44 protein-coding genes and 1 tRNA gene (1 of these 45 cut by a window edge) are annotated in these 57671 nt (G+C 39.4%); 26 read left to right on the top strand and 19 right to left on the bottom strand.

Features of this window, described 5'->3' with window-relative positions; genetic code table 11:
* The 8 genes from OQX63_RS10310 to OQX63_RS10275 form a co-directional block, all read right to left on the bottom strand.
* Window positions 1–2283, bottom strand: the 5' portion of a protein-coding gene (locus OQX63_RS10310; protein WP_265850789.1) for a TonB-dependent receptor. It extends 1128 nt beyond the left edge of the window; the window shows 2283 of its 3411 coding nt (coding positions 1–2283); it begins with the start codon at window positions 2281–2283; the stop codon falls past the left edge of the window.
* Window positions 2284–2547: 264 nt separating this feature from the next.
* Window positions 2548–3711, bottom strand: a complete 1164-nt coding sequence (locus OQX63_RS10305; protein WP_265850788.1) for a FecR family protein — start codon at window positions 3709–3711, stop codon at window positions 2548–2550.
* 438 nt (window positions 3712–4149) lie between these two features.
* Window positions 4150–4734, bottom strand: coding sequence for an RNA polymerase sigma-70 factor (locus tag OQX63_RS10300; RefSeq protein WP_265850787.1), 585 nt, complete (start codon window positions 4732–4734; stop codon window positions 4150–4152).
* Between the two features lie 607 nt (window positions 4735–5341).
* Window positions 5342–6514 carry a CehA/McbA family metallohydrolase gene (locus OQX63_RS10295; RefSeq protein WP_265850786.1) on the bottom strand — a complete coding sequence of 391 codons (1173 nt, stop codon included), beginning with the start codon at window positions 6512–6514 and terminating at the stop codon, window positions 5342–5344.
* Between the two features lie 346 nt (window positions 6515–6860).
* Window positions 6861–8264: an alkaline phosphatase gene (locus OQX63_RS10290; protein ID WP_265850785.1), complete on the bottom strand. Its 1404-nt coding sequence runs from the start codon at window positions 8262–8264 to the stop codon at window positions 6861–6863.
* An 8-nt stretch (window positions 8265–8272) separates the two neighbouring features.
* Complete coding sequence (locus OQX63_RS10285; RefSeq protein WP_265850784.1) at window positions 8273–9337, bottom strand: phosphatidylinositol-specific phospholipase C1-like protein; 1065 nt, start codon at window positions 9335–9337, stop codon at window positions 8273–8275.
* A 9-nt stretch (window positions 9338–9346) separates the two neighbouring features.
* Window positions 9347–10936 (bottom strand): RagB/SusD family nutrient uptake outer membrane protein, encoded by a 1590-nt coding sequence (locus OQX63_RS10280; RefSeq protein ID WP_265850783.1) that lies wholly within the window; start codon window positions 10934–10936, stop codon window positions 9347–9349.
* Between the two features lie 11 nt (window positions 10937–10947).
* On the bottom strand, window positions 10948–13935 hold the full coding sequence (locus tag OQX63_RS10275) for a SusC/RagA family TonB-linked outer membrane protein (RefSeq protein WP_265850782.1): 2988 nt from the start codon (window positions 13933–13935) through the stop codon (window positions 10948–10950).
* A gap of 616 nt (window positions 13936–14551) precedes the next feature.
* Between OQX63_RS10275 and OQX63_RS10270 the strand changes: the two genes are divergently transcribed.
* The 7 genes from OQX63_RS10270 (at window position 14552) to OQX63_RS10240 (ending at window position 22047) form a co-directional block, all read left to right on the top strand.
* Window positions 14552–15286, top strand: coding sequence for a hypothetical protein (locus tag OQX63_RS10270; protein ID WP_265850781.1), 735 nt, complete (start codon window positions 14552–14554; stop codon window positions 15284–15286).
* Between the two features lie 162 nt (window positions 15287–15448).
* Entirely contained in the window at window positions 15449–16147 is a 699-nt protein-coding gene (locus OQX63_RS10265) for a hypothetical protein (RefSeq protein WP_265850780.1), read from the top strand.
* Window positions 16144–16827, top strand: coding sequence for a response regulator transcription factor (locus tag OQX63_RS10260; protein WP_265850779.1), 684 nt, complete (start codon window positions 16144–16146; stop codon window positions 16825–16827). The genes OQX63_RS10265 and OQX63_RS10260 overlap by 4 nt, the downstream gene beginning before the upstream one ends.
* Window positions 16828–18165 carry an ATP-binding protein gene (locus OQX63_RS10255; protein ID WP_265850778.1) on the top strand — a complete coding sequence of 446 codons (1338 nt, stop codon included), beginning with the start codon at window positions 16828–16830 and terminating at the stop codon, window positions 18163–18165. It abuts the gene before it with no gap.
* Window positions 18166–18325: 160 nt separating this feature from the next.
* Window positions 18326–19543: an MFS transporter gene (locus OQX63_RS10250; protein ID WP_265850777.1), complete on the top strand. Its 1218-nt coding sequence runs from the start codon at window positions 18326–18328 to the stop codon at window positions 19541–19543.
* 128 nt (window positions 19544–19671) lie between these two features.
* Window positions 19672–20793, top strand: coding sequence for a metallophosphoesterase family protein (locus tag OQX63_RS10245; protein WP_265850776.1), 1122 nt, complete (start codon window positions 19672–19674; stop codon window positions 20791–20793).
* Window positions 20794–20802: 9 nt separating this feature from the next.
* Complete coding sequence (locus OQX63_RS10240; protein ID WP_265850775.1) at window positions 20803–22047, top strand: arsenic transporter; 1245 nt, start codon at window positions 20803–20805, stop codon at window positions 22045–22047.
* Window positions 22048–22436: 389 nt separating this feature from the next.
* Here the strand turns inward: OQX63_RS10240 and OQX63_RS10235 are convergent, their stop codons facing one another.
* The 10 genes from OQX63_RS10235 to OQX63_RS10190 all read right to left on the bottom strand — a co-directional run bounded on the left by OQX63_RS10235 (window position 22437) and on the right by OQX63_RS10190 (window position 36181).
* Window positions 22437–23585: an AhpC/TSA family protein gene (locus OQX63_RS10235; RefSeq protein ID WP_265850774.1), complete on the bottom strand. Its 1149-nt coding sequence runs from the start codon at window positions 23583–23585 to the stop codon at window positions 22437–22439.
* Between the two features lie 10 nt (window positions 23586–23595).
* Window positions 23596–25227, bottom strand: coding sequence for a S41 family peptidase (locus OQX63_RS10230; RefSeq protein WP_265850773.1), 1632 nt, complete (start codon window positions 25225–25227; stop codon window positions 23596–23598).
* A gap of 4 nt (window positions 25228–25231) precedes the next feature.
* Entirely contained in the window at window positions 25232–27229 is a 1998-nt protein-coding gene (locus OQX63_RS10225; RefSeq protein WP_265850772.1) for a TlpA family protein disulfide reductase, read from the bottom strand.
* A gap of 11 nt (window positions 27230–27240) precedes the next feature.
* Window positions 27241–28614, bottom strand: a complete 1374-nt coding sequence (locus tag OQX63_RS10220) for a RagB/SusD family nutrient uptake outer membrane protein (protein ID WP_265850771.1) — start codon at window positions 28612–28614, stop codon at window positions 27241–27243.
* A 5-nt stretch (window positions 28615–28619) separates the two neighbouring features.
* Entirely contained in the window at window positions 28620–32240 is a 3621-nt protein-coding gene (locus OQX63_RS10215; RefSeq protein WP_265850770.1) for a SusC/RagA family TonB-linked outer membrane protein, read from the bottom strand.
* Between the two features lie 140 nt (window positions 32241–32380).
* Window positions 32381–33562: a FecR family protein gene (locus tag OQX63_RS10210; protein WP_265850769.1), complete on the bottom strand. Its 1182-nt coding sequence runs from the start codon at window positions 33560–33562 to the stop codon at window positions 32381–32383.
* 101 nt (window positions 33563–33663) lie between these two features.
* Window positions 33664–34242: an RNA polymerase sigma factor gene (locus tag OQX63_RS10205; protein WP_265850768.1), complete on the bottom strand. Its 579-nt coding sequence runs from the start codon at window positions 34240–34242 to the stop codon at window positions 33664–33666.
* 291 nt (window positions 34243–34533) lie between these two features.
* A tRNA-Arg gene (locus OQX63_RS10200) sits at window positions 34534–34607 on the bottom strand.
* Window positions 34608–34706: 99 nt separating this feature from the next.
* On the bottom strand, window positions 34707–35171 hold the full coding sequence (locus OQX63_RS10195) for a redoxin domain-containing protein (protein ID WP_265850767.1): 465 nt from the start codon (window positions 35169–35171) through the stop codon (window positions 34707–34709).
* Window positions 35172–35272: 101 nt separating this feature from the next.
* Window positions 35273–36181 carry an SDR family oxidoreductase gene (locus OQX63_RS10190; protein WP_265850766.1) on the bottom strand — a complete coding sequence of 303 codons (909 nt, stop codon included), beginning with the start codon at window positions 36179–36181 and terminating at the stop codon, window positions 35273–35275.
* 92 nt (window positions 36182–36273) lie between these two features.
* Here OQX63_RS10190 and OQX63_RS10185 point away from each other — a divergent pair, with 92 nt between their 5' ends.
* The 19 genes from OQX63_RS10185 to OQX63_RS10095 all read left to right on the top strand — a co-directional run bounded on the left by OQX63_RS10185 (window position 36274) and on the right by OQX63_RS10095 (window position 56849).
* Window positions 36274–36795: a hypothetical protein gene (locus OQX63_RS10185; protein WP_265850765.1), complete on the top strand. Its 522-nt coding sequence runs from the start codon at window positions 36274–36276 to the stop codon at window positions 36793–36795.
* Window positions 36796–36984: 189 nt separating this feature from the next.
* Window positions 36985–38487 (top strand): F0F1 ATP synthase subunit beta, encoded by a 1503-nt coding sequence (gene atpD, locus OQX63_RS10180; protein ID WP_090498722.1) that lies wholly within the window; start codon window positions 36985–36987, stop codon window positions 38485–38487.
* A gap of 76 nt (window positions 38488–38563) precedes the next feature.
* On the top strand, window positions 38564–38809 hold the full coding sequence (gene atpC, locus OQX63_RS10175; RefSeq protein WP_025145830.1) for an ATP synthase F1 subunit epsilon: 246 nt from the start codon (window positions 38564–38566) through the stop codon (window positions 38807–38809).
* A gap of 816 nt (window positions 38810–39625) precedes the next feature.
* Window positions 39626–40516, top strand: a complete 891-nt coding sequence (ilvE, locus tag OQX63_RS10170) for a branched-chain-amino-acid transaminase (protein ID WP_265850764.1) — start codon at window positions 39626–39628, stop codon at window positions 40514–40516.
* Between the two features lie 283 nt (window positions 40517–40799).
* Window positions 40800–42482, top strand: a complete 1683-nt coding sequence (ilvD, locus tag OQX63_RS10165) for a dihydroxy-acid dehydratase (RefSeq protein WP_265850763.1) — start codon at window positions 40800–40802, stop codon at window positions 42480–42482.
* Window positions 42483–42528: 46 nt separating this feature from the next.
* Window positions 42529–43119, top strand: coding sequence for an ORF6N domain-containing protein (locus OQX63_RS10160; RefSeq protein WP_265850762.1), 591 nt, complete (start codon window positions 42529–42531; stop codon window positions 43117–43119).
* Between the two features lie 21 nt (window positions 43120–43140).
* Window positions 43141–44892 carry a biosynthetic-type acetolactate synthase large subunit gene (ilvB, locus tag OQX63_RS10155; protein WP_265850761.1) on the top strand — a complete coding sequence of 584 codons (1752 nt, stop codon included), beginning with the start codon at window positions 43141–43143 and terminating at the stop codon, window positions 44890–44892.
* A gap of 46 nt (window positions 44893–44938) precedes the next feature.
* On the top strand, window positions 44939–45577 hold the full coding sequence (gene ilvN, locus OQX63_RS10150; protein WP_265850760.1) for an acetolactate synthase small subunit: 639 nt from the start codon (window positions 44939–44941) through the stop codon (window positions 45575–45577).
* A 98-nt stretch (window positions 45578–45675) separates the two neighbouring features.
* Window positions 45676–46068, top strand: a complete 393-nt coding sequence (locus tag OQX63_RS10145; RefSeq protein WP_265850759.1) for a glyoxalase superfamily protein — start codon at window positions 45676–45678, stop codon at window positions 46066–46068.
* Window positions 46069–46078: 10 nt separating this feature from the next.
* Entirely contained in the window at window positions 46079–46540 is a 462-nt protein-coding gene (locus OQX63_RS10140; protein WP_265850758.1) for a DinB family protein, read from the top strand.
* A gap of 358 nt (window positions 46541–46898) precedes the next feature.
* Window positions 46899–48380, top strand: a complete 1482-nt coding sequence (gene ilvC, locus OQX63_RS10135; protein WP_265850757.1) for a ketol-acid reductoisomerase — start codon at window positions 46899–46901, stop codon at window positions 48378–48380.
* Between the two features lie 60 nt (window positions 48381–48440).
* Complete coding sequence (gene leuC / locus OQX63_RS10130) at window positions 48441–49853, top strand: 3-isopropylmalate dehydratase large subunit (RefSeq protein WP_265850756.1); 1413 nt, start codon at window positions 48441–48443, stop codon at window positions 49851–49853.
* Between the two features lie 111 nt (window positions 49854–49964).
* Window positions 49965–50285 carry an antibiotic biosynthesis monooxygenase family protein gene (locus OQX63_RS10125; RefSeq protein ID WP_265850755.1) on the top strand — a complete coding sequence of 107 codons (321 nt, stop codon included), beginning with the start codon at window positions 49965–49967 and terminating at the stop codon, window positions 50283–50285.
* A gap of 120 nt (window positions 50286–50405) precedes the next feature.
* Complete coding sequence (gene leuD, locus OQX63_RS10120; protein WP_265850754.1) at window positions 50406–50990, top strand: 3-isopropylmalate dehydratase small subunit; 585 nt, start codon at window positions 50406–50408, stop codon at window positions 50988–50990.
* Window positions 50990–52456, top strand: coding sequence for an ATP-binding cassette domain-containing protein (locus OQX63_RS10115; protein ID WP_265850753.1), 1467 nt, complete (start codon window positions 50990–50992; stop codon window positions 52454–52456). The genes leuD and OQX63_RS10115 overlap by 1 nt, the downstream gene beginning before the upstream one ends.
* 113 nt (window positions 52457–52569) lie before the next feature.
* Complete coding sequence (leuB, locus tag OQX63_RS10110) at window positions 52570–53661, top strand: 3-isopropylmalate dehydrogenase (RefSeq protein ID WP_265850752.1); 1092 nt, start codon at window positions 52570–52572, stop codon at window positions 53659–53661.
* A gap of 10 nt (window positions 53662–53671) precedes the next feature.
* Window positions 53672–54832 (top strand): 2-isopropylmalate synthase, encoded by a 1161-nt coding sequence (locus tag OQX63_RS10105; protein ID WP_265850751.1) that lies wholly within the window; start codon window positions 53672–53674, stop codon window positions 54830–54832.
* 306 nt (window positions 54833–55138) lie between these two features.
* Entirely contained in the window at window positions 55139–56389 is a 1251-nt protein-coding gene (gene ilvA / locus OQX63_RS10100; RefSeq protein WP_265850750.1) for a threonine ammonia-lyase IlvA, read from the top strand.
* 109 nt (window positions 56390–56498) lie between these two features.
* On the top strand, window positions 56499–56849 hold the full coding sequence (locus tag OQX63_RS10095) for a cupin domain-containing protein (protein ID WP_265850749.1): 351 nt from the start codon (window positions 56499–56501) through the stop codon (window positions 56847–56849).
* Window positions 56850–56997: 148 nt separating this feature from the next.
* On the opposite strand, the gene OQX63_RS10090 is transcribed toward OQX63_RS10095, so the two are convergent.
* A complete protein-coding gene (locus OQX63_RS10090) occupies window positions 56998–57558 on the bottom strand; it encodes a DUF4230 domain-containing protein (RefSeq protein WP_265850748.1) in 561 nt (186 codons plus the stop codon).
* Window positions 57559–57671: the final 113 nt, after the last annotated feature.

The raw sequence follows: 57671 nt of genomic DNA, 5'->3' as shown, positions 1-57671 counted from the left end.
TCCCAAACCTGTTTGTGAAGATCTTAACAAAGAACTATATAAATAATTTGGAACATCCTGGTTGCCCACCTCTCCATAACCCAAACGGATCTTAAGCGTGTTTACTACCTTATTGATCCCCTTCATAAACGGTTCTTCAGACAATTTCCAAGAGGCCGCAAAGGATGGGAAATAACCTGATTGTGATCCTTCAGCGAACTTAGAAGTCTTGTCTCTTCTGATTGTAGAAGTAAGGCTATATTTAGAATTGTAGGTATAAATGGCACGCGCATAAATTGATTCCTGGCGTTGTGTACCAATATATTCATCATTGGTAGCCGTTATGGCCTGGCCTAAATTCAATGATTGTACATCGTTACTATAAAATCCCTGGCGTGTTCCTTCAATCCCTCTCCAGTTTGACTGCTGAACCTCGTAACCCAAAATAGCGCTTAGGTTATGCTTTTCACCAAAAGTCTGGTTATAATTAAGGTATTCTTTCCAGATCAAAAATGTACTTTGCTGATATCTTTCCTTTAAAGAGGCAGTAGGATTGGTAAAACGGCCCCATGAATAACTCGGCGTAAATACATTATTATCTGAGAAATTAAAATCACCTCCAAGTTCTGATCTTAGCGATAATGGTTTAAGAAACTTAATCTCGTTATAAATATTGGTGTTAATATTAGTCCTGTTCAGTTTATTTTTGATTTGCTGGGCCTGGGCCACTGGATTTAATGCCGCTGCGGCAGCTAATGGATCAGACACAGGAGGACCAGTATACGAACCATCAAGGTTGGTTACTGCTAAATCAGGCGCCTGCAATAAAGCATTGTAAATAATACCGTTATTATCACTGGTCACTACATTTTCTGCAGATCGGCTTCCGGTTAAGGTAATACCGAGTTTAAACCATTCTTTCACCTGGGCATCAGCATTTACCCGAAGGCTATAGCGGCGAAAATCGGAGCCGATAACGGTACCATCCTGACCAAGATATCCACCAGAAATGTAATAGGTTAAGCCCTCTTTTCCACCAGAAACAGCTACCTGATGACTTTCTTGTGGTGCAGTTCTAAATATTTCTTTTTGCCAGTTAGTACCTTCTCCCAATATTGAAGGATCTGCAAATTCAACCCTTCTACCAGTACCATAAATATCGCCCAGAGAGTTTTGAAGTGTCGCATACTGGCGAAGATTCATCACATCCATGTATTTTGCCACACGCTGGAAGCCATAATAGCCATCATAATTTATAGATGAATTACCGCTTCTGCCCCTTTTAGTGGTGATGATAATCACACCGTTTGAAGCCCGGTTTCCATATATTGCTGTTGCAGATGCATCTTTTAATACATCAATCGACTCAATATCATTTGGATTGATCAAAGACAACGGACTCACGGTAGTTTGCGAATTGGCATTGGAAGATGAAGCCTGTAATGGAGATCTTCCACTGGTACTCTGATTGCCTGCATCGCCAGAAATTGGCACACCATCTATTACATATAGAGGCTCATTACTACCGCTTAAAGAAGTTACGCCACGTACCCGTACAGATGTATTGCTACCAGGCGCACCAGAATTTTGCGAAATTGTTAAACCTGAAGCCCTACCCTGCAGCATCTGATCAATACTGGTTTGAGGTACATTAGCAATATCGGCCGCCTTTACCGACGAAATAGATCCATTAAGATCTGTACGTTTTTGTGTGCCGTAACCAATCACCACCACATCAGAAAGTGATGTAGTTTGTGCCTTAAGTACCACATTTAGCATACTTTTGTTGCCAGGATTAACCTCCTGGGGTTCCATCCCAACAAAAGAAAAAACAAGGGTGGTTGATCCTGAAGGCAGCGAAATCTTAAACTTACCATTGATATCGGTTACAGTTGATTGTTTTGTGCCCTTTATATTAACAACTACCCCGGGCAGCGTTACGCCTTTTTCGTCGCTCACCGTACCAGAAATTTCTATATCACGAACAGAAATGGTTGTAAATAGCGAATAGGCATTCTTTTTAAGAACAATGGTTTTCTTAATGATTTTGAAATCGAGGTTGGTATTTTTCAACACTATGCCCATTACCTGCTCAAGAGGCATATTTGTTACATTAATGTTTATTTTATATTTATCGTCTATATCAGCACGTCTGAAAAGCAAGTGATAACCACTCTGTTTTTCGATTTGCTTTAAGATGGAAATGACGTCAGAATTATTCTCTTTAAGGGTTAGATTCTGACTGAAGCTGCTAGCGCTAACCTGCATTAGGGTGAGCGTAAAAAAAAGCACTACGAGTCTCATTGTTAGTAAGATTTGGTAAGAATCACGGCGCAATACCTGCCTGATCCTAAAAAATAAATTCATATCTTTATGGAGTTTTGGTTAAATTATAATGTTGTCTAAATCGGATTGTAAGTAACCTTTACAGTAACCGGATGTGCAGCGAACACTATCCGGTTTTTTCTTAAAAAGCATGGTTACGCCTTTACATTATGCAGTGTTGTAATAGTTTCTCATGTAAAATAATTTATTTGGTTAAAATTTATTGTTTATCGATTAATCTCTTTAATCGATGATAGTTAGCGTATGTCCGTTCAATTCATATTTCAATCCTGTAAATTGAAGCATGCTCAACAACTCTGAAAGTTCTACGTCTTTAGGTATGGTTCCGGTATATGATATTTTTGAAGGCGTTCCTTTAAATACGACCTGGATATCATACCACCTAACCAATTGCCTGGCAATTTCTTTGATCTCCATATCCTTGAAGATAAAAAGGTCGTTTTTCCAGGCCATCACCGCTTCCAAATCGCAATTGTTATTTAACTTTATACCAGAAGGATCTACCAATGCTTGTTGTCCAGGCTTTAATAGCTGAGAAAATTTACCCGATGATAAGTGGATACTGCCTTCAATTAACGTTGTTTTCTGCTCGGCCTCATCGCCGTAAGCCATTACGTTAAAATGGGTACCTAACACCTTAATTTCCGTTCCTCCAGATTGTACCTTAAAGGGTTGTTTGGGATTCTTAGCTACTTCGAAATATACTTCGCCTGTCATCTGCACCACTCTTTCAGCACCCGTAAAAGCAGTTGGAAACCTTAAGCTCGATTTCGCGTTTAACCAGGCTTTAGTACCATCAGGCAAAACAACGCTGTATTTGCCACCAAGCGGTGTGGCAATCTTATTATAACTTATTTTAGCAGATGCAGATCCCGTATGCATTTTATAGCTGAGTTCGCCTTCAGCTGTTTTTACCACGCTCACATTTTGCTGGTCGGCCAGTGCACCAATTTTGGCTTCGGTTAATACCACAGATGATCCATCGCCCAATGTTAAAACCGCTCTATTGCCACCTGGCTTTATATGAACGGAATGCTGTAGTTTTGCATTTTGATTTTGTAGGTTAAGCTGCGCATTGTATCTCCAGATTAACACCGCAGCCAGAACCAGAGCGATTGATGCTGCCGCCCATAATATTGGATGTAGACGTATCGATTTTTTGGGAATTGATGTGATCTTTTGTTGTTCTTTAGTTTCGATATGGAGCAGAATGCGTTCAAAAATTTTATCTTCCACGAGCTTGCGCTGGTCATCAGAAAGGCCAACAAGATCTTCAGGTACCGCATCCATACTGTCAAACCATTGGTCTACTTCTTTTACCTCAGCAACCGTGCAATCACCAGAAAGATATTTTTTAAGTAAGGAAACGGGTATTGATCTGCCCATGTTGGTATGTAGTTATATTTGGTTCGTTAATAGTATAGTCGGGAAACCCAGGTCTTGCCCCCAAAAAAAAAATAAAAAAAATTTAAAACAATCTTTAAGTCAAGAATCGTTAGCTTGAAGATTGCTTCTTTCCTCAACATATTTATTGGAGCGCAGCGCCTGTGCTACACACAAAGTTTCTTCCCGTTTTTCGCTTATACGCTTCGCTGCCTCGTACCTCGTTGCTGCAGGGTATCGCTGCAACCGGGGCTAAATAGAGTCGATGCAGTGTTTCATCTTAGGAGGTGGTATGGCGCACAAACCTTTGTTTCTAAACCCGATAAAGCGGAATAGCCCGGAGCGCAGCGAGGACTATAAGCGATAGCGGGACTACAGGCCGCTCACACCATTAACCGCTCATTTCCTAATACTAAAATACTTTTATTGAAGCGCAAGGCTTTACCGCAGTAACCAGGCAAAACCAGAAGCAATCAAAATCACCTTGTAATGTACCCTAAAGTGTTTTAAGGCATTGGTAATATGGTTTTCTACGGTCTTTTCAGAAAGTCCCAGCAATTCGGCAATTTCCTTATTTGATTTATGCTCTTTCCTACTGAGTTCAAATACCCTTCTGCATTTGGCAGGCAACTTCGAAATCACGCCGTTGATTCCTTTTTCCAGCTCTTTTATAAATATGGTTTCTTCAGTGGTATTCGTAGCCTCCTGATAACTAAATGAAAGCAGTTCGAGGTAATTGTTCCTTGTGGCCTCTTTAGCCAGATAATCAATAATTGAATAGCGGATAGCGGAATGGAGATAAGCCTTTAAAGAGCCTGTGATATTTATTTTTTCCCGATTGAGCCAGAATGTGGTGAAGAAATTCTGGATAATCTCTTCTGCAGCTTCTTTAGACCTTAATCTTTTATTAGTGATGAGATACAAATCATACCAATACTTTGTATAAATTTTCTTGAAAGCAACCACTTCGTCCTCCCTCAACATTACGATCAGTTCTTCATCAGTATGATTGGGTTGGTTGCTCATAGCCAGTAAAATTATAAAAAAAATTGAATCCAAAACTACGAACATAAAGCCAAACCCGGCGATATATTAAAATGCTGATATTTATGGCATTTTGCTTTGATGATTCTAAAAATCTAATCTATAATTCTGATGCTAAAAAAAATGGAGGCTGTGTTATAAATATAGAATTGCAATCCTGAGAACCATGATTGTCTCAGCTATTCGTGGTGTCAGGTGTTTCTATCTGACACTGATATATTTCTCCCAAAATCTGTACTTCTGGAAAGCTTAATGTTATCAATATCTTCGAGAAATCGTCAATTGCGAGAATACTTTTCAGCCGGCAATCTGCCCCGATTTTATTTGTGGTGTCAGATGTTTCCATCTGACAATGGGATAATTCTCCCGCAATTTGTACTACTAGAGAACTTAACGTTATGGATATCCTTGAGAAATCGTCAATTGCGAGAATACTTTTCAGCAGAAAGTCTGCCCTGATTTCAAGAAGCAATCTTTAGCGCAAGGATCGCTAGCAGGAAAGATTGCTTCGTCGTTCCTCCTCGCAATGACGACATTTATTAGGTATCTATTCGTGGTGTCAGATGTTTCCATCTAACACTGGCTATAATTAAAATTTAGAATCAAAATTAAAGTAGATCGGATTAGATAGCGCCACCATTTTTTCGCTTAACGCTGCAGATTTTGGCACTTGAGGGTAATCAGTATTTTTACCTTCTACCGTAACGCGGTAATAGGTGCGGCCTTTTAAATCTGGTGTATCGGTAAACTGAAAAGCAGGAACCTGACCGCTAACCTGAAAGCTGTTCAGCTTTGCGCCATTCTTGATTACGGTAACAGTATATTGCGCTGCAGGTAATTTATTGCCAATCAATTGCACCTGAAACTTTATCGGTTTACCCTTTGAAATGGCATTATCACCCATCATCATTTCAAACTTACCGTTACCATTATAATCAGCATAAAACTCTACTCTTGGCGCATAAGGATTGGAACTAACAGCAGCTTTTCCATGATCTAAAGCATTTATAACTGCCTTAAGGCTACGTTCTTTTGCGAAAACCCAGGTTGTTGGCGTACCCACATAATTAAATTCTGCCTGATATGTATTTGCGCTCGGTTTTTCATCTGCCGTGGGCACACCATGATGGGTATCGCTTCCACCTCTGCCTGTCATCATTCTGCCCGAAGAAAGCATGTCATCCCAAATCATTATTGCGTTGGCATTCTTCGGCCAAACAGCCGAATTCCAGACCTCGATAGATTTAACCAAATCATAAGAAAAGCCAAAATTATCCTTTCCACTAGGATGATTTGCCGACAAATGAATCCCTAACGATTTCTTAACTTTCCCAATATTGACGTCGCGGGCATCCCTGATATTATATAAACGTTGATGGTCATACGGCTTATCAGAAAATACATTTCCATGCCCCCTGGTGGTTGTCCATTCGGCGCCATAAAGCAAAAGCAGCGAATCTGATTTAAATTCCGGATCGGCCCAGGTATGGTGCGCAACATCGCCATTAACATGATTATCATGGTCGGTTATGGCTAGATAATCCATCCCAACTGACTTTGAAAAATTAATAATTTTCGAAATCGAATTGTTGGATGATTCTGTACTGTGCCTCGAGTGTACGTGCAGATCGCCCTTTAACCAAACACCATTTTTATTTACGATTGCCGGAGGATTAGTAGTTTCCTGTGCCTGGAGATCAGTAGCATTTAAAAGTATAATAAGGCTAAATAATAATTGAAAAAAAATTAAACGAATTTTCATTGCTTGATTAAAATTTGGGATTAAAATGAGATTGTATCATAATCAGTGAATCTCCAGACAATTGTCACGTTTAGTGGATCGAAGCACAATAATGCAATTAATAAGTCTTTCTATAAAGCTACGACAGATTCTAAAGAAAAGTCGTCATCTCGACCGGAGCAACGCGTAGTGGAGAGATCTTTGAACTATGTTAAAAGATCTCTCCGCTGCGGTCGAGATGACGATTCATTCTAAACCTGTCATCCAACTTCTTTGTTTTTAACTAAAAACTGAATTCTACCATTGACAGACTCCAATAGAAAACCGTAAATGAAGATGTCCCGCAACCTTTCAATTTTCTGAATCATCAAGCTTTTACCAAAAACGCTTCAGGCATTTCTGCAGCTTTAAGCATAAAGTTATGCAGCTCGTAATTTTTAACAAAAGGTTTTAAATTTTCTGAACCCGGACCAAACATGGTTAATTCCACGTAGTCACCAGTATGATTCATTCCTGCCCATTGTACATCGGTATATTTACCCAAAATTTTGCCATACTCATAAAATGGCAGGTTTGATTCGTTGTAAAGCTGACCAGGAACAATATCCTTAAAATGAACCAATAAAGATTTTACATCTTCTGCTTTCATTTCAAAACCTTGATTTTCTTTTATCAGATCAATTATTTTCTGTTCGCTAAAGGATTGATTGAGCTGCGCCAAAAGCCAGGTATTACTATGTTTGAAGTTTTGAAGGCTATCGAACTTTTTATTGGCTTCATCTGCATAAAACAAACCAGGATTCGAATTACCATGATCTGTGGTAATGATCACCAATGTTTCGCCATCCTTTTCAGCAAATTCTATTACTTTTCCTACAGCTTCATCAAAAGCAAGCTGATCGAAGATTAAACCGCTCAAATCATTCGAATGTGCTGCCCAATCTACTTTACCCGCTTCAACCTGTAAAGCAAAACCATCTTTATGATCTTTCATTAGTTCGATCGCTTTCATAGTCATCTCTGCCAGTGTTGGTGTCGATTTTATGAGTTCCTGATCATGTAGTCTATCCACCTCGTAAGGCATTCCATCTTCTGCAAACAAACCCAAAACTGGTTTTGATTTATCTAAGGCTAACATCTCGGCCCTGTTTTCAGCAACTTTGTAGCCCTGTGTTAAATATTTCGGAATCACGTTTCCACCTGTCCTTTTCTTCCCGAAATATTTATGGCCGCCACCCATCATCACATCGAATTTCAGGCCTAAGTACATTTCTGCAATAATATCCTGTCCACCGCGGTTATCAATATTGATGCAAAAACCTGCCGGCGTTGCATGGGTAATAGGCACAGTGGTTACGCAACCAACTTTCTTACCTTTTTCTTTAAACTTTTGAAGAATTGGCTGTGGCTTTTCACCATTCATACCTACGTTTAGCGAACCGTTTCTTACGCGCATGCCCCCACCCCAGGATGAACTGGCTGCGGCAGAATCGGTAACTAAAGAACTTGCAGAAGCGGTATCCATTAGCGCTCTTACAGCTTTATTATCTCTATAGAGCCCTAACCATTTACTGCTTCTGCCGAATATGCGATTAGAATAGATATCGGCCATATTCAGCGTTCCGATACTCATCCCATCACTCACCATCATAATGATGTTTTTAGCTTTTTTACGTCCAACTATAGGCGAAGCAATTACATCTTTCATACCCACAAAAGGCAAACCTAAACCGGTTAATAAACCTCCTTTTAATAACGATCTTCTATTCATACCTATTCTTAATTTTTAAATAAAGGGTTGGCTCTAAAGTATTTTCCACCAGCAAAACTGATGGCATAATCTGATTTAAAGTGTTTACTCTTTTTATAATAATCTGTTGTAATAATTTGGGCGCCCGATTTACAGGCTGCTTCGAAATCACTCCAATCATTATTTCTGGCTTGCTTTGTATCGGCATCTGCTCTGGTTCTAATGATGTAGCCTTTCTTTACCAATTCAGGAATCTGTTCATCCTTCGGATTATTCCGGATCATTAAAGCGGCCTCCGGCGTTCCTGGTTCTGCATTGGCAAAGAGTACACGGCCTTTAAGTGATGGATGCCCCTGAATGTAGGTAGCGCGTTTTCGGTCCTTGGCATCCAGAACAAAAAGGAATTTACCTTTCGCCTGACTAAGCTTCGGCCAGTTTTTGGCCAGAACAGCTTCTTCCAAAGTGTTGTATTTACCTCGAATCATATCAGGATTTATGATATGTTCCTTTCCTAAATGTTCAATAATTACCGCATCCAGCTCATCAAAAGTTTTACTGGTGAAAATTTCAGGCTGTGTAAATCCTTTACGTTTTATCGAATCGTCTTTAACTTCTAATGTGATAAAAACAGGCGTATGGTCTGGATGAGCTTCCGACCATTCCTTTAATTGCTGTAATGCAATTACAAAAGTTAGTGCCGACGACCTGAAATCTAAATCCGGAACATGAAATACCTTAAATCCGGGTTTATTCATTTCACCGTCTTTATCGAATTCTGGTTGCCCCTTTACCTGTTCAAAACCTCTGGGATGGGCGTATTTACCACCTTTCTCATCAGCATAAACATCGATTTCGAGATTTCTTAAACCCATATTTAATTGCTCGGGCATAGGAATATGTTCATAATCCAGACTGTTGGCAGCTGCCGAATCCTGTGATTTTATAACATTGAACAAAGCCGGATTGATGGCTTGCTTATAACTGTTATGCGAACCGATTACCTGTATCTGATTGATTGGCAAATCGTCCTTTTTATTAATTAAAGCAATTGCGGGCAATACCAGCAATACACCAACACAGGTAATCAGTTTCATATTTTTAATTTAGTAGCCAGGGTTCTGTTTTAAATTGCTATTAAGCTTTAGTTCGTTAGCAGGAATCGGGTAGATTCTTCTGGTGATATCTTTATTCATTTTTAAGACATCGTTTGGTAAAGGGTATTCTGTTTCGAACTGCCCAAAACGAATCAGATCGTTTCTTCTCCAGGCTTCCCAACTAAATTCGCGTGCACGCTCATCAAGTAAATCCTGCAAACTTACTGCGCTAGCCGTTTCTGCACCTGCACGGGCCCTTATTTTATTTAACAATAAAAGTGGTGTTTGTAATTCGCCATTTACCGTAGTTGCTGTTGCGCCTCTTAATATGGCTTCGGCTTTCATTAACATTACATCGGCAAGACGTAAAACCGGCATATCGTTTCCGTTTAACCTGGTAGCCTGAATGGCATTTGGATCTGGCCAGTATTTTACTGAGCGGACACCTTTTGCCTGATCAGCAACCGTATTACCTAAATCCATTGGTTTACCTGGTTTTAAAATAAGGTCAGGGGTAATCTCAATTTGCGTTGTTGTTCCTGCAACATAAACAGGTTTGGTTAAATCAGGTTTACGGTTTGCATCCGGTGCATATTGCTTACCAATTAACCAGAAGCTGTTGCGAATATCGTTTGTCAAATTGAAGCGGTTATAATATTCAGGCGTAGTACTCATCGAGATACTGAAACCAACATTTATGCCGTAAGCTGCTGCTAAAGCCGGGTAAAAACCAAACCTCGTGATTTGATTACCAGGAATTTGCTGATCATAAGGGATTGCAAAAATGGTCTCGTTAACCAATGGACCGTTGTTCACATCGAAAATATCGCTATATTTTGCATCAAGACTATAATTGCTGTTTTTCAAAATGTTATCAGCCATGATAACGGCATCTGCATACCTTGGTTTGCCGGTATAAACCTCAGCATTTAAATACATTTTCTCAAGCAATGCATAGGCCATAGCCTGTGTTGGTCTTCCATAAACCAGAACCCTGTTATTATTGTCTTTTACCGGTAATTGCGCAACAACAGCTAATAGTTCTTTTTCTATGAATTCAAATACCTTTTCACGGGTTTGGTTACCGGGAAGGGTGTTAACTGGAAAAGTATCGATAATGGGTACATTACCATACAAATCCATCATAAAATAATAATACAAGGCCCGCATTGCTCTTACTTCCGCTAAACTGCTTGCTTTTGAAGCTTCAGATGCAACTGACTCGGTTGTAAGGTTAATTAAGCGGTTGCAATTATTAATACCGCCGAAGCCCCACTGCCAAATGTCCCTTACATTTGGATGATCGATTGTCCAGGTGTGGTAATGCAACTGGCGGTACTGGCCCCCATCATCAAAATTCCCATCACGTGCAGGCAGGATAGCCGCATCGGTAGAAAGTTCCTGCATTCTCCAATAAGGCACGCCGTACTGTGATGATAAATTAGAATACATGGTGCCAAAAAGTGCCGAATAATCTGCGTTTGTAGTTGGAAAATTTTCCTTTACATACTGAGATTCTACATCGACATCTAACTTGCTGCATGATTCCAATACCATCAGACAAGCCAGAATATTAAATAAGATTATAAACTTTTTCATTTTTGTGTTTTTTAGAATGATGCAGTTACACCAAAGCTGAATGTTCTTGTTTTTGGATAATAATTATTGTTATCGATACCTGGCGTTAAGCCTCCAATGTTGATTTCAGGGTCGATACCAGTGTAGTTTGTAATCACAAATAAATTGTTTGCGGTTACATATAACCTGATGGCCTTAATAGATGGGTTTTTTGGTCTGATGGTATAACCTAGCGTTGCATTGTCTAAACGCAGGTAAGAACCGCTTTCTATAAAACGATCAGATATTAAATAGGCAATATTGTCGTTAAAAGATTCGCCCAAAGTAAAACGAGGAATATTCTGGTTCTTAGCGCCAGCAGGATTATTTAGTGATGCTTTGGTTGCATTTAAAATTTTATTGCCCAATACGCCGCGAACAAGGAAATTTAAATCCCAGTTTTTGTAATTGAACCTATTTGCCCAGCCGTAAATTAACTTTGGTTGTGCATCTCCTGCAATTTTAGCATCCGTTGTTAAGGGTTGCGTGGCAATAGTTTGGCCAGCAGCATTAATATAAGTACTTACGCCAGACGCATTTTTACCTGCATAATTCCATAAGTTAAAAGTACCCAAAGCATAACCTGGTTGTATGATTTGACTGAAATTTCCAGACTGACCCTGACCACCCAGCGATGCTGTCCTGATCAAATCGATTTTATAGAAATCATCAGATAAGGTTTCAACTACGTTTTTGTTGTGTGCGATATTTGGAGAAGTTGTCCACTTAAAATTATCAGTTTTGACCGCTACAGCATTTAACGAAAACTCAACACCGGTATTTTTGATTTTACCTACATTGGCTGTAATGGTTGGCAGGAAAAATTGTGTTGTAGAAACTTCGTAACGATCGTAAATTAAATCAGAAGTTTTCTTCACATAAAAATCAACTGAACCTGTAATTCTGTCCTTAAATAAACCAAAATCTAAACCGATGTTGGTAGTTGCCGTACTTTCCCATTTCAAATCCGGATTCGGATTTCTTACCGGGCCAATTGCATTGCTAATGTTGCCATTGTTTAAAAACTTGTTGCTTCCCGAAAGTGTTCCATAAATTAACAATGAAGAGAAAGCATCAAAGCCTAAACTGTTACCCGACACACCATAACCTGCACGTAGTTTTAAATCGCTGATTACCGGAACAGTTTTCATAAAATCCTCGCCAATAATTCTCCATCCGGCAGATACTGCAGGGAATAAACCCCAACGGTTATTCTTACCAAAAGCTGAAGAACCATCATCTCTTAACGATGCTTGAAAAAGATACTTTTCATTATAATTGTACTGAACCCTGCCGTAGTATGATATTAATCTTAAAGTAGATATAGGCGCATCATTGAAAGCTATTTGTGATAACAAACTGGGGTTAGAAAGAAATAGGTTATTGTAACTTAAATTATCATTTGAAAAATTTTGCGTTCTTACACCAAAACCATCATTGGTCCTGTCTTCCTGCCATGAATAACCGCCAAGTAATTTTAAACTGTGCTTGCCAAAGGTTTTATCATAATTGAAATAGCCCTCCAATACCTGGCTTTTATTTAAAATATCAATTTTTTGCGCTTGTCCGTTAACACCCCTGGCTAAACCAGATTGGCTGTTTAGGTAACTGCTGTAACTGTTCTGGTCCCGTTGCGAAGAGATACTAGCTGTAAACCGCAAGCCATCAATAATATTCACCTGCACCATCCCGTTAATCAGGGTTTTATTGTTTAGGTTGTCAAAAATGTTATTGTCTACAATCGATAAAGGATTTCTTGTACCACTTCCTATACGGTTATAGTTTTCTTTATAAGTACCATCAGTATTAAACGGACTAACTGTTGGCAAAAAGAAAAGCATATTTGGTAATGCCTGAGATTGATTAATATCTGAGCTTTTGGAATTGCTGTTTGTAATTGTTAAACCAAGTTTTAAACGGTCGTTAAAAAATTTTTCGTTAAGGTATGCCCTGACAACAGTTCTTCTTAATGATGTGTTTTTTAAGATCCCTTTATTATCCAGATAGTTTACACTCGCCCCATAATCAGAAGATTGACCTGCCCCTCCGTAAGAAAGGTTATGGTTTTGCGAATAACCTGTTCTTTCGAGCAACGATTGCCAATTGGTGTCGGAACCGTCATCATCAACAGGATTTAAAGTCTGCTTATTATCAACAAGATATTGTCTTAACTCAGGTGCCGAAAGCATATCATACTTTTTGGATACCTTTTCAACTGCAGCATATCCACTGTATGATAAACGGGCTTGCCCGCTTTTAGATCTCTTGGTTGTTACGATGATAACGCCGTTTGCTGCCCTTGAACCATAAATAGCCGTGGAAGAAGCGTCTTTAAGGATATCAATATTTTCGATGTCAGCAGGCGCAAGCAGATCAATCGAAGCCCCTGGAACGCCATCAATAACATAAAATGGTTCCTGCGCAGCACCTTCTCTTAAGGTAGAAGGTCCACGTAATATTGTTGATGGCTTAGCATTTGGATCGCCACTTTTAGTTACATTTAAACCGGCAACCTTTCCCTGTAAAAGTTGTGCCGGGTTTACCATAACGCCCTGATTAAACTCTTCTGATTTTATTGAAGTCACCGCACCAGTTACATCTTTTTTATTCGCGGTACCATAACCGATTACCACAACATCTTTCAAATTTTGATTATCTGGCATAAGCGTTACGTTAATCCGCGTTTGATTGCCAACAGATACTTCCTTTGATATACTGCCCAGCATGGAAAAAACTAAAACGTTTGATGATTTTGCCGAAATGTTATAGTTTCCATCAAGATTGGTAGAAGTTCCGCCTGTAGAACCTTTTATTCTTACGGTTACACCAGGAATTGGCTGGTTTGTCTCATCAACAACTCTACCGCTGATGTTCTGCGTATTTTGCGCAATTACATTTACAGAGAATAACATGAGCATAATCAATAAACCCTGCAGCCTGCATACCTCGGTAAAGTAAATCAGTTTGTACATTTTTTTCATGAATGAATAATTTATAGTTTGTTTGCATTAGCCAGAACGGCAACTCATTTCGGCCAAAACCTAATGACTAATTTGCCACAAAGATGAGCTTGCCTGGTTAGGAATTTATAATGTAAAAAATACTGAATTGTTAAATTCCAGAAGAAAACGGCATCGAAATGTTAAGAAAACCCCTATTAAACTTCATGTTAAACTTTTTAATTTAACATGAAGTTTAAAAATCAACTATTCGTGGTCTCAGATGTTTCCATCTGATACTGATATAATTCTTCCTAAGTTTGTACTCCTGGAGAACTTAACGTTGTGGGATTTCCTTGAGAAATGAGTATTGCGAGAAGGCTGCTGGTTCCTATTAAGACCCTGGCGGTGGTGGCAGATGTTTCCATCTGCCGCAGATATGGCATTCCCGAGAATAAAATTCAGGGTAACTATCGCATTTTTATTTGTATAGTATAAGCTGTCTCTGTCTGACACTCCTATTCGAATTGCATTAACCTTTAATCTGAAGGATAATAAAAAATCAGATGAACTAAATTTAATTCGCTTTTCATACCCACTTCAGACCGCTAGTGTAGTTTTGAATCATAAAGTTATTTAAAATCAAAAAGAAAAGCATATGAAAAGTCAAATCAAAAAAACAGCAATAACCGCGTGTTTCGCGCTGATGAGTATCGTAACCTTCGCACAAGTACGCCCAAATGATAACCCTCCGACACCACCGGCAGGTGGCCCTGGAGAAATGCTTCCTCATCCTGGACGAAACAGAGGTGGTTTGGAAGGCGGTGGTTTAAAAGTTTTAACCTCGCTGAACGGAAAGGTTATTGCCTATCAAACGAATGACAGGTATATCTATAATCGTTTCACCTTGCAAAATGGCAGCCAGGTAATCACAGTCAGATTCCCGGAACAATTGGGTAAACAACTAATAAATGCTGCAGCTAAGGGCAAATCGGTAACTGTAAAAGGCTTTACTGATAATGGTCCAGATGGCGTTAACGTATTCCAGATGGCAAGCTTATCGGTTGATGGAACACAAATAGTGGATACGCCACCAAGTACACCTATTGTACCGGTTAGTGCAACGCCTGGAACATTTACAGGAAAAATCAATGATTTTAAACGTGATCAGGGCGGTGCAATCCGTGGGCTTAGCCTCGATAACAAGGTAGAAATAGATTTACCGCCGCATGCGGTTGAACAGTTACAACCTTTATTAAAAACAGGAGATAAAGTAAAGGTGACCGGCATTAAAGACACACCTCCATCAGGTGTAGTATTGGAGTCTGGCGCACCAACCATTATTCACCCGGAAACCATCGAGATCAATGGACAGACTTATTTGTTAAGATAATCCAGTTAGATTGGGAGAGCGAAATATCTCTCCAATCTTAAATTAATTAAGGTGCGTATGAACTAATTGGCTGCTTCGCTGTTAACTGATAAAATATATGCATATTTTGCAGGTTGTATGAAAATGGAGCAAGATAATGACTCACCATATGAGCCAATAAAGATGAAAAATTACCGCCCACTGCTGGTCGTAATCATTATTTTGCTGTTGGTCATTATCTGGTTGTTAATTAACCCTCCGGTACCTTTATTACCGAAACCACCCGTTGTTCATCATAACAGGCCGCAATTGGAACTGCCGCATAAGCAAAGGGTAATTACCGGGATTGTTACCAGCTATAGGAACAATCCTCATTTAGATATCAATGCCCTGGAATTGAAAACAGAAAAATCTGGCTTAATCACAATTGATTTTCGACCGCATACAGCTGCATGGGTAACCAAAATTGGTGCTATTGGTAAGCCGGTTACGGTAACTTATGGCTTAAACCCTAGCGATGAGGTAGTTGGCTACCAATTAATAGCCATTAAGAACAATAAAACAGGCATCAGTCAGACGCTCGATAATTTACCCCCACCGCCTGATGTTCCAAATCATCAAACAGAAAAATTTAATCTGGAGAAGCCAGTTTTGATCACAGACCAATACGGTGGAATTGTGGCGCTCAGAAAGAATAACCTGTTATTTCACTTTAAACCAGGGCTGGTAGATGATATCGCACACCTTATTAAAGAAAGTAACACCTTTCATCTGGAAGCGGTAAGGCGGCAGGATGACCAAGGTTTTATTAACATCAATCATGACAAAGTATATATTGTGCTCCGCATTACGATAGATAACAAAACATTCCTGGTAAGATGAAAATATTATTGATAGAAGATGAGTTAAAGTTAGCAGGATTTATTGCCGACGGCCTTACGCAGGCAGGTCACGTCTGTGATCTGGTTGCTGATGGCAACAAAGGGTTGGAAATGGCTATGGTTGGTCATTATGATCTTATCCTATTGGATATGATGTTGCCCTCTCTTAATGGCCTGGAGGTTCTAAAAAACCTGCGCAGCTTTAATAATCAAACCCAGGTAATTATCATTAGTGCACTGAACGATACAGAACATGTGATAAACGGGCTTGACCATGGCGCTATTGATTATCTTAAAAAGCCGTTTGAACTTGATGAATTGTTAGCCAGGATCCGTTCTGTACAACGCCGGTCATTGGCGCAGGGTTCACTGAAATTACAGGTGGCAGACCTTAGGGTAGACCTGTTAACCAGGGAAGTTAGCCGTGCCGGCAAAGCAGTTATACTGAGTAACCGTGAATTTGCCCTCTTGGAATTTCTGCTTGCTAACCAAAACAAAGTGGTAACAAAATCACAGATCCTCGAAAAAGTATGGGATATAAACTTCGATCCGGGTAGCAATGTAATAGAAGTACACCTTTACCAGCTTCGGAAAAAAATGGACAGAGGTTACGATGAAGAATTGATCCATACGGTTGTTGGTCGGGGATATATATTGAAAGGTGACGTAAAACAAGGTTAAATGAAAATAGGAAAGCGTCAGTTCGGTATCAAATTAAAAATAACGGTAGCGTTCAGCCTGATTTTTATCTTGCTAAGTTTATCTTTCAACCTTTACTGTTACCGGAAAATCAGGATGCTGATGATATCCGACAATGATGCTTATTTAATAGCCAGGGCCCAAACACTTTTAGATAAAACCGAAGTATTACCTGCAATTATTCCTTTGCCAGATAATAATACTTCCATTAGGGTATTATACCATTCAGCGGGAAAACCCATTGTCGTTTTTCAATCCCCCGGAATCATTAAAAATATCCGTACCCCCACAAAAACGGGCGTAACCGATACTTTGGGCATGAGGGTTGCCTACGTGGTGAGTAGCAATGAGGATAATCCCGCCGAATTGATGCTAGTACGCAGTGCAGATCATTTAGACAGCAACTTACGATACCTGCTCTTATTGCTTTTTGCCTGTAGCTTGCTCAGTGTTTTGCTTGCCGGTTTAATTGCCTATATCTTATCTTTTTATTTATTACAGCCCGTGCAGCGTATTATTAACGCGGCTAAACTCATCAATGCGCACAAACTCAGGGATGTTATTCCGGTGAAGAAAACGAATGATGAACTGCAGGAATTAACGGAAACCATAAATATGATGCTGGTGAGAATTGATGAATCTTTACAACAGCAACAAAACTTTTTTGCCTCTGCATCGCACGAATTAAAAACTCCCCTAGCCATTATGCGTGCCGAAATTGAAGTTCAGCTATCGAAACCTGAATTGACACCAGCGTTATCAAACCTGATGAAGAGCCAGCTTGCTGAAATTAACAGGCTGCAACAGGTAGTACAGGAATTCTTGTTGGTAAGCCAGTTAAAGAGTAGTGGTATTACCTTGCATAAGCAACAAATAGATCTTTCTTTGGTTATACTTCGGTTATTTAACAGGTTACAACCGTTTTTGCAGCAAAAAAGTTTAAAGTCAAAGATTGATTTTGATCAGGATGCCGAAACTTTTTTAATCGTTGCCGATGATGACAAACTGAATATCTTACTGATGAACCTCGTCGAAAATGCAATCAAATATGCTGTTCCAGGTACCACAATCAATTGTTCTGTGCAGCAGTCTACGTTTAAAGATCATATCGCCATAAGTTTTAAAAACACCATCAGCGAAGAAAGTTTCCCAACCGAAAACCTCCAAAATGCTTTCCACAGGGAAGCTATAGATTCAAATGGCGCTGGCATTGGCCTTTGGCTGGTTAAAGAGATTACGCACTTACATCATGGAAATTTCCGCGTGGAAAGCAGCAACTTTGCTTTTGAAGCAATAGTTGACTTACCAATTAGCGCATAGCTTTTTGGCACTAATCTAAAACCTGTACTGCACCAATTTAATATGAAGAAAAATTAATTCCACAAATCAGCAACACAAAACACTGATTTACAGTTATTTAATTAAAATGTTCTTATTTAGGGTTTAAACATAATGATGCACATGGTGTTAAGCAAATCGTATGAGCAAACAACTAGCTAAAGGCGTAACAGATAAGCGGATTATCTGGCCCTTACAATCTCTTAATTTTTTCATGGCCGATCTCCAGGCAGGGATAGGTCCGTTTTTAGGCATCTTCCTTTTAGCACATGGCTGGAAAAGCGGACTAATCGGCTCAGTGATGACCATTGGTGGAGTTGCCGGGATGATCATGACTATTCCAGCGGGCGCATTAATTGATGCCACCAAAAGGAAACGGTTTTATGTGGTTATATCTGCAATCTTCACCATACTGGCATCAGGAATAATCTTATTCACCCAGGAGTTTTGGCTGGTTAGTATTTCGCAAGTGGCAACAGCTATAGCCGGGTCGGCTATTGGGCCGGCTATAATCGGTATTACACTAGGCATAGTCAAACAAAAAGGTTTTAACAAGCAAAATGGTTATAACCAGGCATTCAACCACGCAGGCAATGTAGTCGGTTCTGCACTTTCTGGTTACCTCGGTTATAAATTTGGCATCACGGCCATATTCTTGCTCGCTGCTTTTTTTGGTTTATTGTCCATTATTTCAGTCTTATTGATTCCGGCTAAATCCATTGATGATCATGTAGCAAGAGGCATGAAAGAAGGAGAAAAAAATGAAAAAGCCAGTGGATTTAAAGTATTATTTCAATGTAAATCATTATTGGTATTGGCAGGCGCATTAGCCTTTTTTCATTTGGGTAACGGTGCGATGCTACCCCTCTATGGACTCGCCGCTGCTGCCAATGGCCATGGTAACGCTTCCGTGTTTGTGGCCATGACCATTATCATTGCACAATTGGTCATGATCGGTACATCATTACTGGCCATGAAGATGGCAGATAAAAGAGGTTACTGGTTGGTCTTATTCATTTCTTTCCTATCCTTACCTATACGTGGCTTATTTGCCGCCTACATGCACAGTCACATAGGCATTTACCCCGTACAAATTTTAGACGGAATTGGAGCGGGCCTGCAAAGTGTTGCCGTTCCTGGCTTGGTTGCGCATATACTAAATGGTACAGGAAGGGTAAATATCGGACAAGGCGCAGTAATGACGGTACAAGGCCTGGGTGCTTCATTTAGTCCGGCAATTGGAGGCTGGATAGCTGAGGGGATAGGTTATAATACTACTTTTATGATCCTGGGTGCATTTGCCATTGGTTCCATCCTATTGTGGATCATCTTCGCAAAAACCATTAAGGAAGCCTGCTAACCCACATTCATTTCAATATAACAGATCGCTATGAACGAACTTTATTATATAGGAATAAAAATCCACGTCATATGATCACAGTAGAGGTCTACATGATCTTTAAAACAATTAGCTATACAAAATAATTTATGAGTTCAGCCCCATTAATCTTCGCTCATTTAGGAGATTTACACATTACTAAAGCCAAAGAACAGAATTACATAGACCTGCTTTCAATTATAGCTCAAATTGAGACAGAATTGAATGGCCAGCTTGATTTCGTCTTTTTACCTGGCGACAATGCCGATAACGGTTTACCAGAGCAATATAAATTAGTAGCCACAGCCCTTAAAATGTTAAGCATACCAGTTTATATAATTGCAGGCGACCACGATATGGAACAAGGGAGCCTTGATAATATGTATAAAATGCCTCAAACCCAAAAACTTCCGCTATCTGTATTACACAAGGGTAACAGGTGCCTGTTTATTGATGTCTGCGGATTTGGAAGCGGCGGTCCTGATTTTAGGCTAGGTATGGAACAACTAGAATGGCTGGAAAAAGAATTGATTGCGGCTGCGGCTAATGAAGAGACAATTCTTTTGTTTATGCACGTTTTTCCTGCTGATTTAAAATCAACGGAAGAGCAGCAATCACTGAATAAGATGTTAGAAAAATATGATGTTACGCTGGTGGATATGGGACACACGCATTATAACGAGATCGCCAATAACGGTCAAACCATTTTTACAGCGACCAGATCAACCGGACAGATTGAGGAAGGCCCGGTTGGTTATTCGATCATTACTGTCCATAAATCTGCGGTTAGCTGGCGTTTTAAACAACTGGCAGAACCTTTTCCATTGATAATGCTTACCTGGCCAACTGATTACCGTTTATTGAATAGGAAAACCCAAACAATAGAAGAAGTATATGAAGCTTCAGCTGTAATACTGGGTTCAAGAAAAGTCTCATCAGTATTATGCAAATCTGGTTTATCTGATTGGCAAAATATGACCTTTGAAGAAAAAGATGGAATATGGAAGGCCAAAGTCGAAGTTTTAGAGCAACCTTTAACTAATTTAACGATCAAAGCGACTGATGTTACAGGCCGTCCTGGCATTTGGAGTATACAGCCCGCTACAACTAATTATATTTTACCCAAAAAATTTAAAGATGGCAGCGATGCAGATACGATAGGTATCTGGGCCGAAAACGGGATCATGGGTACACAACTTGGGCCTAACCGTAACGGAAAACCCATATCTTAGCTATAAAATATGAACAACATACTCATCTGGATTATTTCTTTCCTCGCAATAGCGGGTGTAATCATCAGGCCTTTTAAAGTTACCGAAGCAGTATATGCCATCATTGGAGCTACCTTATTATTATTATTTCAGTTGATTACCTTTTCTGATGCCTTTTCAGGGATAGCGAAAGGTTTAGATGTTTATTTATTTCTAACGGGAATGATGTTGCTGGCTGAAACCGCCCGGGAAGAAAAACTATTCGACTGGCTGGCCGCCCATGCCACTTTAAGGGCCAGGGGATCATCAGGAAAATTATTTTTGCTCATCTATCTGGTTGGTGTGGTTGTAACCACATTCCTTTCCAATGATGCTACGGCAGTTGTGCTAACCCCAGCCGTGGCAGCTGCAGTTAAAGCAGCTAAAGTAGAAAAACCTCTGCCCTATTTATTAATCTGTGCATTCATTGCCAATGCAGCTTCTTTTATGCTGCCCATTTCTAACCCTGCAAATTTGGTGATTTATGGCACACATATGCCATCCTTAATGCATTGGCTCGGTCTGTATCTCATCCCATCCATATGTGCCATTACCGTTACTTATTTTATGCTCCGGCTCTCTCAGCGAGAATGTTTTAAACAAAAAATAATAACGGAGATTGATTTACCTGAATTAAGCCGTGGCGGTAAGACAGCTTTAATCGGAATCTGTGGAACTGCAGTAGTTTTATTGGCCGCTTCTGCTTTGAATATTGAACTTGGATTGCCTACCTTAATTACTGGTGTTGCCACTAGTGCAATTGTATTGGCCAGTGCAAGAAAAAATCCGGTGAGTGTAATTAAAGGGATATCATGGGCAGTGCTTCCTTTAGTAGCAGGCTTATTTGTAGTGGTAGAAGCTTTAAATAAAACCGGGATGACACAGCATTTAAGTGCGTTGCTAAATGGTGCGATAGCACAGTCTGAAACGGCAGCCGTGTGGCTTAGTGGTACGGTGACAGCAGTAGCCTGCAATTTAATGAATAATTTACCTGCCGGATTAATAGCAGGTAGTGTATTGCAAAATGCGCACACACCAGATATGGTTAAAAGTGCAGTATTAATTGGTGTTGACCTCGGCCCCAACCTCTCCATAACCGGTTCGCTGGCAACCATCCTGTGGCTGGTGGCTTTAAGAAGAGAGGGACAGGAAGTAAGTGCCTGGACATTTTTAAAATTGGGAAGCGTAATTATGACTACCGCATTGATAGCTGCCATACTATCCTTATGGATTTGATCTGTTAACCTGAACTGGATAATTATTTAATGAAACAACTGTTTTTATAACCGACTCTGACTAGATCAATTCGTCATGCTGAATTCATTTCAGCATCTTTTTAGCAAGAAAGACCCAGAAATAAATCCGATAGCTAGCTATCGGATCAGGATGATGACCGACTTAAATCAAAAGCTGGTTTAAGCTACCAAAAGTAGTTCAAAGATTTCTCCAATGCGGTCGAAATGACGATTTATCCTAATCTGTTATCTCTAAAGTCTTGTTTCTGCAAAAAAATGACCTTTCCTAATTGCCTTAACATTATAATCCATTCCCAACAGCATAAGGCACAAAAAATGCAGGCGACATCCATCAACCTGCATTAGTCATCATTAACCTATAAGATGTTTTTACTTAGTGCGTCCGTCAAATATTTCTTTGATTTTCGCTTCTAAGGCTGCACCTCTAAGCTCTTTAGCGATAATTTTTCCACTCGGATCAATTAAAAAATTCATAGGAATAGCTTTAACATCATATTTAGCCGCCGCCTCGTTTTCCCATCCTTTTAAATCGCCAACCTGTTTCCAGGTCAATTTATCATCAGTAATGGCTTTAAGCCATTTCGCTTTATCTGCCGCCTTATCCATAGATACGCCTAAAATTTCAAACCCTTTTGATTTATATTGCTCATAAACCTTAACCAGGTTAGGATTCTCTCTCCGGCATGGTGCGCACCATGATGCCCAGAAATCAATCAGCACATATTTTCCCTTATAATCAGAAAGCTTCACCATTTTACCGTCAACATCAGGTTGGGTAAAATCCTGCGCATCTACGCCCTCCTGTGTTTTTTTAAAGTGTGCGATACGCTCAGCAACTTGCTTTCCCAAAAAAGAAGACTTCAGTTCAGGAGAAATATTTGCGAAGATTTTTTCCATCTCTATGGCATCGAAACCCGGACCTAAGGTTGAATTAAGCGCCATCAAAGCCATATACTTCGAAGGATTTTGCTTCACATAGTTAATTTTGGCATCAAAAATCTCTTGCTCTATCACTTTTGCTCTTTTTTCGAGGTCCATGATATAGGTTTTATCCTGTTTTTTAGCTTCTGGCTGATCAGCAAATTCCTTTTCCAGCGCTCCCAGTTTTCCATAAATAGGACCTAAAAGGGCATCAACTCTTTTACTTTCATCCGTTAAAGTTGAGCCTTTAATGGTAGCTGTTTTAATGGAATCTTTTCCGGTAATGGTGATGTTTTCATTTCCTAAAATGATCGCCATGCCATCAATTTTAATCCGTCTTCCGGGTGTATCGATAGATTTGTCGTGCTTCAAACGAAGCGTAGCCTCCATTGGTGATGGAACTGAACCTTTAAATGTGAAAGCCCCGTTAACCAGTTCTACTGAATCTAGTTTTTCCTTTCCTTCCAGTTTAGTTAACAGAAAGGCTTTTGCTGGTTTGCCCAATTTGCCGATCTGGCCTTTGATCACATAGCCTGTTTGTGCAGAGGCAACAAAAGCACTGATCACTAATGTTGCTGCTAATAATGTTTTTTTCATGGTTTATTGATTATTTTTTCGTGCTTTTGGATGGAGCGGTTGTATTTTTAGAAGGTTTAGCTTCCAGGAACTGGTTATAAATCTTTTGGTTATTTAAGATATCCAATGCTGTACTAAAAGCAGTACTCGCTTCATTTCGAATCCGAAGCGCGTAGCCTTTACCTAAGTAGAGCATATCGGCCATTTCTGCCTTCAATTCTACAGCAATGGTTTTTCTCGCTACCTTATCCGTTACCGGTGGCAGTTTAAGCCCTTGCTTAATTGCGCTGGTCATGATTTGATCAATCATTTGCTCATCTATGTTAAAGGAATGATCAAAAGCATCAAAGTCAGCATATTTATCGGTTAAGTTTTTTCGGTTTTGTTGTACATAATTGAAAGCCGCCTGGGTTACTCGTCCGCTATTCATTAGTTTATTTAACCATGCGCTGTAAATTGCCGTATCAATTGGTATGAACTTATCGGGCATAATCCCGCCGCCGCCATAAACTGTTCTTTTATTTAAGAGGGTTGTGTGTTTTAAAGAATCTGGAAAGTTGATGTGTCCGCCTTCAGTAAGTTCACCAGAGGCCATACGCCTGTTAAAATCTTCAAAGTAATCTGTTTTCCCTTTAGCGTAAGATTTTTGAATCGATCTGCCCGATGGCGTATAATAACGTGCTGCCGTCAATTTGATTACAGAACCATCGCTCAATTCAAGGCCTTTTTGCATGATGCCTTTACCAAAGCTTCGTCTGCCAATTACCACAGCCCTATCCCAATCCTGTAGAGCGCCTGTTAATATTTCGCTTGACGATGCCGTTGACTCATCGATCAAAACCATCAGATCGCCCGTCATAAACTGGCCAAAACCTCCAGTCATATAATTATCTTTTACGCCGGAGTTGGTTACTGAATAGAAAACCAGTTTTTCCTTGGCTAAAAATTCATCTGCCACACCAATAGCAGCTTCAACAAGTCCGCCACCATTAGATTGTAAATCCAGGATTAATTTGGTCATGCCTAAAGCTTTTAACTTCTTTAGTGCTGCATCCATTTCCCTTCTGGTTGACTGGCTAAAAATAGCCAGCGAAATGTAGCCTACATTTTTGTTGACCATGTAACTGGTATTGATGGAAAGATCAGCGATCTGTTCCCTCATTACATTAAATTCGAGCGGTGCGGTTTGCAACTTCCGCATAATGCCTAACTTAACGGCCTTCCCTTTTTCGCCACGAAGCAGTCGCATCACATCCTGGTTTCTTAAACCTCTACCAAAAATAGAGGCTCCGTCAACCGTACTAATCCGGTCGCCTACCTGTAAACCTGCCCTTGCTGCCGGGCCGTCAGGATTGATACCCGTTATAAAGGTACTATCAGCCACCATCGCAAATGAGATACCGATACCGGCAAAACTGCCGGTCATTTGCTCATTCATGGCTTCGATTTCTTCGCGGCTAATGTAGCTGGAATGCGGATCGAGGCTGCTTAACATCGCTTTAATAGCTGCATCTACAACCTGCTCGTCATTTACGGGATCTACATAATTATCCTGAATAAGTTTAAGTGCATCCTGTAATTTTATTTTCGGATTCATTTGTGCATGGGCATTATAGCTAATCAATAGCACAAGGATGCTCCAAAATATTTTCGCTCTCTTCATTTTATTATTTCTCTGCTCTTAATATTTCAATCGCGGTAGATAATTCATTGCTTAACTGACTCGGACTACCGGAATATCCTTCTGAGCTGTAGCGCACTATGCCGTTCTTAACGATGATTTTGCGTGGGATAGATGACTGTTTAAACAGTGGTAAAAGGCTCTTAAATACCTGATCTTGCTCTCCTGTTGAACTAATAGCATCATGCAAAAGGTTGAAACGAAAGCCCTGACTTTTTACGTAGTTTACAGATTTAGCTTTGTAATCGCCAGTTTGCATCGTGCCGATCATGTAAATGCCAATTTGTGGGTCTTTAGCATACTGGTCAACCAGAAGTTGCATACCAGGGAAAGCTTCAATGCATGGTCTGCACCAGGTTGCCCAGAAATCGATCACCACAATCTTGTCGGCCCAATCTTTAGAATTAACCATTTTGCCGTCGGCATTTTCTAAACTAAATGGCGTGAGCGGATAATTAACCATGTTCGACATTACATGTGCCCGCATTTCATTTTTCTTGTTAGATGGCATTAAACCAGCAATATACTGCTCATAGCCTTTTTCCTCGCCTTTGTGTTCGCTTTTATATACTTCCTTTAATTTGGCAAACATTTCAGGAGTAACCGCATTGGCTGCTACGCTGTTTTCAAGCAAAGGTTTAATGGCCTGGTCATCTTTCAGTTCGCTCAATACACGAAGATGCATGGCATTCATATCGGCATTACCATAAGTGCCCTCTTTAGATAGGTACTGAAAAAAGTTTTTTGCTGCGGCGAAATCTTTTTGGTTGACGGCTAACGCAACATGAGTAAATAAACGATTATCCATTTGCTTATCGGCGTTTTCCTGTGCTTTTACCGCATCCCTACCGAAGTCGGTTAGATAAGACTGATCACGCTGGCGTTCCAACAGGTAAGGAATAATCTTTTTGCTTAACTCATAAAGTAATTTATAATCGGCTTTACCTGACATGGACATTTGATTACGCGTGATATTCCAGCGGTAGATTTCGTTTGCAGTTTTAAAATCAATATCCTTAAAGAGTCCTAAAAATTTTTCATTTTCCCCGTCTTCAAAGTATTGTGTTGCTAAATTTCTGTATATTGTATAGTAAACAAATTCCTGGCTGTCTGGAGATTTCTTCCATTCCATATATGGAAAAGCTTTCAGAAAATCTTCAGCACCTGCTTCGAAATCCTTTCCGTATTTTCCCTCCGTATATTTTCTGAAGGCTAAAAACCTGGCCGTGCTGCTTTTTGGGTAATCTTTCAAAATAACTGATTTCACTGCTGCTGAACCACTTTCATTTTTCAACTTTTCGTAATAGCGTTGTGCCTGCGCCAAAAACTGTTCGTTAAGATTCCCATTTTTTAGTTCACTTTTTAACAGATTATCAGCCATTGCGCTGAACTCAGAAGCGGGCATAGTGAGCTGTTTGAGATCCAGATAATTAAACAAAAGTGTTCTTGGTATACGTTTAGAAAGCTTTTCTTCCTTTTGCAGCAAAGAGTCAATCATCTTTTGATCCTTAGAAGCACTAACAAAGCTGTTTAGCGTCCAATCGCCTGTTGCGCCTGCTTTGAAACTGGCTTCTGCCAGGTAGGTACCCGGAACTATTTTTCCCTTAGTATCCACAACATGATGGTAATAACCTTTACCATTTTGATTGTCGATCGCTTCAGGATTCTGAAGGTCATCACCCTGATAAAATTTCAAAGCGATTAATACGGCATTTTCCGGAAGCTGATAGCTTCCAGTCCACATTTCGTTCTTTTTCGCTAACTGAACCGGAACAGTATTCCATTTGCTACCGCTGTATACTGCCGCGAGTGCTTTAGGCCCGTCACTAAATTCGAGATCGCCACCTTTCGGCTGGTATTGAAAGCTGATTTTCTGGTTTTGCTTTAGTATTTCGGGCTGCCAGGTTACCGTTTGTGCAGCTAACTGCTGCCCGAAAAACGGGCAAAGCAGTAGCATGCATTTTCTAAAAAAATGTCTTTTCATGGATTGATTTTCTATCTAGGGTTTTGTTGCAATTCGGGGTTTAATAGAATGTATTTATCTCCGATAGGATATAAGTAAAGATTACTATTGGGTTGTAAAGTGTAATTAACGCCCTTGAAACTGCGATTCTTTGTTATGGCGAAATCGTTATCCAGATTCAGACGCTTCTGGTCAAACCAGCGCATACCTGTTCCAAAAAACTCCCTTCTTTTCTCTTCAATAACTATTCGAAGTGCATCACTCGCATTTGCTGCAGTTAACGGAACATAATTGGCCGTTGTAAAGCGCTTAATTCTCAAATTATTGACCAAACTCATCGCATCTGTAGTTTTTCCGCTCCTGGCCAGACATTCTGCTTTAATTAGCATCATCTCAGGCACAGTAGGGCCGTTACTGAGCTTGTTAAACTCATTGATCATGTATTTAGTGGATGCCCTTCCGGTGAAAGAAGCGCTAAACTGGCCCCTAAACCGACTCCCAACATCAGTAAAAAGCTTGTAACGTAAGTCTGTTGTTCCCAAAGAAGTCAGTAAATCACTACTTAGAGAAGTAGCAGCATATGCCACGCCTGCAATTTTGGAAAACATGATCTCAGGATTTAACAATCTTACCGGAATAGTTCCAGGGGCATTTTCGTAAGTTTTCAGGTCGAGTAAGCCGCTTTGCAAGGCCAGGGCGCTATCTGCATATAAAGCTGCATTGTTAAAATCGCGCATATTTAAATAGGTCTTGGCAAATATGGCATAGCCCGATACTTTCGCCGGGCGTACATTATACTCTGCAACCGAAGGCAAACGACTTATTGATTTTCTTAAATCACCTAATATCTGTTTATAAACATCCGCAACAGAGGCTCTGTTGAGTTTCGTATACAAATTTGGTGTGGTAAGAAGCGGAACCCCTAAATCAGTTGATGCGGTGGCCGCGTTATATTGTTTGCCGTATGTATTTACCAGCACCAGATAGGTATAAGCCCTGTGTACCAAAGCCTCTGCATAGATCCGCTGCTTTTCCGCTTCCGTTCCGTCCTGAGATGTTAAAACGCCATCCAGAACCTGATTACATACATAAATTGTTTTATACAGCTTATCCCAATCGGCATCGCTTTGGCTATCGGAGGTATATTTTGGCGCCCAGGTATATACATTGCCTAAAATGTCTCCAAGTAAGTTTTGCCTTGTTGGATCTGTGATTTCTATATCATCCCCTGACAGAATCGGATAAGAATAAGTTCCTTCCAGAACATCATTATTATTCATGGTATTCCTGTAATCGGAAGTATATTTTAGTGTCTTGACTGAAAGCTGATCAATCTCCACATATTTTCTGCAGCTTGCCAAAGTAATTGCTAAGGCAAACAATATAATTGAATATCTATTTTTCATGTTGATTAAAGCGTTGCATTAATTCCAAAAACATAACTTGGCGTAGGTGTTACGCTACCAAAATTTCCCGTATTGATAAATTCAGGATCGATACCATCCTTGTTTGCGCGCCAAACAATTCCCAGGTTTCGCACATTTGCCGAAAGCGACAAAGATTTCACAAAGTTGCGGGGCAGGAAGCGCTGCGGAACGATGTAAGCAAGGGAAATTTGCTGTAAACGGATGTTATCGGCATTTCGAACTAATGCATCTGAAAAACGGTAGCGGTTAATGCTGTTAAAGTTTACGCCTGTTATCCCGGGGATAACATCAGGATTGGCTTCATCACCTGGTTTCCTCCAACGATTAGCCAGTTCTCCCTGTCTGCCTAAAACGCCGCCATAGGCGAAATCTGTATCTGTTGGATAATTGGTTACGGCATTTTTTAAGAAAACATGACCAAAATAACCTGTAAACCTTACCCCTAACTCTAACTGCCCGTAGCTGAAGTTATGATTAAAACCGGCCGTATAAGGTGCATATCGCCTGCCTACATAAACCAAATCATCTTTGGTAAACGCATTAGTCAGGTTGGTTGTGTTATTGATAATTTTGTTGTTGCGGTCATAGATCTGCGATTGCCCTTTATTGTCAAGCCCTGCAAAACGGTAAACGTATGTCGCTCCCAAAGGCATTCCCTCTATCGTTGCCGGTGTTCCTGCTATACTACTGGCGTTATTGGCATATCGTTGATCAGTAACCTTATTGGTATTATAGCCAAAATTTAATATGGATTTCCAGCTGAACTTTCCAGCCCTTATAATTTCACCGTTTAAAGTAAATTCATAACCATTGCCACTTAAAGTTCCACTGTTGAAATTTAGGGTCGACCATCCGTATGTCGGGTTGTAGTCAAAGGATGCTAAAATCCCTCTTGTTCTTTTGGTATATACATCAAAAGTTCCATTTAATCTGCCCTTAAAAAATCCAAAATCAATTCCCAGGTTGGCCATTTTTGTGGTTTCCCAACCCAGATCAGAATTGGCTGGAAGCTGGATATTGGCTACTGGCTGGTTGGTTCTGCCATCAGTCCCCGTTATGTTTATCAGCGGTACATTTGTGCCAGTTAGAGGTGCAACACCAGCCGTACCCAACGTTGCTCGAACGCTAAACGCATTCAGCCACTCTAAATTCTGTAAAAATTCTTCTTTGTTCGCATTCCACCTCAAACCAACTGACCAAAATGGTACGGCTCTTTTGCGCCTGTCAAGTCCCAATGCCGTAGCATCGTCAAACCTTAAACTACCTGTAACAAAATATTTTTCCTGGAAGCTGTATGAAGCATTACCGTAATAAGATAAATACCTTTTACGATAAGCAATCAAATTGCTTAAATTGGTACCTAACGATTGGCTATAACCATCGAAGGTTGGATACTGCTGCGTAGGGTTAATGGTTGCAATAGTACGCGTTTCTGCATTAAACCCATATCTGGTTTCAGATGTATTCTCCGAATTGGTTTCTCTGATTTCGGCACCAGCGATGGCATTAAACTGGTGCTTACCAGCGATAGTGAAATCTGAATTTAACTGTCCACGCAATGACATTTCTGATGAAGTACTTCCATAAGTGATGTAACGCCCACCGTAGACAGGTGCATCTGAGGGTGAGGCTTTTCCGTTAACTAATGGTGTAAATGTATTGACTAATATCCTGCCTGCATAACTATTTAAATCATCAAGTGTGTACAAGCTACCGAACTGGCGTTGATTGGATATGGAAACATCAGCATTCAACCATTTCGCAATTTTGCCATTTAAACCTGCACTCATTCTCAATACATTATTTTTATTGATAGAATTTGAATAATTTAACTCATCTAATGTATTGTAAGTAAAGGGTAAATAACCTTGCCCCACCATTTGATTTGCAAAAGCATCGGTAATGATAACATTTCTGCCGATACTATTGCCATTTGCATCCTGCAATAAATCATAAGGGCGTAATGCTGTAGTACTTATTGATAGCGCATTTACTGCTGCTGCATTGTATTGCGATTTAGAATACTGGTAGTTAAACAATGCCCTCAAGGTTACTTTTTTGTTAAAAAGATCGGTTGAGGTATTGGCATTTACAAAGGCATTTTCACCATAATTGCTTTTAAAAACCGGTACATCTTTAGTATAGTTTCCGGATATGTAGTAGGTACTAGCCTCCGATCCGCCTGAATAAGAAAGATTATACTGATGGTTAACTGCATTTTGCAATAATTTATCCTCAATCTGTTTCATACCATCTCTTGATGCAATTTCGGCCAATGCAGCATCGCGCTGTGCCACAGTCGCTGTACCCCGTTTAACCCTGAACATCCACTCCGTGGCTTCACTATTGTTAGGTGTGTAGATCGCATTGCTCGGATCTGTTGCGATTGTTGCAACGGGATCTACAAGTATTCCTTTATCCACCATTTCCTGCTCTAAATCAATATATTGCGCACTGTTCATCCAATGCAAATCAGCGATGGAAGGATTTTTTGATATGCCGAAAATATAACCAACATTCAAGGAAGGGGCAATCTTTTTTCCTTTCTTAGTTTCTATAACAATTACCCCATTTGCTGCTCTCGAGCCCCAAATAGAGGTAGCGGATGCATCTTTAAGAAAAGTAATCTGCTCAATATCAGCCATATTGATATTACTAATAACTGAATTACCAAATGCATTACCACTTACGGGTGAGGTTAAGGTTGCACGGTCACTAGGATTCATTAAAGGAAACCCATCAAGAACAATTAAAGGAATTCCATTGCCTCCTCCATAATTATTTACCCCTCTAATTTGTACGCTATTGCCTGCGATATCGAACTTCACGCCAGCTACCTGCCCTTCCAGGCGTTCCAGAATGTTTATCGCAGGGTTAGCTGCCAGTTCTTTACCGGTGATAACTGTATAAGCACCCGCGGCACGCTCCTTGCTTATTTTTTGATAGCCGTTTGAAACCACAGATACTTCTTCCAGCGAAGCTGAAGACTGTCTGAGTGTGATATAATAACTAATCGTTTTCCGGTCAACGAAGATCTCCTCGCCCTTAAAGCCCAGATAGCTAATTTGCAGCACATAACCATTGGCAGGCACATCATTAATCACCAAATCTCCGTTTTTGTCGGTGGTGTACATCTTATTGATCGTTTTGTTATAAACGTTCGCTCCCGGAAGTGGTCTGCCTGAAGAATCCCTTACCGAAACCTTTACATCAACCGCCTTAATAACATCAACCAGTTTATCAGTCACACTTTTTTCTTTAATTACAATGGTTTTACCATCCAGCGTAAAAGTAAGGGCCTGGTTATTCAATGATTTTTGAATAGCCTCGAATACACTAACCTGATTTACGTTGATGGAAACAGGTTTAGCATCCAGAATAATATTGAGGTCATAAATAATGTCGTAACCACTCTGTTTACGAATTTCTTTCAGTATACGTTCCAATGGTGCATTTTTTTCAGCAATAGAAACTTTTTGTGCCATTGTTGATGCACTGATTTGCATCAACGTTAAAATAAGAATCGCAGCAGTTAATCGCATAACGAGTAGCAGTTTTCGGAACTGCTGGTTAAGCAATCCGAGTGAAGTAAAATTTTTATACATTTGTTTGTTTGGTTATTGCATTTGGCCCGGGCTTCGAAATCAGGACCTTATGCGATTATTAGTTGATTAATTCTTGTCGACTACCAATTATCCAGGAGTGCCGCCAAGCACTTCTGGTTTTTTTTGGAATCGTTTTTAATTTATTTAGAAACGATTACCCTCCTTCCTTCAAGTTTAAAGTGTACTTTTCCTGTTAATTGAATATGGTTGAGTACTTCTGAAATATTGGTGCCTCTCGACATCCAACCGCCCAGCATTAAATTTTCTGGAGCAGTTCCTTCATAAACTATTTCTACATCATACCATCTGGCTACCTTTCTCATAGCGCTACGTAAATCTTCCCTAAATACAAATTCTCCATTTTTCCAGGCAACCGCCATTTCAGTATCTGCCTCTTGTACCTGTATGTTTTGATTACTCAGCTTCGCCAGTTGACCTGGTTTAAGCAATCTTGTTTTATTATCATTTAAAGCAACACTTACGCTTCCTTTTAATAAAGTAGTATTAATAAAAGGCTCATCAGCATAGGCATTGATATTGAAATGCGTTCCCAGCACCTCTACTTTTTCTGATTGTGTTTGGTTTTTAACTACCAATACGGAGAATGGTACTCTTCCGTTTGGCCCCTCCATCTGCGCAACCTCAAAATACCCCTCACCTGTTAAGGTCACGCTTCTTCCACTTGTAGCAAAAGCCGTTGGATATTTTAAAGATGACCCTGAATTGAGCCAAACTTTCGATCCATCAGGCAAAATAACCGCGTATTGCCCGCCAACAGGCGTGGTTATGGTATTAAACCCAATACTTTTACCCTTTGTATTTAAGGCTTTATAAACCAAAGTTCCATCAGCAGATTTGGTAATTTCAATGCCAGCTTCGGTGGCAATTTTTCCAACAGCATCTTTATTTAAATCGATCACCCTACCATCAGATAAAGTTAATATGGCCTTATCAGTACCAGCAGGTAGGTCATATTTTTTTGCGATCACAAACCGATCTGGAGTGGTATCGTTATTTTTAAGCATCAGGTAACCTATGCCGGCTATCAATAATAGGCTTGCGGCAATTCCTATTGAAATTATTCTTTTATATGACCTGTTCAGCTTTTGAACTTTAGGTAATTCCGCTTCCTTTTGTGAAACATCAGAAAGGATTTTATTCCAGATTTTTGCTTCTAATTTTTCATATTCCATTGGCGGATCAACCGATTTATTTTCTTCAGCTTTCAACAAATACCAGGTTTCGAGCCGGGCATTTTGTTTTGAAGTAAGTTTATTATCAAGATAGTCTCTGATAAATTCACTTATCATTTGTTTGTTCATGTTTTTTATAGGAAGTATAATAGTATGACAGGCAACTCAGATCAATGTTGTATTCAACATTAAAAAAAAGTTACTTTTTTATTAAATTATTGGTAAAAGCGCTATAATGCGATAAAAAAGGAAGGTAAATGATTACCAAATTTGGTCCGCAGCGTAGATATAGCTTTATTCATCTGCGTTTTAACAGTGAGTTCAGAAATATCCATAACGCCTGCAATTTCTTTGTAAGAAAGATTTTGTTTTCGCTTTAATTCAAAAACCTCCCGCATTCTGGGAGGAAGTTTTTCAATTTCCTCTTCAATAAGTTTGGCTAAAATACGTTCTCTGATGAGGTGGTCGGTAATTTCCTGTGCCTGGTCTAAAAATTGACCAAGATCTGTCAGGTAAGCATGATGCACCTGGTTTTTACTGAAAAAATTCAGAATCGCATTCCTGGTAGAAGTATAAAGATAGGCACCAATTGAAGTATCAGCAGGCAGTTGAGGTGCTTTCTGCCATAATCTGGTAAATACCTCCTGAACCACATCTTCACTTTCGTTCTCTTCTTTGAGCATTCGAAAGGCATGTTTGTACAGCAATGGCCAGTATCTGCTATAAATTTCTGAAAAGGCCTTATTATCCCGGGCTATTAATAGCGAAAGTAATTTTTCGTCAGCATATGTGGCGTAGTCCTGGTCCATTGATAAGTAAAAATAGAACTTATTTACGGTAAATAGAAATGAGGAACACAACTGATTACGCTATAATTATGGCTTGATCATTTTGAACATTAAGGATGAGGATAGAAAAAGCTGAAAACCGCGAGGTATTGGTTCTGGCTGCTCTTCTTTATATAACATGCAAAATCAAGATCACCTTAATCAGACCATTTCGGGAAAAACTTAATAGACTGCAAAAAATTAAAATGAGTCATTTACCTATTTTAATTGCAAATAAAAAAGGGATGATTTATAAAAATCATCCCTTTTAAGTGCACTTGTAGGGATTCGAACCCCAAACCTTCTCATCCGTAGTGAGATGCTCTATCCAATTGAGCTACAAATGCGTTTCCGTATCGTTAACGGACTGCAAAGGTATAATTTGATATTTTAATTTCCAACTAATTTTTAAAAAAATCTCAAAATAATTCTTCGCAGATTTTACCCTAAGCCTTTAAAACATCATTAATTGCTTTGAAATCAGGCAAATCCTTTGCATTTTCCAAAACTTCCGCATAAGCAATTTTTCCTTCTTCATCGATCACAAAAGCTGCTCTTTTAGAAACACCTTTTAATCCGAAGAAAAATTCATCATAAAAAGCACCATATGCTGCCGATACTTCTTTGTTAAAATCAGATAATAACGGGAACTGGTAACTTTGCTCTTCTTTAAATTTGCCCAGAGAGAAAGGAGAATCTACAGAAATACCGATTACCTGCGCTTCTATTCCTTCGTAATAACTGAAATTATCACGCATGGTACATAATTGCTCGGTACATGTTCCGGTAAAAGCCATCGGAAAAAAGTGAATAATTACTTTTTTGCCTTTAAAGCCAGAAAGCGAAACTTCTGTCAAATCAGAACTATATAATTTAAAATCAGGGGCGGTATCGCCAACTTGTAATGCCATTTGTACTTTTTTTTAGGTTAAATATATTTAATTGGTTCAATTGTTCATTAAACATTTGTTCATTCGTGTTACATCAGCCTAATGAACCAATGACAAATGAACTAATTTGCTTTATCCATTTGCTGTTCCAAAATTAACAATCCTTCCTCAAAAGAATGCGGATTATATCCTAAATCTTTAATGGCCTTATCCAGCACAAATCCTGTTTTTACAGGCCGTTTAGCCGTTTGGTTTAAACTGGACGAACTGATTTCGTTAATAAAGGAATGATCCAGTTTCCAATAATCTGCAACTTTTCTCACTAAATCCACAATGCTCATGTAATCTTTACCTGATATGTGATAAATCCCCCCTGCACCTTGCTCAACAGCCAACAAACAGGCCTCGGCAAGGTCTTCTGCCAGGGTTGGCATGCGCCACTGATCATTCACTACATTTATGGGTGATGCTTTTTCTAATGCCTCCTTAGCCCACAGCACAATATTGCTCCGGCTCATGTCATTGCTAATGCCATACACCAGTATGGTTCTTAAAATAGCATAACTTGCTTTTGATTTTTTGATCAGCGCTTCAGCCATCACTTTCGATTCGCCATAATAACTTACTGGGCTAACAGGATCTTCCTCCTTATAAGGCCCGTTCAGTCCATCAAAAACAAAATCGGTACTCAAATAGATCAATTGAATATTTTTTTCTTCGCATATATACAACAGGGTTGCGACTGCATCAACATTTAACCGACGGCAAAGCGTCTTATTGGCCTCGCAGGCATCTACATTCGTCATTGCAGCGGTGTGGATAACCGCGTCAGGGCGATATTTTTCGATAACCGCTTTTACCTGTTCAGGATTTAAGATATCCATTTCAGCATATAAATATCCCTCCTTAACAGGATAGCGGTTCTGGCCTTTGGAGGTAGCAATCAGCTCTACCCGCCCTTCGTCCAACACTTTCTCTGTTATTTTCTGACCCAAAAGCCCGTTGCTACCGGTTACCAGTATTCGTTTCATCCTTTATATTTAAATTATTATTTGTCTCTTACGACGAATTACAATAGGTTTACGACAAAATTTCTAACCAATCAATTCGAGAACCAAATATAATGATGAAACCCATTTTAACTTCGCTATTATTTCTGTTTAGTTTGAAAGCCATTGCCCAGGATTCAACATTTACCAAACCTGAAATCAAACAAAACAGTATTTACGCCGAACTCCTCGGAAATGGCGGCATATATTCCATCAATTACGACAGGATATTTCAATTAAGTAACCAGGTAAAGATTGTACCCAGAATTGGCTTTTCAACGCTCAATGATGTATTGATTTTTCCACTGGAGGCAAACCTGCTCCTGAGCAGGAGCAGGCTGTCTAAAAATTTCTTCGAAACAGGTATTGGTTTAACCATATTAAAACCGTTAAGTGGCTTTTCAGGACAGCTACTTACCATTAACGGATATGATTATCATTTTGATAACAGAGCCGTTAATACTCCATTGATGATAAGGGCTGGTTTTAGACATCAAAAACCAACAGGAGGATTGATGTACAGAACTGGTGTACTTTTAATAACAGGGGATGAAACCCTGTTGACCATCGGAATTGGATTGGGTTATACTTTTTAAATGTGAATGATTTAAAACGGACGGTTTTTGAGCGAATTTAACGTCAAAATTTGATCAGATTTCGTGTGTTAAAAAATTTTGTAATATATATTTAAAATTCAGCAAGAATAACTTAACTTTGCCAACCGAATTGGAGCCCCTATAAACAGCTTTAATTCATTGACTGTAATAAATTTACTCACAACAGATATGCCTAACTTAGGAAAAATAGCACAAATTATCGGCCCTGTGGTTGACGTTAGCTTTGCTGATGATGCCCATCTACCTAAAATTTTTGATGCGTTAGAGATAACGAAAGAAAATGGACAAAAAATCGTTTTAGAAGTTCAACAGCACTTAGGTGAAGACCGTGTACGTGCTATTTCGATGGACTCAACCGATGGTTTGGTTCGTGGTATGCAAGTAGTTGATACTGGCGCTGCGATTAAAATGCCAGTTGGCGACCAGATTAAAGGTCGTTTATTTAATGTAGTTGGAGAAGCGATCGATGGTATCAACACAGTTGATAAAACAGACGGTCGTCCTATCCATGCAACTCCTCCTAAGTTCGAAGATTTATCTACTGAAACTGAGGTGCTTTTTACAGGTATCAAAGTAATCGATTTATTAGAGCCTTATGCTAAAGGTGGTAAAATCGGTTTGTTTGGTGGTGCTGGTGTAGGTAAAACGGTATTGATTATGGAATTGGTTAACAACATCGCTAAAGCTTATGCTGGTTTATCAGTATTCGCAGGTGTTGGTGAGCGTACCCGTGAAGGTAACGATTTACTTCGTGAGTTTATTGAATCAGGCGTAATCAACTATGGTGACGAATTCTTACACTCAATGGAAAAAGGTGGATGGGATTTGAAAGCTGTTGATACTGAAAAATTAAAAGAATCTAAAGCAACATTGGTTTTCGGTCAGATGAACGAGCCTCCTGGTGCACGTGCACGTGTAGCATTATCAGGATTAACTGTTGCAGAATATTTCCGTGATGGTGATGGCGAAGGCGCTGGAAAAGATATCCTTTTCTTCGTTGATAACATCTTCCGTTTTACTCAGGCAGGTTCTGAGGTATCGGCTTTATTGGGTCGTATGCCATCAGCGGTAGGTTACCAACCAACATTGGCAACTGAGATGGGTTTAATGCAAGAGCGTATTACCTCAACAAAACGTGGATCAATTACATCAGTACAAGCGGTATATGTACCTGCGGATGATTTAACTGACCCGGCTCCGGCAACTACATTTGCCCACTTAGATGCAACTACAGTACTTTCGCGTAAAATTGCCGAGTTAGGTATTTACCCAGCAGTAGATCCGTTGGATTCTACTTCACGTATCCTTTCTCCAGCGGTTTTAGGTGATGAGCACTACAACACTGCACAACGTGTTAAAGAAACTTTACAACGTTATAAAGAATTACAGGATATCATCGCAATCTTAGGTATGGACGAATTATCTGAAGAAGATAAATTAGTAGTATCAAGAGCACGTCGCGTTCAACGTTTCTTATCTCAACCTTTCCACGTAGCTGAGCAGTTTACAGGCTTAAAAGGTGTACTGGTTGACATTAAAGATACCATTAAAGGTTTTAACATGATCATGGACGGTGAAGTTGATGAGTACCCTGAAGCTGCATTTAACTTGGTTGGTAGCATCGAAGATGCAATCGAAAAAGGTAAAAAATTATTAGCAGAAGCGAACTAAGAAACGCGCTAAGCGTTAGATGCTAAGCGTTTTTTAAACGCCCCACGCTCTACGCGCTACGCCAAACTAAAAAAAAATGAATTTAGAAATATTAACTCCAGATAAAAAAGTTTTTGAAGGCGAAGTAACTGCAGTTACAGTTCCTGGTACCTTAGGCTCTTTTCAAATTTTAAAAGATCACGCGGCTATCATCTCAACTTTAGAAGACGGAGAAGTTATTATTAAAGCAAACAAAGCCGATGAGCAGCGCTTTTTTATCAAAGGCGGCGTAGTTGAGGCTATCCACAATAAAATTGTGGTTTTAGCCGAAGGTATCGCTTAATCTGATTCGTTATGCTAAATAGAAGCCTCCTGATTTAAAAATCAGGAGGCTTTTTGTTGTTTAAGACCCCTCCTTCCAATAAGTCTGAAAGTAAAAAAGCCAATCTTAAAGATGATTATTTTCACGACTCCGGCTGCTGCTGGTAAATGATGTAACGATTTTCCAACTAAATGTTAAATACCTATAATCCCCCGTTGCTTTCCCAGGCTATAACTACAATTTTTCTTTATCATTTCATCGCCAAAAAACCTTGAAAATTTTCAATTTTTAAAGTCTGTTAGCCTATTTTAGGCAGAAAACCAGAAAATTTATAATGCTAGCATAACAAACATACTATATACCGTTTTGATATCTGGTCTACAACTATCAACATTAAATAACTAATTCAACCCCATTAAAGAATAATATTCCAAATAAACAATAAATTAAAGAATAATATTCCGAATTAACTTTTTTCTGATTTCTCTTGCATATTAATGAACCAAAAACTAAATTGGTTTTATAAACAATAAGATAATCATGACGATTGAAAATCACACCTTTAACCTAAAAGCCTTGGCCGCAACAGTTGTTAGCGTAGTGTTGTTTCCTGTCATTTTACTTAACCTCCTACTCCTAAATATTTTAGGCAAGAAGCGGACGCAGTTTAAATAGATTTTAAAAAACTAAATATACTTAAAGCGTCCCGATACAAACGGGACGCTTTTTTTAAATAACAAAACACAGTATTATAAACTTTCAAGGATTAAATAAAATGCATACATATTTAATCACGGCAAGCGCCACCTGACTGATGAAATACTATAAAATAAACAGATGAAATACTATAATTCTAATACGATTATTTACCTTGATGGGCAGTTTGAAAAGGCTGTAAACAGTAGTACCGATCTTTACGGACAATCGCTGCATTACGGTTACGCTGCTTTCGAGGGTATTAGAGCCTATAAAACGCACAACGGTAACCGCATTTTCAAAGCTGCAGCCCATTTCGACCGCCTGGAGCGTTCCTGCCAGTTGGCAAATATTCCTTTCCCGTGGGATAAACAGGAGTTAATTGCTGCAACCTATAAACTGCTTCAGCTAAACAAGCTGAAAGATGCTTATATCCGCCCCTTGGTGTTTTGCCACCCTAACATGAAATTAAATGAACCAAGTGGGGTTTCGATCTTAATATGCGCTTGGGAATGGGATGCCTATTCAGGTAACAAATTGTTAAAATTAACCGTTTCTGATTACGAAAGACCAAATCCAAAATCGGTTCCGATGGAAGCGAAATTGAGCGGAAACTATGTTAATTCTATTTTAGCTACTACAGCGGCAAATATTAAAGGTTACGATGAAGCTTTACTTTTAGATATGCATGGCTTTGTTGCAGAAGCCTCTGGAGCAAATATTTTCCTGGAGAAAGATGGCAAATTATACACCCCATCACTAGGCAATATTTTACCTGGTATTACCAGAGCAACAGTTAAAGAACTTTGCAATGTTTTGGATATAGAATGTATCGAGAAAAAACTAACCATAGAAGACCTTAAAAATGCCGACGGTGCTTTTTTATGTGGAACAGCAACCGAAATAGCAGGCATTGCCTCTATTGATGATATTGTTTATCGTCCGTTATGGAGAGAATCTATTGGTTATACCATACAGCGCGCCTACAAAAACCTGGTGCTTGAAAAAGTAAATTACGAAGTGATTATATAGTTAGAAGTCGGTAAGTCAGGAGTTCGAAGTCAAAAATAAAGAAATACAGTAAAATAGTTCTTTGCATTTTTAAAGAAGTTAGTATGTTTGTAGTTCAGTCGAAGACATGAATACAAATACAAACATCATTAGCAACCTAATTATTGTCATTTCTAAAAAAAGAGGTGGAAATCGTTGCGTATAATATAAAATATACTCTTATCGAAACCGCCTCCTAAAAGAGGCGGTTTTTTTTTGCCTCAATATATTATAACTAACAGAACCAGAATATACATTTTAAACAATGAGCGAATTAAACAAGTACAGTAAAACATTTACACAAGATCCAACACAACCGGCTGCTCAGGCTATGCTTTACGGAATCGGTTTAACCGATGCTGATATGGCTAAGGCACAGGTAGGTATCGCCAGTATGGGCTACGATGGTAACACCTGCAACATGCACTTAAACGACCTTGCGAAAGACGTCAAAGCAGGGGTCTGGAAAAATGATTTAGTGGGCTTGGTTTTTAACACCATTGGTGTAAGTGATGGGATGAGCAACGGTACAGATGGTATGCGTTACTCATTGGTTAGCCGCGATGTAATTGCAGATAGTATTGAAACCATTTGCGGCGGACAATATTATGATGGCATCATTTCTATACCTGGCTGTGATAAAAATATGCCGGGTGCAATTATGGCCATGGCACGTTTAGACCGTCCTTCCATTATGGTTTATGGCGGTACAATTGCTCCAGGCCATTACAAAGGAGAAGAATTGAATATTGTTTCGGCTTTCGAGGCATTAGGGCAAAAAATCTGTGGTAATCTTTCCGATGAAGATTACCAAGGTATCATTAAACATACCTGCCCAGGTGCAGGTGCATGTGGGGGGATGTATACCGCCAATACCATGGCATCAGCCATTGAGGCTTTGGGTATGAGCTTGCCTTATTCATCTTCAAATCCAGCCATAAGCCCGGAGAAAAAACAGGAATGTTTAGATGCAGGTAAATACATCAAAATCTTGTTGGAAAAAGATATTAAGCCATCAGATATCATGACGCGAAAAGCATTCGAAAATGCCATTCGTTCAATCATTATATTAGGTGGAAGTACAAATGCCGTATTGCACTTTATTGCAATGGGTAAAGCTATAGGAGTAGAAATTACACAGGATGATTTCCAACGCATGAGCGATGTAACACCAGTACTTGCCGATTTTAAACCTAGCGGAAAATACCTGATGCAGGATTTACACCAATATGGCGGTATCCCTGCTGTACTAAAATATTTATTAAATGAAGGCTTGTTGCATGGCGATTGCTTAACCGTAACCGGAAAAACTATGGCTGAGAATTTAGCTGATGTGAAATCGATTATGGATTACGATCAGAAAATTGTTCAAAAATTAAGCGAACCTATAAAAGCAACTGGTCACTTACAGATTCTTTACGGAAACCTTGCCGAAAAAGGTTCTGTAGCCAAAATCAGTGGAAAAGAAGGTGAAAAATTTGAAGGTCCGGCACGTGTATTTGATGGTGAACACGATTTAATCGCCGGCATTTCGAGTGGCCGCGTTCAACCTGGCGACGTTATCGTAATTAAAAACTCAGGTCCGGTTGGTGCACCTGGTATGCCTGAAATGTTGAAACCAACTTCAGCTATTATCGGTGCTGGCTTAGGTAAATCGGTCGCTTTAATTACCGATGGCCGTTTTTCTGGTGGTACACACGGTTTCGTTGTTGGTCACATTACACCTGAATCTTACAAAGGTGGCTTAATCGGCCTGGTTGAAGATGAAGACCGGATTTTGATTGATGCTGTAAATAACATCATCAACCTTCAAGTTAGTGATGAGGTAATTGCTGAACGTAGGAAAAAATATGTACAACCAGCATTAAAAGTAACAAAAGGTGTTTTATATAAATACGCTAAAACAGTTTCAGACGCAGCAAGTGGTTGCGTAACTGACGAATATTAAAATCAAAAAATCATCCCTGGATTAATTGATTACTAAAAAACAGATTATGCAAATAATTAAAAGTATTCAGAATAGGATTTATGAAATCCGGGGAGAAAGGGTAATGCTGGATTTTGATCTGGCATTACTTTATGAAGTTGAAACCAGAGTATTAAATCAAGCGGTAAAGCGCAATATTAAGCGTTTTCCAGATGATTTTATGTTTCAGTTAACTTCTGCAGAGTTTGAAAGTATAAAATTTCAAATAGAAGCGATTAATGAGGGTGCTTCTTCACAAATTGTGATAAAGGACCGCCCCAACTTGAAGTCACAATTTGTGACTTCAAGTTGGGGCGGCACCAGAAAGCTGCCGTACGCTTTTACCGAGCAGGGTGTAGCCATGTTAAGCGGCGTTGTAAATAGCGATAAAGCCATTAACATGAATATTGCCATTATGCGGGCTTTTGTTGATGTGCGCAAAATATTGCTGAAACAAGGCAACATTAACGAACAATTAACCGAGATTAAAGAACGGATTGGTGAACATGATGTTCAGCTCAACGAACTTTATGATGCCATGGAAAACCTAATTGACGAGAAAATTGCTCAGATAAAGTGGAAAGACAGAGAAAGAATAGGGTTTAAAATTAAAGAATAATAGAACCGCAAAAACATAACTATGGAAACTGCACAAGAAACAATACAACAAACCGGGGCGAAAGCAGAAACCTCAAAAACCTTATTTAAAGGTACAGGCTCTCAAGTGTTGTTGAATGGACTAATTGAAGAAGGTGTTACCACCATTTTCGGTTATCCGGGAGGAGCAATCATGCCAATTTATGATGCTCTTTATGATTATGCCGATAAATTAGAACATATATTAGTTCGCCATGAGCAAGGTGGTATCCATGCTGCTCAAGGTTTTGCACGTGCAAGCGGCAAAGTGGGTGTTTGTTTCGCAACCAGCGGACCTGGCGCAACCAACCTGGTTACTGGTTTAGCAGATGCACAAATTGATAGTACACCGTTGGTTTGTATTACCGGGCAGGTATTTGCACACCTATTAGGAACGGATGCCTTCCAGGAAACTGATGTTATTAATATTACCACTCCAGTTACCAAATGGAACTACCAGGTTACAGATGCCAAGGAGATCCAGGAAGTATTGGCCAAAGCTTTTTACATTGCTAAAAGTGGCAGACCAGGTCCTGTATTGATCGACATCACCAAAAATGCACAAATACAGCTTGAGGAATTCCCTGAGTATGTAAAATGTAATCACATCCGGAGTTATCGCCCAAAACCAAAAGTTAGGGTTGAATATATTGAGCAAGCTGCCGAACTGATTAATGGCGCTAAAAAACCATTTGTATTGTTTGGTCAGGGTGTTATTTTAGGCAAGGCCGAAAAAGAATTTAAAGCCTTTATCGAAAAAGCAGGTATCCCTGCTGCCTGGACGATCATGGGCGAAGGTGCCATCCCAACAGCTCACCCGCTAAACGTAGGTATGTTGGGTATGCATGGCAATTATGGTCCAAACGTTTTAACAAATGAGGCTGATGTAATTATTGCCATAGGTATGCGTTTCGATGACCGCGTAACCGGACGTTTAGATAAATATGCCAAACAGGCTAAAATCGTTCATTTAGACATTGACCCTGCCGAGATTGATAAAAATGTTAAAGCCGAAGTAGGCGTTTGGGGTGATTGCAAAGAAACTTTACCGCTATTAACCAATCTGGTTAACGAAAACAAACACGAAGAATGGTTAGCAAAATTCAGACAATATAACCAGGAAGAAATAGACCAGGTTATTACACCCGAACTTTACCCTACCAGTGATGAAATGACCATGGGCGAGGTATTGCGTAATATTAATGAAATCTGTGGCGGTGAAGCAGTAATTGTTACCGATGTTGGCCAACACCAGATGGTTGCCTGTCGCTATGCTAAATTTAACAATACCCGCAGCAATATTACTTCTGGTGGTTTAGGAACCATGGGATTTGGTTTACCGGCCGCAATCGGCGCTAAATACGGCGCACCAGATAAAACGGTAATCGCCATTATTGGTGATGGTGGTTTCCAGATGACCCCTCAGGAACTGGGTACCATTATGCAGTTTGGTGCAGCTGTTAAAATCCTGATCCTGAACAACCGTTTTTTAGGTATGGTTCGCCAGTGGCAACAATTATTTCATGATAAACGTTATTCATTTGTTAACATCACCAGCCCTGATTTTGTGGCTTTAGCAAAATCATACTACATCGAGGCAGCCAAAGTTGACGAACGTGCAAACTTAAGACAGGCACTGGAAACCATGATCAATCATGAAGGTTCTTACCTGCTTGAAGTTATGGTTGGCAGAGAAAATAATGTTTTCCCGATGGTGCCACAAGGAATGAGCGTAAGCGAGATCAGGCTAAAGTAAGGTAGAAGGTTAAAGGCCGAAGGTTTAAGGTAAAAAAGAAATTATTATGAGTACTCAAAACACATTAGAACATAAAATAGATAAAGCTGATTTGGAAGGTAAGCAGGAATATACCATTACGGTTTATGCTGAAAACCGCATCGGTTTATTAAACAGGATTGCAATTATTTTCTCGAAGAGGAAAATCAATATCGAAAGCCTTAACACCTCCCCTTCTGAAATTGATGGTATCCACCGTTTCAACATCGTAATTCACGAAAGCTATGAAGTATTACGGAAACTGGCCCGCCAGATTGAGAAGCAGATCGAAGTATTAAAAGTTTACTTTAACACCAACGATGAGATTATTTGGCAAGAACTGGCACTTTACAAGGTTTCTACAGATGAAATCGCAGAAAAAGTAACCGTAGAGCGTCTGTTAAGGCAATATGGTGCCAGCGCAGTAGTAATCCGCAAAGACTATACTGTTTTCGCCGTAACCGGTCACCGTGAAGAAACCGACGCTTTGGTAAAAGCTTTGGAACCTTACGAGCTAATTGAATTTGTAAGATCTGCAAGAGTAGCCATTATTAAAGATAGTGCCGGTTTCCACGAAAAACTAAAGGAATTTGAAGCTTTCGAACCTGGTGAAGAATTGGTAGAAAATGAATTTTTAGAAAAAGGAGAGAAAATCTTTACGATGTAGTATAAAGGTAGAGGGTAGAAAGGTGTAAGGTAAAAAGCATCATGCTTAATGATCACTGCGAAAACCTTGGTGCCCTTTGCAGTTAAAACAACTTTAATATGAAATGCAATAAAACCATACCGATTTTAAGAATATTCGATTATGATAAAGCAATCGAGTTTTATGTAAACTGGCTTGGATTTAAAATAGACTGGGAATACCCCTTGGAAAAGAATTCCCCGGTTTATATCCAGGTTTCATTGAACGGTCTTGAACTTCATTTAAGCGAACACCATGGAGATAGCGCCCCTGGTGCGCACGTTTATGTTGACTGTGTAGGTTTAAAGGAATTCCATACAGAAATAACAGCAAAGAATTACAAATATAATAGACCAGGCTTAGAGGAAACTTTTCATGGAACCTGGGCAGTAACCGTAAACGACCCGTTCTTTAACCAGATTACTTTCAACGAAGAGCGAGGTGAGACTGCAAGCACAGAGACTAAAGACTAAAGAAAAAATAATGAACGAAGTATTTGATTTTATAATAAGCTCACGCAAGGCGTTTATTAAGTTAATAGATGATTTAACAATCGAAGAATTGAATAAAATTCCTGATGGTTATAACAATAACATCATCTGGAACTTTGGTCATATTGTAGTGAGTACACAAACACTTTGTTATGTTCGTACAGGTGTATTACAAGATGCAACCTCGGTAAAATTTAACGAGTATTATAAAAAAGATACGAAGCCAACTTACACCGTAACAAAAGAAGAAGTAGCTGAATTGAGAACCATCGCGTTAGAAAGCATTGAAAAAATAAAAGAAGATTATACGAACGGAAAATTTTCAAGCATCACTCCTTTTACAACCGCTACCTATGGCGTACAGATGAATAGCATTGAAGAAATTCTGATCACAACCATTGGCCACGATAATGTGCATTTCGGTTACGCATCGGCACTTAAGAAATTAATATAAAATAGAAGATGTAAGACTGGTGATGGTTTGAAATGCCGAGCCTGAATAGAATAAACCTGATTGAAGTGGAAATACTTTTTGAAGGTTTTACGAAAAAGATTGCCACGTCGTTCCTCCTCGCAATGACGGAAATGGAGCAGATGACAATCGCAAAAAGATTGCAACGAAAAGCGGGGCTAAAGTAACCGAAAAGCACAGAAAATTGCTTTACAAAAAATAAAAGATGTTTCTTGAGGACACAAACAATGGCAAGAAGAAAACAGATAAAAAATAGGTATAATCAAACCATCTGTGTAATCAACCCTGAGGAAAAAAATATATAAAACGATAATTAAATAGAAATTAACCAATAAAAACAATGGCAAATTATTTTAACACATTACCTCTTAGAGAAAAATTAAACCAATTAGGTGTTTGCGACTTCATGGACAGTTCTGAATTTTTAGATGGCGTTAGCGCATTAAAAGGTAAAAAACTGGTAATTGTAGGTTGTGGCGCACAAGGCTTAAACCAAGGGTTAAATTTAAGAGATAGTGGTTTAGATGTAAGCTACACTTTACGTAAGGAAGCAATTGAAGGCAAACGCGATTCGTGGAAAAATGCAACTGAAAATAATTTTACCGTTGGCACTTACGAAGAACTCATCCCAAATGCAGATGTTGTAATCAACCTTACTCCAGATAAACAACATACAGCAGTTGTAAATGCAATTATGCCATTAATGAAAGAGGGTGCTACTTTGTTATATTCTCATGGTTTTAACATCGTTGAAGAAGGCATGCAAATCCGTAAAGATCTAACGGTGATTATGGTTGCACCTAAGTGCCCTGGTAGCGAGGTTAGAGCAGAGTATGTTCGTGGTTTTGGTGTTCCTACTTTAATTGCGGTTCACCCTGAAAACGATCCGAAAGGTAAAGGATTGGCACAGGCAAAAGCTTATTGCGTAGGTACTGGTGGTCATAGAGCAGGTGTATTAAAATCATCTTTCGTAGCCGAAGTAAAATCTGATTTAATGGGCGAGCAAACCATTCTTTGTGGTTTATTGCAAACAGGTTCTATCCTATCATTCGATAAAATGGTAGAAAAAGGAATCGATGCAGGTTATGCTTCTAAACTGGTACAATATGGGGTTGAAGTAATTACCGAGGCCTTAAAACAAGGTGGTATTACGGCCATGATGGATAGATTAAGCAATGTAGCTAAAATCAAAGCTTTCGAAATTTCGGAAGAATTGAAAGATATTATGCGTCCATTGTTCCAAAAACATCAGGACGACATTATGAGTGGCGAATTTAGCCGTACCATGATGGAAGACTGGGCAAATGGGGATAAAAACTTATTAAAATGGAGAGCTGAAACTGGTGAAACTGCATTCGAAAAAACACCAGCTGGTGATGTTAAAATTGGTGAGCAGGAATATTTTGACAACTATACCTTAATGGTTGCTTTTGTTCGTGCCGGTGTTGAATTGGCTTTCGAAACCATGGTACAAGCTGGTATCAAACCAGAATCTGCTTATTACGAATCGTTACACGAAACACCACTTATTGCCAACACCATTGCACGTAAAAAATTGTTCGAAATGAACCGCGTAATTTCTGATACTGCAGAATATGGTTGTTATTTATTTGACCAAGCCTGCAAACCACTTTTAGGCGATTTCATGAAAAAAGTAGATACCGATTTAGTTGGTAAAAACTTTAACGAAGGCAAAGATGGAGCGGTTGATAATAGAAAATTAATTGATGTTAACGAAGCTATCCGTTCACACGAAGTAGAACAGATTGGTGCAACGTTGCGTAAAGCAATGACTGCAATGAAGGCGATTAAAACAGCATAGTAAACTTACAAACCTCGCAGGTTTTAAAAACCTGCGAGGTTTAAATAATTATATAAAAAGATGTCAAAAACATTAGTAGAAAAAATTTGGGATGCTCACGTTGTAAAAAGTGAAGAAGGATTTCCCGATATTTTATACATTGATACACACTTAATACATGAGGTTACCTCTCCTCAGGCATTTGATGGCTTGCGTAAAAGAGGATTGCCTGTTTTTCGTCCGAAACAGACGGTGGCCACTGCCGATCATAATGTGCCAACCTTAAACCAGTTGCTGCCGATTAAAGAAGAGCTTTCGCGTTATCAGGTAGATATGCTCACTAAAAACTGTGCAGAATTCGGCATAGAATTGTATGGATTAGGCCATCCTTTTCAGGGCATTGTGCATGTTATCGGTCCAGAGTTAGGTATTACTTTACCCGGTAAAACAATGGTATGCGGCGATAGTCATACTTCTACCCATGGCGCTTTTGGTGCCATTGCATTCGGTATTGGTACTTCGCAGGTAGAGCAGGTTTTCGCTACGCAATGTTTATTGCAATCGAAACCGAAAACCATGAAAATTGAGGTAAACGGCGAGCTTGAAAAAGGTGTTGGTGCAAAAGACATTATCTTATACATTATCGCACAGATTTCGGCTGCTGGTGGTACCGGTTATTTCATCGAATATGCAGGTTCGGCAATCGAATCGTTAAGCATGGAAGCCCGCATGACCATCTGTAATATGAGTATCGAAATGGGTGCACGTGGTGGCTTAATTGCACCAGACCAAACTACATTCGATTACATTAAAGGAAGAGAATTTGCTCCGGCTGGCGAAGAGTGGGATAAAGCTTTAGCTTACTGGAAAACATTATATAGCGATGCTGATGCAAAATTTGATAGCGTTTTAACTTTCAATGCTGCAGATATTGCCCCAATGATTACTTATGGTACCAACCCAGGTATGGGAATGGGTATCCAGGAACATATTCCGGCAACCACAGGACAACCAGAAACCGAAAAAGTATCTTATAAAAAAGCTTTGGATTATATGGGTTTCGACGATGATTCATCATTGATCGGAAAACCTGTTGATTATGTTTTCATCGGAAGCTGCACCAACTCACGCATAGAAGATTTACGTGAAGTTGCCAATTTTGTTAAAGATAAACGCAAAGCGGACAACGTTACGGTTTGGATCGTTCCAGGCTCAAAACAGGTAGAACAGCAGGCTAAAAACGAAGGTTTGGATAAAATTTTCGAAGCCGCCGGTTTCCAGTTACGCGAACCGGGATGCAGTGCCTGTTTAGGAATGAACGAAGATAAAATCCCGGCAGGTAAATATTGTGTATCCACGTCAAACAGAAACTTTGAGGGTAGACAAGGACAAAATGCACGTACCTTATTGGCTAGTCCACTTACAGCTGCAGCTGCAGCCGTAACCGGAAAAATTACCGATGTAAGGGAAATGTTGGAAAAGGTAGAAGGTTAAAAGGCACAAGGTTGAAGGTATCGGCAAAATGCCTAGATTAATCGTCATTGCGAGGCACGAAGCAACCTTAATGCGATTGCAAGGCTAAATTAGATCGCTTAGTAGCTAGCAATGACAGAAAATAAATATATGATTTTAGAAGTTGCTATACTAAATGTAAAAGCCGGATTATCGGCTGATTTTGAAAAGGCTTTCAGCGAAGCGCAAAAAATCATTTCTGATAGGGAAGGTTACATTTCGCATCAGCTTCAAAAATGTGTAGAGGTAGAAAATAAATATATTCTGCTGGTAAACTGGAAAACACTGGAGGCACATACCGAAGGATTCAGGGGATCAGCAGCATACCAGGATTGGAAAAAGTTACTACATCACTTTTACGATCCTTTTCCAACAGTTGAACACTTTACTAAGGTAGAAGGTAGTAAGGCTTAAGTTGGAGGGTAAAAACATGAAGTATAAAATTACCACCACTAAGCAAAAGGCCTAAGATAAAAGATAAAAAGTGGAATATAAGTCTTGATACTTAATACTCCTTACTTGATACTAATTGACATGAAAAAATTCACAAAATTAACATCGGCAGTAGTGCCTTTAAACATAGAAAACATTGATACCGATCAGATCATACCTGCGAGGTTTCTAAAAGCCACTACCCGCGAAGGTTTCGGTGAAAATCTATTCCGCGATTGGCGCTACGACGGAGATAATACACCAAAACCAGAATTTGTATTGAACAACCCTACCTATAGCGGTCAGGTTTTAGTTGCTGGAAAAAACTTTGGTTGTGGCAGTAGTCGCGAGCATGCTGCATGGGCCATTCAGGATGCTGGCTTTGATGCCGTAATCAGCAGTTTTTTTGCTGATATTTTTAAAGGTAATGCCCTGAACAACGGCTTGTTACCCATCCAGGTAAGCGATGTGTTTTTGGCACAAATTTTTAAAGCGGTAGACAGCAATCCAAAATCAGCCCTAGAAGTTGATCTGGAAAATCAAACCGTTACCATTTTAGAAACTGGTGCTCAAGAATCTTTCGAGATTAATCCTTACAAAAAATCATGTCTGATAAATGGCTACGATGATATCGATTTCATCTTAAACCAAAAACAATTAATTGAAGAATTTGAACAAGCAAAGTAATGTTTAAACCATTCGTTTACATACAGGACTTAAATTTAAGTTACCGCAACAAAGCGGTGCTAAAGGATTTGTATTGCGAAATGAATATTGGTGAAAGCTATGCCATAGGAGGCAAAAGCGGAACCGGAAAAACATCTTTGGCCAAAGCCATTGCAGGCATCGTCTCTTTCCAGGGAAGCATAGAAATTAATTTTGACGAGCAGCGCAAACTTCCTCAGGAGGTACTTTACGTTGAAAGCTGGTACCAGTTCAAAAATTTAGAAGGTGTAGCCAATTTTTATTATCAACAACGGTACACCAGTTTACAGGCTAATGATACTTTAACCGTTCACGCAGAATTGGTGAATTATGGTAAAGAAAAAGGCCTTCATTTCGATCAGGTTGAACCGATTTTAGAGGCTTTGGGTTTTACAACATTTGCCAGTTCACAATTAATTGAATTATCCAGTGGCGAACACAAAAAATTGCAATTGGTAAAAGCACTTTGGTTAAAACCTCAGTTATTAATTATCGATCAACCTTATACAGGTTTAGATGCAGCTTCTCGTAAGAATCTTAATATTTTACTGGATCAAGCTGCAGAAGAAGGTGTTCAATTGATCTTAATTTGCAACGACACAGAATTACCAACCTGTATAACATCATTTGCTGAAATAAGAGACGGACAATTGGTTAAATTGAATGCTTTAGAGTCCACTGTTAGTACCGAAATCCATTTAAGAGAAATTCCGGATTTCTTAAAAGAATCGCCTATTTACAGTTCTGAAGATATTGTAAAAATGGTTAATGTAAACATTAGCTATGGTGAGAAACAGGTATTAAAAAACATCAATTGGGAAATTAAAGCTGGAGAAAAATGGCTTTTACAGGGCCATAATGGTTCAGGAAAGTCTACCTTATTGAGTCTGATAAACGGCGATCACCCGCAATCTTACGCCAACGAACTTTATTTATTCGGCAACAGACGTGGAAGCGGCGAAAGCATTTGGGACATTAAACAACATATTGGTTTAATATCGCCTGAGTTTCATTGGTATTTCGATTCCACGGCTACAGTTTGGCAAAGCATTGCGTCTGGTTTTTACGATACAGTAGGTTTATTTCAACAGCTACCATACACCAAAAGCACCCAGGTAGATGAACTGGTAGCCTACTTTGGCCTCACTGAAAGTAAAAATGAGTTATTAACTGCGCTCCCGCTCGGCAAACAACGACTGGTACTGTTAGCGCGGACGATTATAAAAAACCCGGAACTGTTAATTCTGGATGAGCCTTGCCAGGGCTTAGACCAACAGCAGACAAAACACTTTAACCAATTGGTTGATGAACTGTGCAGCAATGGGATGACCTTAATTTATGTTGGCCATTTTGAATCGCAGCTGCCAACCTGCATAGAAAAAAGAATATTGTTAGAAAAAGGCGAGGTAAAAGTCGTCGAAAGTTTAAACACAGAAATATTAAGCTGATGCAAAATTAACCACAGATAAAAATCTGATGGTTCGTGAAGACACAAACCATAGCAGCAATCAATCTGTAAAAATTCATGGTGAAAACTGTAACAGCAAAAGAGAAGTCAACAATGAAGAAGAACATTTTAGTAATACCTGGAGATGGTATCGGACCCGAAGTTACCGCTTGGGGAAAAGCAGCATTAGAAAAAATTGCTGAGATTTTTGGTCATGAATTTGTATTTGAAGAGGCTTTAATGGGCCATGCGGCTATTGAAGTTACGGGTGAACCTCTGCCAGATGAAACTTTAGAAAGTGCCAGAAAAAGCGATGCCATTCTTTTTGGAGCAATTGGCCACGCCAAATATGATAACGATCCAAGTTTAAAAGTTAGACCAGAACAAGGATTGTTAAAAATCCGTAAAGAACTGGGACTTTTTGCCAATCTCCGCCCGATCTTATTATTTGATGAACTTCTTCAGGCATCGAGCATTAAACCCGAAATTTTAAGGGGAACGGATATTTTGTTCTTCCGCGAATTAACGGGCGATGTTTACTTTGGCGAGAAAACACGCTCTGAAGATAGAAATACGGCTTCCGACTTGATGATTTACCATCGTTATGAGGTTGAACGTATTGCCCACAAAGCCTACCAGGCGGCACAACAGCGCAACAAAAGATTATGTTCAGTAGATAAAGCCAACGTTTTGGAAAGCTCACGCTTATGGCGCGAAACCGTTCAGGAAATTGCCAAACAATATCCAGATGTAGAAACTGAACACATGTTTATCGATAATGCAGCCATGCAGCTGATCAAAAACCCGAAAAAGTTCGACGTGGTATTAACCGCCAACTTATTTGGCGATATTTTAACAGACGAAGCTTCGCAAATTGCAGGTTCTATGGGGATGCTGGCTTCAGCTTCTGTTGGCGAAAGCACGGGTTTCTTCGAACCCATCCATGGTTCAGCACACGATATTGCCGGTAAAGATTTAGCCAATCCGCTAGCCTCTATCCTATCCGCAGCACTAATGTTGGAAATTGGCTTCGGACTAAAAGAAGAGGCCAAATTATTGGTTGACACCATCGACCAAGTATTAAAAGAAGGATTTAGAACGCACGACATTGCCGACCAAAGTACTAACCGTTTTAAAGTTTTGGGTACCGCCGAAATGGGTAAACTGGTACTTAAATTCTTATCTCAAAAATTAGTCAACTCCTAAACTCAAAATTATGATTCACGACCCAAACAAAGTTTATATTTTCGACACGACGCTACGTGACGGTGAGCAGGTTCCAGGCTGCCAGTTAGATACAAACCAAAAAATAGAAATCGCAAAATCACTTGAGCTTTTAGGTGTTGATGTGATTGAAGCTGGTTTCCCGGTTTCTAGCCCAGGGGATTTTAACAGTGTAATTGAATTATCAAAAGCAGTTACCAACCCAATTATCTGCGCTTTAACACGCGCAAACAAAAATGATATCGATGTGGCTGCAGATGCTTTGCGTTATGCCAAAAGGCCACGTATTCACACCGGGATCGGATCATCCGATTTCCACATCAAACATAAATTTAACAGCACCCGGGAAGAAATTTTAGAACGCGCCGTTGAAGCCGTGAGGTATTCGAAAAAATTTGTGGAAGACGTGGAGTTCTACGCAGAAGATGCCGGCCGTGCCGATATTGAATTTTTGGCCAAAATGGTTGAAGCTGTAATTGCTGCTGGTGCAACGGTGGTTAATATTCCAGATACAAATGGTTATTGTTTGCCAGATCAATATGGCTCTAAAATTCTTTATTTAAAAGAAAATGTAAAGAATATAGATAAAGCCATTATTTCTGTGCATTGTCATAATGATTTAGGCTTAGCTACAGCCAATTCTATTGCTGGCTTGCAAAACGGAGCCCGCCAGGTAGAATGTACGATTAACGGTATTGGCGAGCGTGCAGGCAATACATCTATGGAAGAAGTGGTGATGATATTGAAAACGCACAAAGTTCTAGGTTTGAATACGCAGATTGATACCACCCGTTTTTACGAAATGAGCCATATGGTGCGAAACCAGATGAATATGCCTGTGCAGCCAAACAAAGCAATTGTTGGTGGAAATGCATTTTCGCACAGTTCGGGTATCCACCAGGATGGTTTCTTAAAAAACCGCGAAAACTATGAGATTATTAAACCGGAAGATGTTGGTTTTCCTGATGCGACGATTGTTTTAACAGCAAGAAGTGGTCGCCATGCTTTAAAACACCATTTAGAGCGTTTAGGCCATAAATTGGAAAAAGAACACCTGGATATTGTTTACAAACAGTTTTTGATTTTAGCCGATAGCAAACAAGGCATTAACGATACTGATTTGAACCAATTGGTTGCTTTGCATTTAGCTTAATGCGATACGGGTTTGGTGTTGAGCGGTAAGCGTTTTAATTTAACGCACCGACTAGGCTTCCCTAAACCTGATAGCAGTGGAAATACTTTTTAATTGCAGTGACCGCTTATATCATGTCATGCTGAGGTACGAAGCATCTGTAACCGATGAAACAGGTTCTTCGTTCTCCAACAGAACCGTGGTTTTAAAAAGATTGGAACGAATAGCAGGACTGTGATAACCTATGGAGTACAGCACCCCGCTTTACAAAAAATATAAGAGAAGATCTGTCTTGATACTTGATTCTTTCTACTTGATACTATAATAATGAATACGAAAACACCACATACATTAGATTTTAAATCTGCATCAGAAAGGCTCAAAAACGTGGTAAAACGCACCCCACTTGAGTTTAATGCCGGACTTTCTTCTTTCTACAATGCCAATATTTATTTAAAAAGAGAAGATTTGCAGATTGTTCGGTCTTACAAACTGCGTGGTGCTTACAATAAAATCAGTTCGCTGCCTGTAGAACTATTGGTAAATGGGGTAGTTTGTGCAAGTGCCGGAAACCACGCGCAAGGTGTGGCTTACTCTTGTAAAAAGCTGGGCATTAAAGGTGTAATATTTATGCCCGAAATTACCCCTAAACAAAAAGTGAAACAAACCTACATGTTCGGTAGTGATAATGTGGAAGTAATTTTAGTTGGCGATACTTTTGACGATTGTTTAAAAGAAGCGCTGGCCTACAGTGCCGAAAAAATGGCCACTTTTATTCCGCCTTTTGATGATCAAAAAGTAATTGAAGGACAAGCTACTGTGGGCATAGAAATTTTTGAAGATCTGCCAGATTTAGATATGGTGGTAATGCCTGTAGGCGGTGGTGGCCTGGCATCTGGCGTAAGTGCTTACCTCAAAACTGTTAAACCCGATGTAAAACTAATTGGCGTTGAGCCACTGGGTGCACCATCCATGGTTACAGCCATGGAGCATGGTGGTCCTTATACATTAGATGAAATAGACCGCTTTGTGGATGGTGCCGCTGTAAAAAGGATCGGCCACATTACCTACGAATACTGTAAGGAACTGCTTGATCAGATGCATTTAATTCCTGAAGGGAAAATCTGTACAACCATTTTAAAATTATATAATGAGGATGCCATTGTGGTAGAACCTGCCGGTGCACTGTCTGTGGCTGCATTAGATCAGCTTAAAGACCAGATTGTGGGCAAAACAATAGTTTGTGTGGTTAGCGGCGGAAACAACGACATAGAGCGCATGCAGGAGATCAAAGAGAAGTCTTTGCTTTTTGAAGGTTTGAAACATTATTTTATTGTTCGTTTCCCACAAAGACCAGGTGCTTTAAAATTATTTGTGAACGAAGTTTTAGGTCCGCAGGATGATATTACCCGTTTTGAGTTTATTAAAAAAACCAACAGGGAAAATGGTCCGGCGCTGGTGGGCATTGAGCTTTCGGATAAAAACGATTATGCCAGTTTATTACAGCGTATGAAAGATTTTAAATTCGAAATTATCGAGCTAAACCAGGATCAGACTTTGTTTGAATATTTGGTTTAATTAGTTAACCGCAAAGCGCGCAAAGTTTTTCGCAGAGTACACAAAGGCAGTTCGTCATTCCCAATCAAGTTAGGAATGACGACAATTCTTTTAATATATACTTGTAAAAATGAATTTCAAAGACCTAAACAACAAAGCTTTAATTTCGGATAGCGATATAGATTGGGAAGATTTAGGCTCAGGCGTAAAACGAAAAATTATGGCTTATGATCAAGATCTGATGTTGGTTAAGGTAGCATTTGAAAAAGGTGCCGTTGGTACCATTCACAATCACCCACATTTGCAGATGAGTTATGTAGCGAAAGGAAGTTTTGAAGTAAGCATGGGCGATGCTAAAAAAATCTTAAATGAAGGAGATGTATTCTTTGCACCGTCAAACGTTTTTCACGGTGTTGTTTGTTTAGAAGCAGGCTTATTGGTTGATATTTTTAATCCGCATCGTGAAGATTTTTTAGACTAAGCTATGATGTCGTCATGCTGAATTTATTTCAGCATCTATCGTGCAAACCTCCGAAGTTTTACCTTGATGTTATCCTTCCCGGAAAGACCCTGAAATAAATTCAGGGTGACGATCGAACTTAAATCCCATGACCTATACCTCCTAAGCCCTACTCAAAAGTAAACCTCACATTTTTATAACCTAAACCTTCAATAATAGGCTTAAGCACGGTAGTAGCATTAGTTTTAGTCTGTGCTAAAATGCTCGATTTTTTAACTTCAGTGGTAATTTGTCTTTCGGCGGCTTTGTATGCTTCGTCTACCAAACTGGCCTCGCGAAAAAAAGCCATTTTTGTATCGTAAACACGTGAGTTTTTATGGTCGATTTTTACATAACAGATTTCGGGCTGTGGTAAATTTACTACAGCAGTGTCCGCATCTATGCTAATATCATCTTTAGTAATTTTAGTAAGATCGATACAACCTACCGCTTCGGCCTTAACAATCAATAAAACACTGGCTTCGGGTAAAAAATCTGTTTTATTTTTATGCTCTAAAACATCGCTGATCTGGTACCTTACCAGTTCCAGTTTACCTATAGCTTCAATTTTCTCTACCAGAAGCTGATGTTTGCTTTCTACAGTTGTATTGATACTGAACTTTTTGGAGATAAATAAGTACCCTGCAACAATTAAAATTAACCAGGGTAAGAGACGGAAAAAGATCTTCATAGGTGTAAATAAATGCAATTTTATAATTGGTATCTATTGCTAACTGTACAATAATTAATCCATAAATGGGTAGTTAAATTTTTGGCAGAAGATTTGTAATACCAATATCACAC

Source organism: Pedobacter sp. PF22-3 (assembly GCF_026239555.1).
GTDB lineage: Bacteria > Bacteroidota > Bacteroidia > Sphingobacteriales > Sphingobacteriaceae > Pedobacter.
This window is presented reverse-complemented; position numbering and strand designations above follow the sequence as displayed.

Coding starts and splice junctions, on each gene's coding strand:
- OQX63_RS10305 (WP_265850788.1), bottom strand. CDS start 3,711: ATGGGCAGATCAATACCCGTTTCCTTACTTAAAAAATATCTTTCTGGT.
- OQX63_RS10300 (WP_265850787.1), bottom strand. CDS start 4,734: ATGAGCAACCAACCCAATCATACTGATGAAGAACTGATCGTAATGTTG.
- OQX63_RS10295 (WP_265850786.1), bottom strand. CDS start 6,514: ATGAAAATTCGTTTAATTTTTTTTCAATTATTATTTAGCCTTATTATA.
- OQX63_RS10290 (WP_265850785.1), bottom strand. CDS start 8,264: ATGAATAGAAGATCGTTATTAAAAGGAGGTTTATTAACCGGTTTAGGT.
- OQX63_RS10285 (WP_265850784.1), bottom strand. CDS start 9,337: ATGAAACTGATTACCTGTGTTGGTGTATTGCTGGTATTGCCCGCAATT.
- OQX63_RS10280 (WP_265850783.1), bottom strand. CDS start 10,936: ATGAAAAAGTTTATAATCTTATTTAATATTCTGGCTTGTCTGATGGTA.
- OQX63_RS10275 (WP_265850782.1), bottom strand. CDS start 13,935: ATGAAAAAAATGTACAAACTGATTTACTTTACCGAGGTATGCAGGCTG.
- OQX63_RS10270 (WP_265850781.1), top strand. CDS start 14,552: ATGAAAAGTCAAATCAAAAAAACAGCAATAACCGCGTGTTTCGCGCTG.
- OQX63_RS10265 (WP_265850780.1), top strand. CDS start 15,449: ATGAAAAATTACCGCCCACTGCTGGTCGTAATCATTATTTTGCTGTTG.
- OQX63_RS10260 (WP_265850779.1), top strand. CDS start 16,144: ATGAAAATATTATTGATAGAAGATGAGTTAAAGTTAGCAGGATTTATT.
- OQX63_RS10255 (WP_265850778.1), top strand. CDS start 16,828: ATGAAAATAGGAAAGCGTCAGTTCGGTATCAAATTAAAAATAACGGTA.
- OQX63_RS10250 (WP_265850777.1), top strand. CDS start 18,326: ATGAGCAAACAACTAGCTAAAGGCGTAACAGATAAGCGGATTATCTGG.
- OQX63_RS10245 (WP_265850776.1), top strand. CDS start 19,672: ATGAGTTCAGCCCCATTAATCTTCGCTCATTTAGGAGATTTACACATT.
- OQX63_RS10240 (WP_265850775.1), top strand. CDS start 20,803: ATGAACAACATACTCATCTGGATTATTTCTTTCCTCGCAATAGCGGGT.
- OQX63_RS10235 (WP_265850774.1), bottom strand. CDS start 23,585: ATGAAAAAAACATTATTAGCAGCAACATTAGTGATCAGTGCTTTTGTT.
- OQX63_RS10230 (WP_265850773.1), bottom strand. CDS start 25,227: ATGAAGAGAGCGAAAATATTTTGGAGCATCCTTGTGCTATTGATTAGC.
- OQX63_RS10225 (WP_265850772.1), bottom strand. CDS start 27,229: ATGAAAAGACATTTTTTTAGAAAATGCATGCTACTGCTTTGCCCGTTT.
- OQX63_RS10220 (WP_265850771.1), bottom strand. CDS start 28,614: ATGAAAAATAGATATTCAATTATATTGTTTGCCTTAGCAATTACTTTG.
- OQX63_RS10215 (WP_265850770.1), bottom strand. CDS start 32,240: ATGTATAAAAATTTTACTTCACTCGGATTGCTTAACCAGCAGTTCCGA.
- OQX63_RS10210 (WP_265850769.1), bottom strand. CDS start 33,562: ATGAACAAACAAATGATAAGTGAATTTATCAGAGACTATCTTGATAAT.
- OQX63_RS10205 (WP_265850768.1), bottom strand. CDS start 34,242: ATGGACCAGGACTACGCCACATATGCTGACGAAAAATTACTTTCGCTA.
- OQX63_RS10195 (WP_265850767.1), bottom strand. CDS start 35,171: ATGGCATTACAAGTTGGCGATACCGCCCCTGATTTTAAATTATATAGT.
- OQX63_RS10190 (WP_265850766.1), bottom strand. CDS start 36,181: ATGAAACGAATACTGGTAACCGGTAGCAACGGGCTTTTGGGTCAGAAA.
- OQX63_RS10185 (WP_265850765.1), top strand. CDS start 36,274: ATGATGAAACCCATTTTAACTTCGCTATTATTTCTGTTTAGTTTGAAA.
- atpD (WP_090498722.1), top strand. CDS start 36,985: ATGCCTAACTTAGGAAAAATAGCACAAATTATCGGCCCTGTGGTTGAC.
- atpC (WP_025145830.1), top strand. CDS start 38,564: ATGAATTTAGAAATATTAACTCCAGATAAAAAAGTTTTTGAAGGCGAA.
- ilvE (WP_265850764.1), top strand. CDS start 39,626: ATGAAATACTATAATTCTAATACGATTATTTACCTTGATGGGCAGTTT.
- ilvD (WP_265850763.1), top strand. CDS start 40,800: ATGAGCGAATTAAACAAGTACAGTAAAACATTTACACAAGATCCAACA.
- OQX63_RS10160 (WP_265850762.1), top strand. CDS start 42,529: ATGCAAATAATTAAAAGTATTCAGAATAGGATTTATGAAATCCGGGGA.
- ilvB (WP_265850761.1), top strand. CDS start 43,141: ATGGAAACTGCACAAGAAACAATACAACAAACCGGGGCGAAAGCAGAA.
- ilvN (WP_265850760.1), top strand. CDS start 44,939: ATGAGTACTCAAAACACATTAGAACATAAAATAGATAAAGCTGATTTG.
- OQX63_RS10145 (WP_265850759.1), top strand. CDS start 45,676: ATGAAATGCAATAAAACCATACCGATTTTAAGAATATTCGATTATGAT.
- OQX63_RS10140 (WP_265850758.1), top strand. CDS start 46,079: ATGAACGAAGTATTTGATTTTATAATAAGCTCACGCAAGGCGTTTATT.
- ilvC (WP_265850757.1), top strand. CDS start 46,899: ATGGCAAATTATTTTAACACATTACCTCTTAGAGAAAAATTAAACCAA.
- leuC (WP_265850756.1), top strand. CDS start 48,441: ATGTCAAAAACATTAGTAGAAAAAATTTGGGATGCTCACGTTGTAAAA.
- OQX63_RS10125 (WP_265850755.1), top strand. CDS start 49,965: ATGACAGAAAATAAATATATGATTTTAGAAGTTGCTATACTAAATGTA.
- leuD (WP_265850754.1), top strand. CDS start 50,406: ATGAAAAAATTCACAAAATTAACATCGGCAGTAGTGCCTTTAAACATA.
- OQX63_RS10115 (WP_265850753.1), top strand. CDS start 50,990: ATGTTTAAACCATTCGTTTACATACAGGACTTAAATTTAAGTTACCGC.
- leuB (WP_265850752.1), top strand. CDS start 52,570: ATGAAGAAGAACATTTTAGTAATACCTGGAGATGGTATCGGACCCGAA.
- OQX63_RS10105 (WP_265850751.1), top strand. CDS start 53,672: ATGATTCACGACCCAAACAAAGTTTATATTTTCGACACGACGCTACGT.
- ilvA (WP_265850750.1), top strand. CDS start 55,139: ATGAATACGAAAACACCACATACATTAGATTTTAAATCTGCATCAGAA.
- OQX63_RS10095 (WP_265850749.1), top strand. CDS start 56,499: ATGAATTTCAAAGACCTAAACAACAAAGCTTTAATTTCGGATAGCGAT.
- OQX63_RS10090 (WP_265850748.1), bottom strand. CDS start 57,558: ATGAAGATCTTTTTCCGTCTCTTACCCTGGTTAATTTTAATTGTTGCA.